Origin of the sequence: Propioniciclava sp., assembly GCF_047602245.1 — a bacterium.
GTDB lineage: Bacteria > Actinomycetota > Actinomycetes > Propionibacteriales > Propionibacteriaceae > Propioniciclava.
The window spans coordinates 1,245,918-1,302,537 of record NZ_JASGHT010000001.1 but is presented as its reverse complement, the minus strand read 5'-3'; the positions used below and the strand labels follow the sequence as shown (position 1 = coordinate 1,302,537).

Here is a 56,620-nt window from a genome sequence, read left to right as displayed (position 1 = left end):
CCAGCGCGAGCACCGGTCTGGCGTGTGCGCCGGGGCCCGGACGCCGAAGCGCCGCCCGCGTCCGGATGCGTGGGATCCGGGGCGGGCGGCGCGTCGGAGTGTGGAGCGCGGCGCGGTCAGCGGCTCACGGGGCCGGGGTGAGCAGGTCGCGGACCAGCTGGTCCAGCTGCTCGTCGGCGCCGAGGAACTGGCGCAGCGTCTTGGCGGTCGGGCCGAAGCTGATGAACTCCTCCGGCGTCATCCCGTCCTCGTCGTAGGCGCGGTTGAAGTCGGGGATGCGGCGCAGCTGCTCGATGTAGTGCGGGTCCACCGGCTCGTCCATCCGGGCGGTCGGCTCGTAGTCGGAGGCATTGATGATCTTCTGCCACGCGAACGGCGGGGAGACCACGACGTCGCCGCCCTGGAACTCCGACCACTGCAGCACGTTGCGGAACGCCGCCGACAGCAGCCGGGAGCGGAAGCCGCGCTCGCGGAAGATGCCGTAGGCCTTCTTGAACGCGGCCACGCCGGCCCATTCCAGCGCGGACGGGTCGAGGTAGATGCCGTCGCGGGCCACGACCGACTTCATCCAGTCGTCGAGGCGCCCGACCATGATCGTGACGACCGGGCCCATCGTGCTGACGTCCAGGCCCTCGGCCTCGCGGCGCTTGAGGCCGCGCTCGATCGCCTCGGCCGAGCGGACGGCCTGCGGCACCGAGAACGACACGGTGACGTTCATGGAGACGCCGCGGTAGGTGGCGTCCTCGATCGCCTCGATGCCGGTCGCGGTGGCGGGAACCTTCACCACGATGTTCGGGGCAAGCTCGGAGAACTCGACCGCCTGGTCGGACAGCGCCTGGGCGTCGCGGTAGTAGCGCGGGTCGGTCTGCATCGAGAGGCGTCCGTTGCGGCCCTGGTGCTCGGCGAAGGCCGGCTCCAGCAGCTTGGCGGCCTCGACCGACATGTCCTTGACGGCCTGCCAGCCGATCTGGGATTCGGTCCAGGTGGGGTTGCCTTCGGCGATCGCCTTGATGCGCGGCGCCCAGATGTCGGGGTGCTTGGAGATGGTGGTGTAGGCGATGACCGGGTTGCAGGTGGCGCCCACGCCGCCGAACGAGATGGACTGGCGCAGCTCGTCGAGGTCGGACGAGTCGTTCCACAGCACGGTGGGGAACTTCTGCGTGGCGGTGAGGAGAGGGCCTGGGGTCTGAGTGAGGCTGCTCACTGGGTGCTCCTGATTCGGTCTGGGCAGCACGGCCGTCCTTGGCCGTGCCTTCGATAGGACATTACCCAGTCAAGAGCACACAAAAGACAATGTCAAGCAAATGTTCGCACAAAGGGGCAGGGTGGGTCACTCCGCCACGAGGGTGAACTGGAAGGAGTACAGGTCGGCGTTGTAGATGTGCGAGCCGTACTCGATGATCCGGCCGTCGGAGTCGTAGGCCGTGCGCCGCATGGTCAGCATCGCCGATCCCGGCTTCACGTCGAGCCGGTCGGCGTCCGCCGCGTCCGCTGCGCGGGCACCCACCGACTGCTGCGCCGAGGCGGGGTGGATGTTGCGCTGCTCGAGGCAGGCGTACAGGCCGTGGCGCGGGCCGCTGCCCGACAGCTGAGTCAGCGACGGTGCGCTGTCGGCCGGTAGCAGGTTGCGCAGGATGGCCAGGACGCGGTCGTCGATCCAGCGCCGGCGTTCGATCCGGACGATCTCGGCGCCGGCCTCGCAGCCCAGGTGGAGCGCCTCCTCCTCGTCGGCGAACTTGACCTGGTAACTGAGCACCTCGGTGCGCGGGTCGAACCCGGCTTTCACGAGATCCTCGTTGAGCGAGGTGAGTGCGAGCGGGCGGCGTACGTGCGAGGGGGTGACCCGGGTGCCCACGCCGCGGCGGCGGGTGAGTAGGCCGCGGTTGACCAGATCCTGCAGGGCGCGGCGGGCGGTCGGGCGGGAGACGTTCAGGCGCTGCGCCATCGAGACTTCGTCCTCGATCAGCCGGCCCGGCTCCAGTTGGCCGGCCAGGATCATGCTCTCCAGTGGCTGCGCGATCTGGTGGTAGAGCGGGGTCGGCGAGGAGCGTTCGAGGCGGACGGGCAGGACGAACGGTTCGTCCAGCGAGCCGGCGGGGTCGGGCATGCCTGTGCTCCTCGGCGCAGTCTTGGGTTGAGAACGGCTCCTATTCTAGGGCAGGCAGGAAAAGTCTCTTTGTTAGAACAATTGCTTGACTTGCGGGCGATCACTGCCCAGACTGGAACCCGTCACCCGATCCCCGTCGTTGTGGAAGGAAGACCCTATGTCCAGCACTGCTGCGCCGCGGCTCGATCTACTCTCGATCGGCCGCAGTGGCGTGGACATCTACCCCGAACAGATCGGCGTCGGCCTTGAGGACGTGACGAGCTTCGGCAAGTTCCTCGGCGGCTCGCCGGCCAACGTCGCCGTCGCGGCCGCGCGGATGGGCAACAGCGCCGCCTTGATCAGCGGCGTGGGGGACGACCCCTTCGGCCGGTTCGTCCGGCGCGAACTGCGCCGCCTCGGGGTGTCCGATGACTACATTGTCACCAACGAGCACTTTCGCACCCCGGTCACCTTCTGCGAGATCTTCCCGCCCGACGACTTCCCGCTCTACTTCTACCGGCAGCCGTCCGCGCCCGACCTCGAACTGTCGGCCGACCAACTGCCGATGGACGCCGTGCGCGACGCCCGCATCTTCTGGCTGTCGGTCACCGGCCTGAGCGTCGAACCGTCGCGCTCGGCCCATCACGCCGCCCTGGACGCCCGCGGGCGCACCGGGCTCACCATCGCCGACCTCGACTACCGGCCGATGTTCTGGGAGGACGAGGCCACCGCGCACGCCGAAGTCGAACGCATGCTCGCCAAGGTGAACGTCGCGATCGGGAACAAGGAGGAATGCCGGATCGCGGTGGGGGAGACCGAACCCGACCGCGCCGCCGATGCGCTACTGGAGCGCGGCGTCGACATCGCCGTGGTCAAGCAGGGCCCGCTCGGCACGCTCGCCAAGACCCGCCAGGAGCGGATCGTCGTCCCGGTCACCCCGGTCGAGGTCTGCAACGGCCTCGGTGCCGGCGACTCCTTCGGCGGATCCTTCTGCCACGCCCTGCTGCAGGGCTGGGATCTGGCCCGTGCGGTCCAGTTCGCCTCGACCGCCGGCGCGATCGTGGCGTCCCGGCTCGAATGCTCGACCGCGATGCCCACCCAGGCCGAGGTGGAGCGGATGATCGGCGCGCACCCGGAATCGGCCCCCGTGGTCGAGAAGCGCTGAGGAGGACGAGATGAGCTACATCGAACGACTGTCCGAGATTCGCGCCACCGATCCGGGCCGCATCGCCCAGGTGATGGCCGAGCGTCCCCGCGCCGATCTGGCCACCGCCGGCCGCCTGATGGTGATCGCCTGCGACCACCCGGCCCGAGGGGCGCTGGGTGCAGGCCCGGACCCGCTCGCGATGGCGTCCCGGGAAGACGTGCTGCAGCGTTGCGTCGCCGCGCTGTCGCGCCCGGGTGTGAACGGGTTCCTGGGTGCGGCCGACATGATCGAGGATCTGGCGCTGCTGGGCGCCCTCGACGGCAAGGTGGTCTGGGGCTCGATGAACCGGGTCGGCCTGCAGGGCGCTGCCTTCGAGATGGACGACCGGTTCAACTGCTACGACACGGCCGGCATCAAGGCGTCCGGACTCAACGGCGGCAAGATGCTGCTGCGCTACAACTTCACCGACAAGCTCACCGCGCCCACCATGGTCGCCTGCGCGAACGCCGTCGACGACCTGGCCGCCGAGGGGCTCAACGCCATGGTCGAGCCGTTCATCTCGCAATGGAAGGGCACCCGGATCGTCAACGACCTGACGCCGGACGCGGTGATCCGCTCGATCGCGATCGCCTCCGGTATGGGCCGGACCTCGGCCTACACCTGGCTGAAGCTGCCGTGCGTCCCCGAGATGGAGCGCGTGATGGAAGCGACGACGCTGCCGAGCCTCATTCTCGGCGGCGAGGTGTCGTCCTCACCCGACTCGGCCCTGGCCGGCTGGGCGGAGGCGCTCGCCCTGCCGAACGTCCGCGGTCTGGTCATCGGCCGTTCCCTGCTTTTCCCGCCCGATGACGATGTCGCGGCGGCCGTCGATAGTGCTGTGGAGTTGCTGTGAACAACGAGAAATACATCATCCGGGCCGGCCGGACCGCCCATCAGGCCTACGAGCTGGACCTCAGCCCGGACCAGGCCGGGTGGGAGTGGTCGTCCTTGCGCGTCCTCGCCGTGGAGGCGGGCGTCCCGGTCACGGTCCCCGGCGGCGAGGCGGAGTTCCTCGTGCTGCCGCTGACCGGCGGCTGCACCGTCGAGGCCGGCGGTGAGGTGTTCGAACTGACCGGACGGGCCTCGGTGTTCACCGACATCACCGACTACCTCTACGTGCCGCGCAATACCGACATCGTGGTGACCTCGGACGCCGGCGCGCGCGTCGCCCTGCCCGGCGCGAAGGCCACCCAGGACCTGCCGCTGCGCTACTGCCCGCGCTCGGAGGTCAACGTCGGGCTGCGTGGGCCGGCCCGTCCTCGCGCCAGGTGAACAACTACGCCCTCGGCAACGAGGTGGAGACCTCGCACCTGCTCGCCTGCGAGGTGCTCACCCCCGGCGGCAACTGGTCGTCCTACCCGCCGCACAAGCACGACGAGCACACCGAGGTGGAGCGCGTCCTGGAGGAGATCTACTACTACGAGATCCGCCCCGGCGCCGACGGGGCGGACGGGTTCGCGATCCAGCGGATCTATCCCTCGCCCGGCCACGACATCGACGTGTGCACCGAGGTGCGGCACGGCGACGTCGTGGTGATGCCCTACGGCTACCACGGCCCGTCCGTCGCGGCCCCCGGCTACGACCTGTACTACCTCAACGTGATGGCCGGCCCGGCCGAGGACTCGGTGTGGCTGATGACCGACGACCCGCACCACACCTGGATCCGCCCATCGTGGGAGGGGCAAGAGGTCGACTCGCGCCTGCCCATGACGCCCACGCACTGACCGTCCTGATCACCTTCGGAACCACAGGAAGAACAACTCATATGACCACCTCTCCCGTCCCCACCGTGCGCCTCACCGTCGCGCAGGCGACCATCCGGTTCCTCGTCAACCAGTATTCGGAGCGTGACGGCGTCGAGCAGCGGCTGATCGCCGGCGCCTTCGGCATCTTCGGCCACGGCAACGTCGCGGGGCTCGGTCAGGCGATGCTGCAGAACGAACTCGACCCCGAACCTGACGGCGGCGAGCTGCCCTACATCATGCCCCGCAACGAGCAGGGCCAGGTGCACGCCGCCGCGGCGTTCGCGAAGGCGACCAACCGGTTGCAGACCCTGATGTGCACCGCGTCCATCGGGCCCGGTTCGCTCAACATGGTGACCGGCGCCGCGCTGGCGACCACCAACCGGGTGCCGGTGCTGCTGTTCCCCTCCGACCAGTTCGCCACCCGCTACCCCGATCCCGTTCTGCAGCAGATCGAGAACGCCCAGACGCTCGATACGACCGCGAACGACGCATTCCGCCCGGTGTCGGCCTTCTTCGACCGGATCAACCGTCCCGAGCAGCTCCTGCCCTCGCTCATGCAGGCGATGCGGACGCTGGTCGACCCGGCCGACACCGGTGCGGTCGTGATCGCGATGCCCCAGGACGTGCAGGCCGAGGCGTTCGACTTCCCCGTCGAGATGTTCGCCAAGCGGGTCTGGCACGTGCGGCGTCCGCCCCTGGAGCGGGCCGCGCTGGACCGCGCGGTGGCGCTGATCAAGGCCGCCGAGCGTCCGCTGATCGTCTCCGGCGGCGGCACCATCTACTCCGAGGCCTCGCAGGAGTTGCGCGCGTTCGCGGCGGCCACCGGCATCCCGGTCTCCGACACCCAGGCGGGCAAGGGCGCGATCAACTTCGACCACCCGCAGTCGGTGGGCGGCGTCGGCTCCACCGGCGGCGACTCGGCCAACCATCTGGCCGACCAGGCCGACCTGGTGATCGGCATCGGCACCCGCTATTCGGACTTCACCACCGCGTCCCACACCCAGTTCAAGAACCCTGAGGTGACGTTCGTCAACATCAACGTCAAGGCGTTCGACGCGGTCAAGAACGCCGGCGAGATGCTGGTCGCGGACGCCCGCGAGGCCCTGGTCGCGCTCACCGAAGCCCTCTCCGGTCACCAGGTCAGCGAGGCTTACGCCGCCGAGGTCGCCGCCGAGAAGGCCGCCTGGGAGGCGAAGGTGCACCAGCTCACCCATCTGGGCCACCAGCCGCTGCCGGCCCAGATCGAGGTCTTCGGTGCGCTGAACGAGCTGATGGGCGACAACGACGTGGTGATCAACGCCGCCGGCTCCATGCCCGGCGACCTGCAGGCCCTGTGGCAGGCGCGCACCCCGGTGCAATACCACGTCGAATACGGGTTCTCCTGCATGGGGTACGAGATTCCCGCGGCCATGGGCGTGAAGCTGGCGCTGCCGGATTCGGAGGTCGTCTCGATCGTCGGCGACGGCACCTACCAGATGCTGCCGATGGAACTGGCCACCATCGCCCAGGAGGGCATCAAGGTCATCTTCGTGCTGCTGCAGAACTACGGCTACGCCTCCATCGGCGCCCTGTCGGAGTCGCGCGGCTCGCAGCGCTTCGGCACCCGCTACCGCCAGGGCGGCCAGGGTGCCTCGCACACCGCCGACGGCGCCAAGCTGGACGTCGACATCGCCGCGAACGCCCGCTCGTGGGGCATCGACGTGATCGAGGTGCACACCATCGCCGAGTTCAAGGACGCCTACCGCCAGGCCGAGGCGTCTGAGCGGCCGACGATGATCCACATCGAGACCGACCTGTACGGCCCCAATCCGCCGTCGTCCTCGTGGTGGGACGTGCCGGTGTCGGAGGTGTCCCGCATCGAGACCACGCAGGCGGCCTACGCCGAGCACCTGCGTAACCGCGCACCTCAGCGCCACTACCTGCGCTGAGGTCGTCCCTGGGAAGGGGAATCGAGGGTGTGCCGTGCCGGTCGGTGGTCGCGGCACACCCTCATGGTTGGTCGCCGGACCGCGCCCCACCCATTCACGCCACGAGGTCTCCGGAGTCTGCAGCGCCTAAAGGTCATCCTCAGGGTGTAGGCACCTTCGACCGAAGGTGGACGCGCTCGGACGCAATCTGCGCAAGGGTAGTAGGGAGTATCTGCCCGAGGATGTGAGCTTTGTGACCGACCCCGCCCCTGTTCCCTCTCCCGCGCCGCCGTCGCGACGGCGCCTGAGATGGTGGCAGATCCTGCTGATCGTCGTCGGAGGAGTCTTCGCTCTGATCGGGGTGGCGGCGGTGGTGATGCCGCTGGTGTTGTTCATGACGATGAACAACGGCGCCAGTCTCCCCGGGACGCAGGAGGTCGCGGTCGTGCGCACCGACCTGACCCAATCGGTCTCCCTGTCCGGAACCATCCAGCCCACCCAGCGGCTCGACCTCGACTTCAGCAGTGAAGGTGAGATCACCGACGTCAATGTCGCCGCCGGCGACCCGGTCAACAAGGGCACCGAGTTGGCGTCCATCGACGACACGGAGCTGCGCCGCGCCCTCACCGATGCGAAGGCAGAGAACGACGCCGCTTGGAAGGACTACCAGGACGCCCGCAAGGCCGGCTCCTCGGCCCAGGCCACCGCGATGCGTTCGGCCTACAATCTCAAGGCGCAGGCGCTCAAGGACGCCCAGGCCGCGCTCGACAAGGCCACGCTCGTCTCGACGATCGACGGCGTCGTGGCCGCGGTGAACGTGAAGCCCGGCGAGATGGCCGGCGGCTCGGGCGGCGGCCTGGGCGGATCGGGCACCGGGCGTGACCCGGCGGCGTCCGGTGGTGGGGCGGCCGTGGTCGTCATCTCCCGCACCTTCCAGGTGGAGACGTCGGTCGGATCCGCCGAGCGCGCCCGCATCGCCAAGGGGCAGAGCGCGACCATCACCACCTCGTCCTCGGCGACGCCGCTGCGCGGAACCGTGACGGCGGTGGGCGTGGTCGCCCAGGCAGCCGAGACGACCGAGAGGGCGAGCGCGGCGACCTTCGCCGTCACCATCGCCATCGACGGCGAGCCCGAGGGCGTCTTCACCGGCTCCGCGGCCACCGTCGAGATCGACAGCGAGGGCAAGCGCGGGGTGCTGGCGGTGCCCTTGTCCGCCCTGATCGAGCACCGCGACACGGACGCCCAGGTGATGGTCAAGCGCGGGGACGCCATCGAAGAGGTTGCGATCAAGGTCGGTATCACCGCCGGCGAACAGATCGAGGTGGTCTCCGGCCTGGAGGAGGGCGACACGATCGTCGCCTACGAGGGCTTCGACCCCGGCTCCGGAATGCCCGGAACCGGCGGCGGCGGGCCGGTTCGGGCCGAGCCGGCCCCGGCGAGGCGGAGCCGCCCCGATGAGCGTCGCGGAACAGGAACTTGGCCCCATCCCGGTGCTGCAGTTGCGCGAGGTCTGGAAGACCTACGCCCAGGGCGACGTGCATGTGCACGCCCTGCGCGGCGTCGACCTTGACGTGCGTGCCGGTGAATACGTGGCCATCATCGGGCCGTCCGGGTCGGGCAAGTCGACCCTGATGAACATCATCGGCTGCCTCGACGTGCTCAGCCGCGGGCAGTACGTCCTCGATGGGCGCGACGTGGCCCGGCTGAGCGACAACGAACTCGCCGACATCCGCAACGAGCGGATCGGCTTCGTGTTCCAGCAGTTCAATCTGCTCCCCAGTCAGGCGGCCTGGCGCAACGTCGAGCTGCCGCTGTGGTACGCCGGCGTCCGCGGCACCGAGCGCAAACAGCGAGCCCTGGACGCCCTGGCCCGCGTCGGCCTGGCCGATCGCGCCCATCACAAGCCGGGACAGCTGTCCGGCGGCCAGCAGCAGCGCGTGGCGATCGCGCGGGCGCTGGTCACCGACCCCGCCCTGATCCTGGCTGACGAGCCGACCGGCAACCTCGACTCGGTCTCCACCGCCGACGTCCTCGAACTCCTCGACGAGCTGCACGCCGCCGGGCGCACCATCGTGCTGATCACCCACGAGCCCGACGTGGCCGCCCGAGCCGACCGGATCGTGCACGTCTTCGACGGCCGGATCGCCCGCATCGACGAGACGGCCCGCCGATGATGAGCCTGTGGGAGACGCTGCGCATCTCGCTGGACGCCCTGTTCGCGCACCGCGTCCGCTCGCTGCTGACCACCTTGGGCATCACCATCGGCATCGCCGCGGTGACCTTGTCGGTCGGGCTGGCCCAAGGCGCCACCACGAGCGTCAGCGACCAGATCGGCAGCCTGGGCTCCAACCTGCTGATGGTGCAGCCCGGTGGGCGCCCCTCGTCCGATGGCGGCGCGATGCGGGTCGAGCCGGCGCCGTTGACGATGGCGGACGCCGACGCGCTGGCCGACCGTGCGATCGCGCCCGACATCGCCGGCGTGGCGCCGGTGATCCAGGCCGGTACCGAGTTGCGCGTCGGTGACAAGGTGTCGTCGCTGTCGGTCGAAGCCAGCACGGCCGACTGGCTGAGCGTCCGCAGTCGCGCGCTCGCCGGGGGCCGGTTCTTCGACGAAGCCGAATATGCCGACGCCGCGCCGGTGCTCGTGCTCAGCACGGACGCCGCGACCGAGCTCTTCGGTGATGCCTCGGACGCCGTCGGGCGTCCGGTGGCGGTGCTCGGCACCACCTTCACCGTCACCGGCGTGCTCGACAGCGACGGCGGCATGATGGGAATGAGTGAGGGGGTGGTGGTCCCGATGACCACCTACCACGAGCGGTTGTCTTACGGCGCGGAGGGCCTGTCGGCCATCTATCTGCAGGCCGCCTCGGCCGACCGGCTCAGCCAGGCCCACCAGGAGGCCGAATCCTTGCTGCTCGCCCGGCGCGGGATCGCCGATGCCCGCAGCGCCGACTTCACGATCATCTCTCAGCAGTCGCTGGTGGACGCGATGGCCGAGATCACCACCATCCTCACCCTGCTGCTGGGCGGCATCGCCGCGATCTCGCTGGTGGTGGGTGGCATCGGCGTGATGAACATCATGCTGGTCTCGGTCTCGGAGCGCTTTCGCGAGATCGGCCTGCGCAAGGCGCTCGGCGCCCGGCGCCGGACCATCCTGATGCAGTTCCTCATCGAGGCGGCCGTCCTGGCGCTGCTGGGAGGCATCTTCGGGCTGCTGTTCAGCGCGGGGGTGGCCTGGCTGATCTCAAGCCTGGCGAAGTTCCCGGTGCCGCTGTCGCTGCCCACCGTCCTGCTCGCGCTCGGCGTCTCGGCCACCATCGGCCTGGTCGCTGGCGTCTACCCGGCCGCGAGGGCCGCCCGTCTTGCCCCGATCGACGCGCTGCGGCGCGAGTGAATCAGGAGTCACCGTGACCGATCAGCCCACACCGACCACCCCCGCCCCGTTGCCGCCAGTCCCGTTGCCGCCCGCACGGGTGCTGGACGCCGTTCCCGACGGGGGCTCGCCGCGCGTGGCGCGCGTCCGGCGCCGCCGGCGGGTCGTCGCCGCAGTGACCGCCGGCGTCCTCGTCGCCGGCGGGACGACCTGGGGTGTGGCCCAGGCCATGCAGCGAGGCACGCGTGCCGAGCGCTACACCACCGTCGAGGCGTCCCGGGGCGCGGTCACCCAGCTGCTCAACTCCAGCGGCACGGTCGCGAAGGTCAACGAGATGGCGGTGCGTTTCCCGGCCGCCGGGCGGGTGGCCGAGGTGCGGGCCGCCGTCGGGGACACCGTGGAACCCGGCGACGTGCTGGCCGTCCTCGATCCCGAGCAGCTGCGGCGCGCACTGCTGCAAGCCCAAGCCGACGCGGACGCCGCCACCCTCGCCCTGGAGCAAGCCCGCGAGGCGGCCAAGGGTGGATCGGGAACCGGCGACCCCGGTACTGGCGATCTGGGTACTGGCGATCCGGGGAGTGGCGATCCGGGGAGCGGTGGCGGCAGTGGCACCCCGCCCCAACAGGGGGGCGGGCAGCCCGTGGCGCCCTCGATCCCCGCGCCGCCCGATCCGTCGGTCGACGTGAGCACCCTGGAAGGTGCGCTCGCGGCCGCGGACGCCGAGGCCGTGCTGGTCGCCGAGCGTCGTGCCGCGGCGGACGCCGCACTCACCGTGGTCGCGCAGGTCTGCCCCGCAGGCACGCCAGCGCCGTCCCCGTCGGTGACGCCGTCGTCCACCGTGTCGCCGTCGCCTACGGTGTCTCCGTCTTCTAGCGTGGCGCCGTCTCCCACCGCGTTGCCGTCTCCCACGGCGACTCCCGCTCCTGGCGGTTCGCCGTCGCCGACAGTGTCTCCGGTTCCCGCTGCCTCGCCGTCTCCGTCGGTTGCCGAGCGGGGAGCGGGCGCGAGCCGCACCTCGGGGTCGGCGGCGAAGGCGACGACGGACGCCGATCCCGAAGCGTGCCGTGCTGCCCTGGTCAAGGCCGCCGAAGCGCAGGCGTCCGTCGCCGAGGCTCAGGCCCGGTTGTCGGCCGCGCAGGAGCGTGGCGGCGGCATCCTGAATGAGGCCCGCGCGGCGGTCGGCGGCGTGATCGGCGCGGTGCAGGCGTGGTTCGCCGCAGTGGTCGAGGCGGTCGCGTCTCTCGGGACGCCGGGCACACCCGCCGGGAACCCTGGTACGGGGACTCCCGGGGGCGGCGTGTCACCGTCGCTCGGTGCCGGTGCCGGTGCCGGTGGTGGTGCTGGTGCTGGTGCGGCGGGCGGACCGGTGCCTGCGGCGTCCGGCCTTGATCGATCGAGCATCACCTCGGCCGAGGTGGCCCACGCCAAGGCGCAGCGCGCGCTGGCGGCGGCCCAGGACGACCTCGAGGCCGCCACCCTGCGCGCACCGATAGCGGGCGTGGTGTCGGCGCTGCCGTTCACCGCAGGCGCCCAGGCGTCCGAGACCGATCAGGCGGTGATCACCGCGCCCGGTGCGGTGCAGGTCACCATCGCGATCCCGGCGGCCTCCTTCCCCTATGTCCGCAACGGCCAGCAGGCCACCCTGCGCGCGTCGGGCGGTGCCGAGGCGAACGCGTCCGTGATGAGCAAGGCGCTCGTGCCGACCGATGACGGCTACGCGGTCACCCTGCTGAGCAGCGGTAGCGGTGCGGACTCCTTCGCATCCGGCGTCCGCGCCTCGGTGCAGATCGAGGTGAGTAACGCGACCGACGTCGTCGTGGTGCCGTTGTCGGCCGTCCGCCGCACCGGCAGCGACGGCGTGGTGAAGGTGCTGTCAGGCCACGAGGTGACCGAGGTGCCGGTGAAGCTCGGCAGCATCGGCGACTCCCACGCCGAGGTGATCGAGGGAATCGCCGAGGGCGACCGCCTCGTCGTCGCCGACGCCGAGATCCCGCTCCCGGGCCTCGACTTCGGCGGCCCGCAGTGACCTGCGGAGTTGCAGAGTCGCAGGTAAAACCGTTGCAAAAGTACAGATAGATCCGTTGCAGAACAGCTGACGGAACTGTTGCAGAACCCACGAGGGGCCGGCGTTCATGGCCGTCGGCACCGGCACCGAGTACGCCGACACGCTCCCGTCGGTGGTTCATGTGATCCTGCTGGGATGCTTGGGCTTCTGAGGCCGGCCTGCGGGGTTGAACCTGGCCTGCGGTGGCCTCAGAGGTGAGGGCATGCTAATTTCTACACAACGTAGTAGAAAAAAGGTGACTCATGACTCACGACACCGAACTGCCGATGGGCTCGCGCCCGATCGAGAACGTAGCCGGGCATTGGGTGCTGGCCCGGATGGGGAAGAAGGTCCTGCGCCCCGGCGGCCGGGAACTCACCGAACGCATGTTGGGTGCGGTCCCCGTCGAGGGGCGCGACGTGGTCGAACTCGCGCCCGGCCTCGGGCTGACCGCGCGGGCGATCCTCGATCTCGGACCGGCGAGCTACACCGGCGTCGATGAGAATCCCGAGGCGGCCACGATCGTCCGCAGTGTGGTCGAACCGTTCGGCCGGGTCGTCAACGGGGACGCCGCGCACACCGGCCTGCCCGATGATTCGGCCGACGTCATCGTCGGCGAAGCGATGCTCACCATGCAGACCGACCGCGGCAAGTCGGCGATCATCGGCGAAGCCTGCCGGGTGCTGCGACCGGGCGGCCACTACGCCATTCACGAACTTGGCCTGAAGCCGGACGACGTGAGCGACGACATCAAGAACACGGTCCGGGTCGATCTGGCCCGCGCGATCAAGGTCAATGCGCGCCCGCTCACGCTCGTCGAATGGCGGGCAGCGCTGGAGGCGCACGGCCTCGAGGTCGTCTTCGCCGGCACCGCCCCGATGGCGCTGCTCGACCCCAAGCGGGTGGTCGCCGACGAAGGCGTGCGTGGTGCACTGAGAATGATCGTCAACGTGCTGCGCAACCGCCGCGCCCGGGCCCGCGTGCTGGGCATGCGCCGGGTCTTCCGTACCCACCGCGACACGCTCACCGCGGTCGCCATGGTCGCTCGGCGTCCGCTGGGTGACGACACCGAGAAGGAGAACGAAGAATGACCGACGCCCCGTTCACCACCCTGGCCGACCTCACCGACCTGGTGCAGGTGCAGCCGGAGTCCACCGTGTCGCGGACCGTGTTCCGCGCCGCCGGCGTCCGGGTGGTCATGTTCGCCTTCGACGCGGGGCAGGAACTCACCGAGCACACTGCCGCGATGCCCGTCCTGCTGCAGGTGCTGTCGGGTGCGTTGGCGATCACCGCGGACGGCCGCACCGACGACCTGGTGCCCGGTGGCCTGATGCACCTGGACGCCCGCGTCCCGCACGCCGTCCGCGCCTCCGAACCCGCCATCTTGATGCTGACCATGCTCGACCCGCGCTGACACTGCTGCGCATACGTCATCCACCTTCACGCGCACGAGTTGCACCGTTGCGCACGGAATTTCGTGCGCGACGGTGCAACTCGTAGGCGCGAGCGCGACCAGCTCAGGCTGGTGCGGTTTACGAGCCCAGGATGACCAGCAACTGGGCGAACAGGATCTTGCCGATCATCGCCGCGGGGTAGACCAGCGCGTAGCCGAGGGCGACGCGGTTGTCGAAGCCCGAGCGGGTGTTCGCGTAGGCGAGCACCGCGGGCTGGGTCTGGGTTCCGCCCAACTGGCCCGAGAGTTGCACCCAGTCGGTGCGGTGGAAGGCCCGCGCGAGGGCGATCACGGCCACGGCGGCGACGACGGTCACCACGAAGCCGAGGACCGCGATCCGCCAGCCCAGGTTCTGAGGTGACGGCTTCGGCGAACAGCAGTCCCGCCTTCGAGCCGGCGAACGCCAGGAAGACCAGCATGCCGAAGTTCGACAGCGCGTGCGCGGCCGGCGACGACATGGTGATCGGGAGCGGACCGAGGTGGCCGAGGCGTCCGAACACCAGACCGGCGATGAGGGTGCCCGCGGCGGTGCCCAGCACGAAGGTGCCCGTCGGCAGCGGAATGGGGATCATGCCGATCGCGATGCCGATCAGCAGGCCGAGCGCGAAGCCGCTGGGGTTGATGTCGGCGAAACCGCGCTCGGAGTCGCCCAGGTAGCGGCGGATCGGCGCCATCTGGTCGCGCGGTGCGACGATGCGCAGCCGGTCGCCCATCTGCACGACGAAGTCGTGATCGGGCACCATGTCGAGGTCGCCGCGGCGGACGCGGGACACGTGCGCCCCGAAGCGCTTGTCGAGTTCGAGCTCGTCCAAATGCTTGCCGGCCATGGACGCCACCGACAAGGTGACCCGGTTGGAGTCGAGGTGGGTGCGGTCGCCGATGATGTCGTGGGACGAGACGTGCCCCAACTCCTTGATGAGGGCAGCCATCGTGGCCGGGGGAGCGACGACGCTGATCAGGTCGTGGGTGGCGAGCACCTCCTCAGGGCTGGCCACCACGGTGGGTGCGGTCGCCGAACCGTGCCGGACGCGGGTGATGGTCAGCGACTCATGATGGTGGCGCTCCAGCAGTTCGGCGACGGTGACCGGCTCGATGCGATCCAGGCGGATCGTCCGCTGTTCCAGGCGCTGAGCGCGGGCGGGCTTGCTCTCGCGGGCGCCCTTGGCTAGCACCCAACCGGACGCCAGCATCATCCCGATCACGCCCCACAGGTAGCTGATCGAATAGCCGACCGCCGGTAGTTCGGCGTCCCCGGCGGCCTGGCCGGCGGCGGCCAGCGCGGGCGTGTTGGTGAGCGCACCCGCGAAAGTGCCGGCGATCACCGGCGTCGGCAGGTTGAGGCCGCGTCCGACCAGGAACGCCGACACGGCAGCGATCCCGAGCGCGGCGATGGTGACCAACATGACCGGCCAGCCGCGCTTCAGCGACCCGAAGAAGCTCGGGCCCGAGGTGATGCCCACCGTGTAGGTGAACACCATCAGGCCGAAGTTGCCCAGGATCTCGGGGATGGTGAGCGTCACCTCTTGCGTGGTGCCCCACGCGGTGACCCCGATCGCGACGAACAGCACGGCCGCAGCGCCGAGTTGGACGCCGACGATCTTGATCTGGCCGAGCAGCGAGCCAAGAAGGAGGAGGAGGGCGAGCAGCAGCAACGGGTGCTGCTCCAGGAGCACGAACATCGGAAGAAGTCCTCGTGAGGTTGCGGGGGAACGAACCGACAGCCAAGGCCCAATCGCGAGGCCCCTGCTCTAGCGGACGGCCCGATAGGTTTTCGGGCTTGAGATCATCCTCCTCCGGCGCCTTCCCAGACGCGGACGCCCAGTGGCCAGTGCCGGATTCGTCCCTCTCACCGCTGCGCGTCAGCCCCGGATTCACACCGGGTTCCCTTCGCCGCATGGCGTGCTCGAACCGTCTGAACGATCGTAACAGCCGAGCGTCGCGGGGGTGCCGATTGTGGAGTCATGGGGGGTCTGGTTGAGGACCTCAAGGACACCCGCCCGCCTGAGCGATAGCGCTGCTGGCGACGTGAGAAGGATCGGGTCTGACTACCGACCCGGTTCTTCTCAGTTCGTGCGTGCTGCGGTCGATTGTGCTCGTTGATACACCTGGGGCTCATCTAATTGATCTCATCAACTCTGCCTGGGGCGGAGGGCTGGTGGTCGCCGAGAGTCCAGTCGAGCACCTCCAAACCCGGGACTCGCATGAACTCGCGCGTGTTGTTGGTGACCACGGCGAGACCGGCCGAGCGGGCGTGCCCGGCGATCAGAACGTCGTACCCGCCGATGGTCTGCCCTGCGATGGTGAGCTTCGCGCGGATCTCGCCGGCGTGTTGTGCCGCGGCGGCGTCGAAGGGCAGCACGGTGGTCAGAGTGAGGAAGTCGAAGGTCGCGGTTGGCGGGCGGGAGAGTCTCATCGCTGGCGAGTCGGCCGATGACGTTGAAGAGCTTGTCCAGGTTCTTGCCGCGCTTCTTGGCAGGTTGTCGCGCCGAGAACGTCACACAAATCGACGCCTGGCGGCGGTTGGCCTCCGATTTGTGTGACGATTCCGGCAGTTCGGATCCCGGGGATGCTCAGGTTCGACGTTGAGGCCGAGGCACAATATCGGCGTGGCTGGGTGTCGATCCGCGCCGGGCGGCGGCGCGAGGTGTCACGCCGCCGCCCGGCGAACTCAGAACGCCCAGTCCTCGTCCTCGGTGTTCACGGCCTTGCCCATCACGTACGACGAACCCGAACCCGAGAAGAAGTCGTGGTTCTCGTCCGCGTTGGGTGACAGCGCGGCCAGGATGGCCGGGGACACCGCGGTGGCGCTCTTGGGGAACAGTGCTTCGTAGCCGAGGTTCATCAGGGCCTTGTTGGCGTTGTAGCGCAGGAACATCTTGACGTCCTCGGTCAGGCCGAGCGGGTCGTAGAGGTCCTCGGTGTAGGACTCTTCGTTGTCGTACAGCTCGTAGAGCAGTTCGAAGGTGTAGTCCTTGAGCTCGTCGCGGCGGGCCTGGTCGGCTTCGGCGACGGCCTGCTGGAACTTGTAGCCGATGTAGTAGCCGTGCACGGCCTCGTCGCGGATGATCAGCCGGATCAGGTCGGCAGTGTTGGTCAGCTTGGCGTGGCTCGACCAGTACATCGGCGCGTAGAAGCCGGAGTAGAACAGGAACGACTCCAGCATGGTCGAGGCGACCTTGCGCTTCTCGGGGTCGTCACCGTAGTAGAAGTCTAGGATGATCTTCGCCTTGCGCTGCAGGTGCTCGTTCTCCTCGCTCCAGCGGAACGCGTCGTCGATCTCGGTGGTCGAGATCAGCGTCGAGAAGATCGACGAGTAGCTCTTGGCATGCACCGACTCCATGAACGCGATGTTCGTGTAGACGGCCTCCTCGTGAGGCGTCCGGGCGTCAGGAATGAGCGACACCGCGCCCACCGTGCCCTGGATGGTGTCGAGCATGGTCAGGCCGGTGAAGACCCGGGTCGTCATCAGCTGTTCGTGCGGCTTCAGCGTCCGCCACGACGGGATGTCGTTGGACAGCGGCACCTTCTCGGGCAGCCAGAAGTTGCCGGTCAGGCGGTCCCAGACTTCGAGATCCTTGTCGTCGGCCAGGCGGTTCCAGTTGATCGCCTGGACGCCGTGCAGCAGTTTCACCTTGTCGGTCATCGGTTCGGTTCTCCTCGGTCTCAGAGCATGCAGCTCACGCAGCCCTCGACCTCGGTTCCTTCGAGGGCGAGCTGGCGCAGGCGAATGTAGTACAGGGTCTTGATCCCCTTGCGCCACGCGTAGATCTGCGCCTTGTTCAGGTCGCGCGTGGTCACGTTGTCGGGGAAGAACAGGGTCAGCGACAGGCCTTGGTCGACGTGCTTGGTCGCCTCGGCGTAGGTGTCGATGATCTTCTCGGGGCCGATCTCGTAGGCGTCGGTGTAGTACTCCAGGTTGTCGTTCGTCATGAACGGCGCCGGGTAGTACACGCGTCCGATCTTGCCCTCCTTGCGGATCTCGATCTTGGACACGATCGGGTGGATCGAGCTGGTCGAATGGTTGATGTAGCTGATCGACCCGGTCGGCGGGATCGCCTGCAGGTTCTGGTTGTACATGCCGTAGGTCGCCACATCGGACGCCAGCGCGCGCCAATCCTCGGGCGTGGGCAGGTGGATCCCGGAACGCTCGAACAGCCCGGCGACCTTCTCGGTGCGCGGCGTCCATTCACCTTCGATGTACTTGGCGAAGTACTCACCGCTGGCGTACTTCGACCGCTCGAAGCCGTCGAAGCTCTCGCCGCGCTCGCGGGCGATCCGGCAGGATGCCGCGATGGCGTGGAACGTCACCGTGTAGAAGTACATGTTGGTGAAGTCGAGGCCCTCCTCGGATCCGTAGTGGATCGCCTCGCGCGCCAGGTAGCCGTGCAGGTTCATCGCACCCAGGCCGATCGCGTGGCTCATCGCGTTGCCGCGCTCAATGCTCGGCACGCAGGAGATGTTCGACTGGTCCGACACCGCGGTCAGGGCGCGGATCGCGGTGTCGATCGTGGACCCGAAGTCGGGCGAGTCCATCGCCAGCGCGATGTTGAGCGAACCCAGGTTGCAGGAGATGTCCTTGCCGACCTGGTCGTAGCTGAGGTCTTCGTTGTAGGTGGACGGCGTCGACACCTGCAGGATTTCCGAGCACAGGTTGCTCATCGTGATCCGGCCGTCGATCGGGTTGGCGCGGTTCACCGTGTCCTCGAACACGATGTAGGGGTAGCCGGATTCGAACTGGATCTCGGCGAGGGTCTGGAAGAACTTGCGCGCGTTGATCTTGGTCTTGGTGATCCGGCCGTCGTCGACCAGTTCGCGGTACTTCTCGCTGACCGAGATTTCGGTGAACGGCACCCCGTAGACGCGCTCGATGTCGTAGGGGCTGAACAGGTACATGTCCTCGTTGTCGCGCGCCAGCTGGAAGGTGATGTCGGGAATGACGACGCCCAGCGACAGCGTCTTGATCCGGATCTTCTCGTCGGCGTTCTCGCGCTTGGTGTCGAGGAAGCGCAGGATGTCGGGGTGGTGCGCGTGCAGGTACACCGCGCCGGCGCCCTGGCGTGCGCCGAGCTGGTTGGCGTAGGAGAACGAGTCTTCCAGCAGCTTCATCACCGGGATCACGCCCGAGGACTGGTTCTGGATCTTCTTGATCGGCGCGCCGATCTCGCGCAGATTGGTCAGCGACAAGGCCACGCCGCCGCCACGCTTGGATAGCTGCAGCGAGGAGTTGATCGCCCGCGCGATCGACTCCATGTTGTCCTCGACCCGCAGCAGGAAGCAGGACACCAGCTCACCACGCTGCGCCTTGCCAGCATTGAGGAAGGTCGGCGTCGCGGGCTGGAAGCGTCCGCCCATCACCTCGTCGGTGATCCTCTCGGCGAGCGCCTCGTCGCCGGCGGCCAGGGTGAGCGCGACCATGCAGACGCGATCCTCGAAGCGCTCCAGGTAGCGGGAGCCGTCGAACGTCTTCAGCGTGTAGGACGTGTAGTACTTGAAGGCGCCCATGAAGGTGGGGAAGCGGAACTTCACCGCGTACGCCCGCTTGAACAGGTCCTTGACGAAGCCGAAGTCGTACTGGGTGAGCACCTCGGACTCGTAGTAGCCGTGCTCGACCAGGTAGTCCAGCTTCTCCTTCAGCGAATGGAAGAAGACCGTGTTCTGGTTGACGTGCTGCAGGAAGTACTGGTGGGCGGCCTTGCGGTCTGCCTCGAACTGGATCTTGCCGGACTCGTCGTAGAGGTTCAGCAGCGCGTTGAGAGCGTGGTAGTCGACCTCTCCGACAGGTTCGACTCCGGTGTCGGTGAGCAGAGTTGTTGCCATGATGTGGTGAGCCCTTCACGGACGCACTCGACGTCTTCGAGCGTGCCCATCAGTTCGAATCGGTACAGGTGGGGTACGTGGCATTTCGCGGCCACGATGTCACCGGCCAGGCAGTAGGCCCGACCGAAGTTCGTGTTGCCCCCGGAGATTACTCCGCGGATCAACGCGCGGTTTCCGGGAATGTTGAGGAACCGGATGACCTGCTTGGGAACCGCGCCGCCGGTGTTCCCGCCGCCGTAGGTCGGCAGGATCAAGACGTAGGGTTCGGTGACGATCGGCGCCGGCTCGGCCGTCCGCAGCGGGAGCCGGGTGGCCGGAATCCCGAGCTTGGTGACGAACCGGTGGGTGTTCTCGGACGCGGACGAGAAGTAGACCACGTGGACCATCGGTGGTTGCCCTCCCCGTGACGCAAACCGGACGCCGACGGCTCAGGCGGCCTGGGCGCGGGTGGCGGACGCCTTGATCTTGTCGGGGCGGAAACCGGCCCAGTGCTCGTCGCCGTCGATGACGACCGGAGCCTGCTGGTAGCCCAGGGCGAGCACCTCAGCGAGGGCCTGCTCGTCGGCGGAGAGGTCGACGACCTCGTAGTCGAGTCCGTGCTTGTCGAGGGCCTTGTAGGTAGCGGTGCACTGCACGCACGACGGCTTCGAAAAGACCCTGATCGTCACGACTGATTCCTCCTGATGCCAACCGGCTCACACCGGTGTAGTTTCCCCTGGGTGGTGCAGGGAAACCTACACGTTGTGTCGCCGGCGGGCAAGTGGCACTAGATGTAGCGTCTCAGCGGTCGCCGCGGCGCCGCAGCAGGTAGGTGTCGAACACCCAGCCAAGGCGCTGTTTGGCGTCCTCGCGCACCGTGAGGATCTCTTCGCGCACGCTGGCCAGGTCGCCCGCGATCAGGATCTCGTCGGGGGTGCCGAGGTAGGCGCCCCAGTAGATGTCGAGGCCCTCGGGGTCGATCAGCGAGAAGGTCAGGCGGCCGTCCAGCATGACGACCACGTCGTCGACGAAATCGGGCATGCCGCCGGCCAGCAGCCGGGCCGGCGCGATCTGCACGGCCCGGCCCTGCCGGTTCAGTGGGATCTGGTGCGCGGCGGTGAGGGCGTGCACGCAGCTGATCCCGGGCAACACGCGCAGTTCGATCGGCCAGGCGGCCGACGCGATCAGCTCCTGGGCGATCGCGAGGGTGCTCTCGTACAGGCTCGGGTCGCCCCAGACCAGGAAGCCGCCGACCTGGCCCTCGCCCAGCTCGGCGGCGACGGCCGCCCCCCAGCTCTCCAGGCGCTGCGCGCGCCAGCGGGCGACGGCTGCGGGGTAGTCGGGGGCGGTGCGCCACGGGCGCGGCGGGTCCTGCAGTTCGATGGTGCGCAGCGGAGTGGAGCGGTGGCGCGCGATCATCGCGCGCCGGGAGTCCACCAGGTCGTCGTACTCGCCCTCCTTGACCACCACGAACAGCACGTCCAGCCGCTGGATGGCTTCGACCGACGCGAGCGTCACCCAGTCCGGGTGGCCGGCGCCGACGCCGATCAGCACCAGTTCGCGGGTCACAGACCCTCCTGCTCGACCAGCGCCAGCACCCGGTCGCGCACGCGGCGCGAACGCCCCGGGTCACGCGGCGTGACGACCGCGATCTGGATTCCGTCGTGGTCGCCGGTGGTCGGGGTCCAGGCGGTGCCCGAGGTGGCCTCGTCGGTGCGCACGCAGAACGTGTGCCGCGCCTCGGCGTCGGCCGCCACGCGCGCATTGGTGGCGGGATCCTCGGTGGCCGCGAGCACGTACCAGGCGCCGTCGAGGTCGCCGTCGGCGTAGTCGCGGGCCTGCCAGGTGATCGCGCCGGAGGCGGCCAGTTCGTCGAGACGCTCGTGCAGTTCGGGGGCGACGACGGTGACGACGGCGCCGGCCTCGAGCAGGTTCGTGACGGTGCGGCGGGCCACGCAGCCGCCGCCGACCACGACCACCGCGCGGCCGGTCAGCCGCAGGCCGGTCAGGTAGACGTGCGAGCCGCGGGCGGCGCGTACCCGCATGGCGCCCTCGCGGTAGCGCCGGGCCACCGCCTCGGCCAGTTCGTCGGCGGGCGTCGACCCCTCCCTGGGCGGGCGCGGGGTACCGAGCGGGCGGGTGCGGGCGACGGTGGCGTCAGGGAAGGCGGCGCGGGCATCAGCGACGCCGCCGGCGATCGCGGCGTCGGCGGGATCGGTCGCGCCGTGCGTCAGCGGCACGATCACGGCCTCCTCGCCGCCGGCCAGTGCCCGGCCGAGCGCGGCCTCGATGGTGTCACCGGCGGACCGCGCCAGTCCGGCCTCGACCTGAACGCCGGGCAGCAGCGCGCGTACGCGGCCGGCGAGATCGGCGAGGGAGCGGTCGGCGTCGGTGCCTTCGGCGGCACCGGCGAGCACGACGGGCGGTGTGATCATCGGGTTTCTCCGTCCGGATCGGTGTGGGAGCACGACCCTAACAGGCGGCGGGTGGTCATTTTCCATGTCCAGTTGAAGCAGGGGTGCCGGCGACAAGGGCAAACGCGTGCGGGGCCGAATCTGGACATAGATTTCGACCACGCGGGCGGCGTGCGGGCCCTCCTGAGGGGGGCGGCGGTGTGGAGGCGCGCCCCTAGAGTGGGGCGGCACGCCCTGTTCTCGGAGGAAGCCATGCAACCGATCGATGTCATCCTCGCCGTCGGCCTGCTGCTGCTGGCTGGCGGGGTCGCCGGCTTCTGGCGGGACCGGCGGCGCCTGTGGCCGCTCGCGGTGATCCTCGCCGGCGGCTTCGTGAGCGGGGTCGCGCTGCTCATCCTCGCCAACGACGACGGGCGCTTCGGTGGGCTGCCCCTGCTGGTGCTCGCCGCCGGGTTGGTGCTGCCGGTGCTGGGCTATCCGGTGCTGACGTTCTTCCTGATCGCCAACGGGGTGACGATGGTGCGGCGCGAGTCCCGCAGCCTCGGCAACCTGCTCTCCTTGCTCACCGGCCTGGCCATGCTGGCCTGGCCGCTCGTGCCGGTGCTGGTCCACGCCCTCGACCTGCCGCCGCAGATCACCAACGCCGTCGACGGCCTGATCGCCCTGCTGGGTGGGCTGGGCGTCTATGCGGGGCTGTGCTTCCTCGTCTTTCTGTCCGCCGCGGTCGCCTACCGCAGGATCCCCGGGGGATTCCCGGTGGGCCACGTGATCGTGCTCGGTTCGGGCCTGATCGGCGACCGGGTGCCGCCGCTGCTGGCCTCCCGTCTCGACGCGGGCATCGCGGCGGCCGACGCCCAGCATCCGCCCGCGGTGATCATCCCGACCGGCGGCAAGGGCAGCGACGAGAAACTGCCCGAGGGCGTCGCCATGGCGCGCTACCTACGCGAGCACGGCGTCGACGACGCCCGGATCGTGGTCGAGGACCGTGCCCGCAACACCCGGGAGAACCTGCAGTTCTCGCGGGCGCTGATGCCCGACCCTGAGGCTCCGGTCGCCGTGGTGACCAACAGCTACCACGTGTTCCGCACCGCGCTGCTCACCCGGGCCCTCGGCATGAGGAAGGCCCGCGTGGTCGGCGCCAAGACGGCGGCCTACTTCGTGCCGAGCGCCTTCATCCGCGAGTTCGTGGCGGTGATGAAGGAGAACTGGAAACTGCACCTGCCCCTGGTGACGCTGTGGGTGGTGCTCGCCGTCGCGCTCACCGCACTCGACTACGTCGCCTGACCGGCGGACGCCGCGGCCCCGCCGGGATGCCGCAGCCCCGCCGGGGCGGCTCAACTGAGCTTGTCGTACAGCGACAGCGGCGCGTCGAGGATCTTGCCCGGGTTCAGGTGACGCCCGGGATCGGTGCTGTCGAACAGCGAGCGCATGATCGCCACACCCTCGGCCGAGACCACCTGCTCCATCCAGGGCGCATGCTCCATGCCGACGCCGTGGTGATGCGACAAGGTGGCGCCCGCATCCACGAACGCCTGCTGGATGGCGATCTTCACGGTGGCGTACTCGCGGTCGGGATCCTCCCCGGCCTGGAACGCGAACGTGAAGTACAGGCAGGCGCCGGTGTGGTAGCTGTGCGACAGGTGGCACATGATCCAGCCGCGCTTGCCGAGCGAGGCGAAGGCGTCCTCGGCGGCGTCGTAGACGCGGTCGTGTACGTCGGTGAGCTTCGACCAGGGCGCGGCCGTCTCGGACACGTCGCCGAGCACGTTCTGCTCCAGCAGGAAGTCGCGCAGGTACGGGGTGTCGAACTTCTTCTGGTCGTACAGCGCCCCCGGTCCGGTGCCGAGCACGAGTGCGCCGTGGTTCTTCGCCAGCTGCGCGACCCGGCGCCGCCGCTCGTCCACGTCGGACTTCGACCCTTCGAAGCAGACGTACGAAATGCACATCGCGTCGGTGTCCCAGCCGCGCCGGCGCATCAGCGCCCACAAGGCCTCCTGCCCCTTGGCCTCGACCTTCTTCTTGAGGGTGAGGGCCTCTTTCTGGGTCGACAGCGAGAAGGCGGTCTCGTGCGCGTCGGAGATGCGGACGAACGTGGTCGGGATCTCCTCGGCGGCCATCGCCTGGATCGCCTCCAGCGCCGCGGCCCATTCGGGGTACATGTAGGCGACCACGACGCGCTCCTCGGGCATCCGGTGCACCTGCACCCACACCTCGGTGATCACGCCGAGGCGTCCTTCGGAGCCGATGAACATCTCGCGCAGCGACGGGCCGGTCGACTCGACCGGCACCGGGCGCAGCCGCACGATGCCGGACGGCCGCACCACGGTCATGCCGCGGATGATGTCGGCGATGTCGCCGTACTTGTCCGACTGCATGCCCGAGGAGCGGGTGGCCGCCCAGCCGCCGAGCGTCGAATGGGTGAACGAGTCGGGGAAGTGGCCCAGCGTCCAGCCGCGCGCGTTCAACTCCTCCTCCAGGTCGGGGCCGAGCATGCCGGCGCCGATCCGGGCCAGGCCCGACTCCTCGTCGAGTTCGTGCACGCCCGAGATCAGGCCGGTGTCCAGCGACACGATCGGGCGCGGCTCGTCCGGGTCGAGCTGCAGCGAGCGGGAGATGTTGGTGCCGCCGCCGAACGGCACCACCACGGCGTCCGCCTCGACGCAGGCCGCCAGCACCGCGGCCACCTCGTCGGTGTCCACCGGATAGACGACCACCTCGGGCAGGCGGCCGTAGTCGAAGCGCGACACGTGCAGCAGCTCGGTCACCGAGGAGCCGTGGCCGTGCACGACGCGGTCGTGGGCATCCGTGCTGACCCGGTCGGACGCCGTGGCCGCGACCAGGGCCTCGCGGAGGGCGTCCGGCAGCGGGGAGGCGGGCACGGTGGTGGGATCGAACTGGATCGTGTCGGCCTGGCGCGGGCGCAGGTCGATGCCGACCGCCCTCTTCACGAACGGGGCGAAGGCTGGCTTGTTGGCGTAGTTGAAGAAGACGCCCTCCTCGCCCCAGCCCCACCACTTCATGCGCTTGACGAGCGGTTTCATCGGTGATCCTCCTGAGAGTTGGGGGCGGGCCTGGAGCCCTTGACCTTGCGGGACAGGGCGCGCACGGCCCCGGCGGGTAGTGCGTGCAGGATGGCTGCGATCAGTTTGTAGCGCTTCGAAGGAATCGATATCACGCGGCCGGCCCGCGCGTCGCGCAATCCGTCCGCGGCGACGCGCGCGGGGGACAACCACAGGAAGCCGGGCACCTTGGAACGCTTCGAGCGGCCCCGGTCGTGGAACTCGGTGCGGGTCCAGCCGGGCAGCACGGCGGTCACCTGGACGCCGGTGCCGACGAGTTCGAGCGCGAGCACCTCGCTCAGCGCGAGCGCGTACGCCTTGAGCGCCGAGTAGGAGTCCTGGCGGGTGAGCGCCGAGACCGACACGATGTTGAGGATCCAGCCGCGCCCCGCGTCCCGCATGACGGACGCCGCTGCGCCGGCCAACACGCGCGGCGCCCGGCCCATCACCTCGTAGGCGCGGTCGGCCAGGGCGTCGTCGCCGCCGGCCAGAGGATTCTTCAGCGAGAAGCCTGCGTTGTTGACCAGCACGTCGATATCGCCGGCGCGTAGGCGTCCGGCGACCCGCTCTTGGTCGTCGCGGGAGGCCAGATCGGCGGCGAGGGTCTCCACGGCGACGCCGAAGGTGCCGCTCAGGCCGGCGGCGACGGCGTCCAGGCGTGCGGGGTCGCGGGCGACGAGCACGAGGTTCACGCCGTCGCGCGCCAGGGCGCGCGCGAACTCGAGGCCGATCCCGGACGTCCCGCCGGTGATGAGCGCCAACTGCATGGGAGAGGACGCTACATTACGGTCCACGGATCAGGCGTACACCGCGCCACCGGAAGGAGACCCCGTGCCTCAGCCGACCCGCGTGCTGCTCACCGGCGTGACCGGATTTCTCGGTCAAGCCGTGCTGGAGCGTCTGCTCAGCTCGACCGACGCCCACGTCACCGCCATCATCAGGCCGAAGGGCAGCCAGAGCGCCCGCAAGCGCCTCGACCGGCTGATGCGCAAGCCTGTCTTCAAGACCTGGCGGGACGCGGTCGGCGACGCCGAGGCGAAGCGTGTCTTCGCCGAGCGCACCGACGTCCTGGAGGCCGACCTGTCGACGCTGGAGCACCTCGAAGGGCCCGTCGACGTGGTGATCCATTCGGCGTCCACGGTGTCGTTCGATGCGCCGATCGATGAGTGCTTCGCCAACAACGTGGGCGGCCCCGAGGCGCTCTACGGCGCGCTGGCCCGCTCCGGGCTGGACCCGCACGTCATCCACGTGTCGACCTGCTACGTGGGCGGCATCGCGAAGGGACTGCGGCCCGAGGCGTCCGTCGACCACGACGTGGACTGGCGCGCCGAACTCGCCGCCGCCCGGGTGGCGCGCGCCGAGGCCGAGGCTGAATCCCGGACGCCGGAGCGGCTGCAGTCCTTCATCGACGCCGCGACCCGCGACCATGGCAAGCAGGGTCCCAAGTCGGTGGCGAAGGCGTCGGAGCAGGCGCGCAAGGCGTGGATCGTCGACCGGATGGTCGAACTGGGCCGCACCCGGGCCCGCTCGGTGGGCTGGACCGACGTCTACACCTTCTCCAAGGCGCTCGGCGAGCGCGTCGCCGAGCAGGAATGGGCGGGCCAGGGGCACCGGCTGTCCATCGTCCGGCCGGCGATCATCGAGTCGGCGCTGCGCTACCCGTACCCGGGCTGGATCGACGGCTTCAAGGTCGCCGACCCGCTGATCATGGCCTACGCCAAGGGCGCGCTGCCCGAGTTCCCGGGCCTGCCCGACTCGGTGCTCGACGTGATTCCGGTCGACTACGTGGTCAATGTGATCCTCGCCCTGGCCCGGCTCGGCCATCAGGGGCCCGAGGCCTCGGACGCCGGCTACTACCAGGTCTGCTCGGGGGCCTCGAACCCGCTGCCCTTCCACCGGATGTACGGCGAGGTGCGCGAGTACTTCCTGGCGCATCCGCTCGAGGACGACAAGGGCCGCCCCATCGTGGTGCCGACCTGGAAGTTCCCGGCCAACAATGCCGCCGAGCGCTCGCTACGCCTGAAGGAGCGGCTGTCCTCGCTCGGCTCCCGGATCGGCGCCTCGCTCCCGGCCACCAAGGCCACCCGCGAATGGGCCAGTTCGCTGTCGCGGATGGAGCGCGGGCTCGGGTCGTTGCGTACCTACGTCGACCTCTACCAGAGCTACACCCGCACCGAGATGCTGTTCGACGACCAGCAGACCCGGGCGCTGGGCGCCCAACTGCCCGCGGGTACGCCGGCCGACCAGACCTTCGATGTGCGCGACATCGAATGGGGGCACTACTGGCAGAGCGTGCACCTGCCCGCGATGACCTCGCTGGCCAAGGTGCACGCGCGGGCGTCCTCGGCGAAGAAGGCGTCCCGGTCGCAGGCCCGGCGCCTGGAGTCGGGCACCGACGTGCTGGCCGTGTTCGATCTGGAGGGCACCCTGGTGGCGTCCTCGCTGGTCACCCAATACCTGTCGGTGATGGGGCAGTTGCGCGCGCTCGCGCAGTTGCCCGGCGAAATGGCCGATCTGGTCGGCAAGGCCGGTGTGTACCTGCAGGCCGAGCGGCGCGACCGCGGCGAATTCGTCCGCGCGTTCTCGCGGCGCTACGCCGGCACCAAGGTCGCCGACATCGAGCGCGTGGTCGCCGGCGACTGGGGGCAGAACCTGGTCCGCTCGATCCGCCCCGGCGCGCTGGCGCGCATCGAGGAGCACCGGGCCGCCGGGCACCGCACCGTGCTGGTGACCGGATCGCTCGACCTGTTCGCCGCGCCGCTGGTCCCGCTGTTCGACGAGGTGGTCGCCTCGCGGATGGAGGTGCGCGACGGCGTCCTCACCGGCTACCTGGCCACCCCGCCGCTGGTGGACGAGGCGCGGGCCCAATGGCTCAAGGACTACGCCGTCCGCCACGGCATCGACCTGTCCCGCTCGCACGGCTACGGCGACTCGATCGCGGACGCCTCGTGGCTGCAGCTGCTCGGACGCCCGGTCGCGGTCAACCCCGACCTGCCGCTGTACCGGGCCGCCAGCCGGCTGTACTGGCCGATCGAGGACTGGAAGCGGGGCTGAGCCTCCCCCAGCCCGCTCGGGCGGGCATGATGGAGCCATGACCGAGCACGATTCGCGGTGGATGTACCGGCAGATGATCGACGCGATGGTGATCTCATGCGCGGGTGCGGGGCAAGTGTCGGCCGGGCGCGTGCGGGTGGGCGTGTGGAACGACAACGCCGACGCGGCGTCCGACGTGTCACCGCACCAGGCGGTGATGAACCGGGTGCTGGCCTCGCTGAACGACGACCAACGCGAGGCGGTGGCGATCCTGTTCGCCGAGGAGTACGCCTCCGGCGTGTACAACGCGCTGCAGGTGCTCACCGCCGCCGAGTGCGCGCCGTTCGCCGAGGGCTATGACGGGGACCCGTGTGATGACTTTCTGGGACGCCTGGACGGTTGGGAGTGGCCAATCGGGTGACGGCCGTCGGCGTCCGCACTAGATTTCTGTCATCAGGTAATGAGGGCTCGCCGGCGGCGGTGAACGCCCGGATTGGATGATGATGAACGGTTCTTTGAAGAGGACGCTGACCGGGGTCCTCGCCGGCGTGCTCGCGGTGGGCTCGGCCCTCCTCGCGCCGGCGCAGGCACAGGCTGCCGGGGCGACCTGGCAGGACGGCTGGTGCGTGGTCGATGAGGGAGTCGCGGTCGTCGTCGACTTCTCCGAGGCACCCGAGGCGCAGTGGCCGGACTACGCCAAGGACGGCGACGGGTGGGAGGTGCGCTGCATCACTCCGCCGGAGGAGCTGACCAAGGCGGTGGCCGCCAGCACCGACCTGCAAGGGGCGCTGATCGCGGCCGGCTTCGACTATGAGACGAACGCCAGCGGGCTGATCATCGAGGTCGAGGGCGTGCCGGCTCCGCCAACCCGTCCCAGGGTTTCTGGACGTTCGGCACGGGCACGATCCCCGTGGACGCCGGGGGCACCTGGGATGCGGGCGACGATGCCTGGAGGCTGCCTCCCGGTACCGAGGCGAACGGGCACAACGTCAACCGCGCGGTGAGTGTGGTGTTGACCGCCAACAACCGCAAGCCCTCCGCACCGCCGCAGTTCTCGGATGCGCCGGAGATTCCCTTCTTCATCGACGTGAACCCTGGCGACCAGTTCTTCGACGAGATCAGCTGGCTGGCCTTCTACGGGATCAGCACCGGCTGGGAGCTGCCCGACGGCACTCGCGAGTACCGTCCGCTTCGGCCGATCGCACGCGATGCGATGGCGGCCTACTTGTACCGGATGGCGGATGAGCCTGAGTTCACCCCGCCGGCGACCTCGCCGTTCAGCGATGTGCCGACGAACTCCCAGTTCTACAAGGAGATCACCTGGCTCGCGTCGGAGGGAATCACCACAGGCTGGCCCGACGGGACCTATCGTCCGTTGAACAGCGTGAACCGGGACGCCATGGCCGCCTTCCTGTACCGTTTCGCGGGCTCGCCGAACTTCCAGGCGCCCTCGACGCCGCCGTTCAAGGATGTTCCGGTGGGCACGCAGTTCTACAAGGAGATGGCGTGGCTGGCGGACACTGGCATCTCGACCGGCTGGTCCGACGGCAGCTACCGTCCGCTGAACCCGGTCGCGCGTGACGCGATGGCGGCGTTCCTCTACCGGCTCGCCGAGTGGGCCAGCTGACCGGTTCGCCGTTGGTCATTGAAGGCCTGACCGCCCGGAGGGGAATCCCCCGGGCGGTCAGGCCTTTTGTCGTGTCCGGGTCTACGGCTGCGCGGGTGTCAGCGCATGGTCGAGCCGCAGCAGGAAGGCCGCCATCGCGTCACGCGCGACCGGGTTCAGCGGACGGTAGCTGCCGTCGGGCCATCCGGTGCTGATCCGCTGGGAGGCGAGCCAGGACATCTCCTTGTAGAACTGGTCGGCCGGCCGCACGTCGATGAACGGGGACTTCGCGGGAGGCGTGAAGGCGGGGGTGTTCGCATAGCGGTACAGGAAGGCGGCCATGGCGTCGCGGTTCACGGTGCCGTGCGGACGGTAGGTGCCGTCGGGCCAGCCGGTGGTGATGCCGGCGTAGCTCAGCCAGGTGATCTCCTTGTAGAACGGAGCGGTGGTCGGTACGTCGCTGAACGGCGAGGTCGCCGGCGGGATGTACTCGGGTTCGCCCGCCATCCGGTACAGGTAGGCGGCCATCGCGTCCCGGTTGATCGCGGACAGCGGCCGGTAGGTGCGGGTGTCGTCCGGCTCGCTCCACCCCTTCGCGATGCCGCGTAGAAAGACCCACTGGATCTCGCGGAAGAACTGGTTGTCACGGGTGATGTCGGTGAACGGGCTCGCCGCGGACGCCTTCAGGTAGCCGGCGCCGGTCAAGCCGGGGAGCGCCATCACCGTGATCTCGGGCGAGCTGATGGTGCCGCCCACCGTCGAGGCGAAACCGCCGTCGGGCCGTTGTTGGCCGATCAGCCACGACAACTGACGGGAGGTGTCGATGTTCGTGGTGCCGACCTCTTCGATCGCCGCGAGCATGTATGCGGTGTAGGCCGCCTGCCCGCCATGGGTGGCACGAGGCTTGCCCCAATAGGTGCCCGTCGCGTCCGTGGTGGCGTTGGCCGGGGACTTGGCCCAGGCCACCGCCTTGGCCAGCGCCGTCGCCGCGGCGGGCTTGGTGCTCGCCTGTGTGCTGAGGGCGACCATTCCCAGCGCGGTGAGAAGGTGGTCGGGGATCCACTGACCGCCCGACATCGAGCCGAGTGCTCCGGTCTGGGCGTTCTGCTGGGCGAGGACGGCGTTCAGCGCCGCGGCGGGAACGGGTTCTCCGGCGCGCGCGAACGCGATCACCGACAGGCTCGGGGCCCATCCGGCGATCAGCCGGGGGCGCGCGGCCCATTCGCGGACGAGCCGCTCGACCAGGTTGATGCCGCCGAAGCTCCTCGGGTTCAGTCCGAGCGCGTCCACGGCGATGATGCTCTGCGCGGTGTAGAAGGCGTCCTGCGTCGTCGCAGCGTCGACTTCGTTCGCGAGGATCATGCTCATCTTGCCGAGCGTGTCGGCGTAGCGGGTGTCCTGGGTCGCCGCCAACCCGATGATGGCCTCGGTGAGCAGCCTGTCGGTGCAGACCCAGTCGTCCCTGCCGTCGGTGCAGTTGTCGAGGAAGGTCTGTTCGATCCGGTCGGCGGTGCGGACGATGGCCGACCGGGGGGCGGGGGCGGCCTGGGCGGGGGTACTGGCGAAGGGGGTGAGGGTCAGGGCGAGGCCGAGTCCTGCGGCGGCCAGGCGGTGTATGCGGGGCATGGTTGGGGGGCCTTTCGGTTGGTCGAGACCGGCCCGCGCGCCCGTCGATGGACGTCCGGGTCGGTCCCCCCATGATGGACGTTCCTGGTGCTCCGCCCCGCCGTCATCTCGTCGCCGGGCGCGGTGGGGCCGGCGGCCTCCGTTACCAGTCGTCGTCGAAGGCGTGCTCGGCCCGGATCGCCGCGCCCCAGCGGGCCAGCATGCCTTCCTCAGCGGCACGCGCATGGATCATCTGGGTGCTGCGCGGGCGCACGAGCAGTTCGATTTCGGCGGCGAAGCCGGCCTGCAGCAGACGGGCGCGCTCAACCTCGGCGTTCAGCAGGACGCCGATCAGCAGGATGATGTTCATCACCCACAGGCTGAGCAGCATGATGATGACCGAGCCGACCACGCCGTAGGCGGCCGGCAGCCGTCCGAAGACCTGCACCCACAACGAGAGTCCCCACACCGCGAGCACCAGCAGCACCATCGCCAGCAGCGCGCCGGGCATCGTCCAGCGCAGCTTCGGCGGCCGCACGTTCGGGGTGGCACGGTAGAGCACCAGGATGAGCACCAGCGCGACGACCACCAGGACCGGCCAGCGCGCCTGCCGCAGATCCTGCAGCAGCGCGTCGTCGACCTCGACCAGGGCCAGCAGGGTGTCCCACAGCCCCGCCGAGAGCAGCACGCTCAGCATGAGCAGGACGCCGAAGGCCACCAGCGAGACGGTGAGCAGCAGGTAGTAGGGAATCACCTTCCAAAACGGGCGTCCCTCGACCACCTGGTAGAGCGCGTTGCTGGACCGGCCGAAGGCGCTGATGTACCCGGAGGCGCCCCACAGTGAGACGGCCACCGCGATGCCGAGGACGATGCCCAGGTCCTGCAGATGGACCAGGTTGTTCAGCGGCTCGCGCATCAGGCTCACGATCGGCGGCGGGGCCGTGGCTTCGAGCAGTTCGATGATCCACTGGACGGCCGCCGGGCCCTGGCCGATCATCGTCAGCACGGTGATGACGGCCAGCAGGGCCGGGAACAGCGACTGCATCGACATGTAGGCCAGGTTGCCGGCATGGTCGAGCACCTGGCGGTACCAGAACTCCGACCAGCCGCGGCGCAGCAGGTAACGCCACGAGGATGCGCTCAGCTGCCATGGCCAGCGCACCTTCGCGGGGTCGTCGGGCGCGGGGGCGGCCCGGAGCTTGAACACGGTGGCCTCTTCTTCGGCTCGCACCCGTGCACCCCCTCTCCGCGGTGGGCCGCCGACAGCGGCAACAAGAACCCCAGTATCGCCCGCATCCGCGCAGGCCGTCAGCAGATCGTGCCAGCCGCCGGGCACGAGGTGGGCCTGATCTGCTGAGATGGGCGTCATGAGCGAGGGTGCGCTGGCGGGTGTGCGGGTGGTCGAGTTCGGCACGATCGGTCCGGGGCCGTTCGTGGCGATGATGCTGGCCGACCACGGCGCGGAGGTGGTGCACGTGGACCGGCCCGGCGGCGTCCCGGCGGTGGGGCCGATCGGCGATCGCGCGGCGGACGCGCTGCACCGCAACCGGCGCAGCGTCGAGATCGACCTCAAGTCGCCCGAAGGCCTGACGGCCGCGCTGGCGTTGATCGCGGACGCGGACATCCTGATCGAGGGCAACCGGCCCGGTGTCGCCGAACGGCTCGGCATCGGTCCCGAGGACGCCTTGGCCCTCAATCCACGGCTGATCTACGGCCGGGTGACCGGGTGGGGCCAGACCGGCCCGAAGTCCGCGCTGGCCGGGCACGACCTGAACTTCGTCGCGGCGTCCGGAACCCTGTCGACACTCGGCCGGGCCGGCCAGCCGCCCACGGTCCCGCTCGCGTACGTGGGCGACCTGGGCGGGGGAGCGATGATGCTGGCCTTCGGCGTCCTGGCGGCGCTGCACGAGCGGCATACCTCCGGGCGCGGTCAGGTGGTGGACGCCGCCATCGTCGACGGCGCGGCGCTGCTGGCGACGGCCTTCCACGGCTTCGCGCAGCGCGGGCTGTGGGACGAGAACCGCCGGGGGGTGAACCTCGTCGATTCGGGAGCGCCCTTCTACGACTGCTACGAGACCTCTGACGGCGAATGGATGGCGGTGGGCGCGCTGGAGCCGAAGTTCTATGCCGAACTGCTGCGCGTGCTCGGACTGGACGCCGACGCGCTGCCCGGCCAGCATGACCGCGCGCGCTGGCCCGAACTGCGCGCGGCGATCGGCGCCGCGATCGGGTCCCGGCCGCGCGCCTACTGGGCGGACGCCGCCCGCGGCACGGACGCCTGTCTGGAGCCGGTGCTGCGAATGAGCGAGGTGCGTCACGATGCGCACAACGCCGCCCGCCAGGTGATGGTGGAGGTGGACGGAATCTGGCAGCCCGCGCCGGCCCCGCGTTTTTCGCGGACGCCCGCGCCGCCGCCGGAACCCGGCAGACGCTAGGGTTTTGGCGTGCTTCTGTCAGACCGCGACATCGCCGCGCAGATCGATGCGGGCCGCGTCCGCCTCGACCCGTTCGACGCCGCCATGATGCAACCGTCCAGCATCGACATCCGGCTCGACCGGTACTTCCGGTTGTTCGACAACCACAAGTACCCCTCGATCGATCCGTCGCAGCCGCAGCCCGAACTGACCCGGCTGGTCGAGGTGGACGCCGAGGAGGCGTTCATCCTGCACCCGGGCGAGTTCGTGCTGGCCTCGACGCTGGAGGAGTTGACGCTGCCCGACGACATCGCCGCCCGCGTCGAGGGCAAGTCCAGCCTCGGACGCCTGGGCTTGCTCACCCACGCGACCGCCGGCTTCGTCGACCCGGGCTTCACCGGCCACGTCACCTTGGAGCTGTCGAACGTGGCCACGCTGCCGATCAAGCTGTGGCCGGGCATGAAGATCGGTCAGCTGTGCTTCTTCCAGCTCAGCTCGCCGGCCCTTCACCCCTATGGTGCGCGCGGACGCGGCTCCCATTACCAGGGGCAGCGCGGGCCGACCGCGTCGCGCAGCTACGAGAATTTCACCAGGACGCCGCTGTGACGGGCGCGGGGGGCGTGCTGGAGGCGGCGCTCGGCGGGCGCAGCGTCGTCGTCGAGGTGCCCGCGGCCGGCGTCGAGGACTGGGTCGCGGTCGCCGAAGTGCTGCTGCAGGAGGGCCTGTCCGCCTGGGCGCTCCCGCCGTCGCTGATCGACTGCCTGCCCGAGGTGCTCGCCCTGTTCGGGCGCCGCGCCCGGATTGGCGTGACCGGCCTGGTGGACGCCGCGGGCGTCCGTCGTGCCGCCGAGGTGGGGGCGCAGTTCCTGCTGGCCGCCGTCGGCGATCCTTCGCTGGCCGAGGCCGCGGGGGAGGTTCCGCTGATCCCGGGGGCGCTCACCCCGACCGAGATCGCCGCGCTCGCCCGGGCGGGCGCCGGCACGGTGCTGGTCACCCCCTCGGACGCGCTGGGGATGTCCTACGCCAGGACGCTTCCGCCGCTGTTCCCCGAGACAGGCCTGGTGGTGGCCGGCCGTCTCGAGCACTACCAGTGCTCAATGTGGCTCGACGCGGGCGCCAAGGCCGTCGTCGTATCGGACGCGATCCTGAGGCAAGCCGGCGACGAACGCGAGGGTTCGCTCGACGAGATCGCGCGCCGGGCGGAGGCCTTCCGCGGGCTTGTCTCCGGTGTCCGGTGACTCCCTGAATTTTGACCCTGAGAAAATCTCAGCTACTTTGGATGTCGTCCTCAGTGTGACGAAAGCTACGGAGACATGATGTACGAACCGCGCCGCTCGAACCGCGCAAGCGAGAGCACCGCTTCCGAGACCCGTGCGGAGGCCTTCCAGGTCACCCCGCGCCGAGGAGCGTCGCCGCGCGTCAAGCTGCTCGCCACCCGGATCGTGCCCGTCGCGGCATCGGTGGCCCTGCTGGCGACCTCGGGCGCCTTCGCGGTGAGCCTGGGCTCCTCGCAGCCGGCCGACGCGGCGCCCGCGCCGGCGCGCACCGATGACACGATCAGCCGCGACACCGTCCGGACGCTGGCCGACCCGCAGCCGGTCGCCGAGGCGACCGGCGAGGCCACCGAACTGGCCGAGGCGGACGCCGAGCCGGCCGAAGGCTCCGAGGAGTTCGTCGGCGGCGAGTGGGCCTCCGCTTTCGGTACCCCTGCGGGTGTGAAGTTCGCCCAGGGCGACCTCGTCGTGCGCGCCCAGGCCTCGGGCAGCGCCACCGAACTCGGTCGCGTGAAGGAAGGCGACAAGGTCTGGATCACCGACAAGGTCGAGGGCAACTTCCGCCAGATCGGCTTCGACGGCAAGATCGCCTACATCCTCAACTCCAAGCTCGGCGATGCCGCGCCGGTGAAGGAGGAGCCGAAGGCGGCCGCGCCCGCGAAGGCGGAGTCCGCCCCGTCGAACGCGAAGGCCTCCGGCTCCAAGACGTCCGGTTCCAAGGCCTCCAGCGGCAAGTCTGCGGCGCCGTCCGCCCCGGCCGAGAGCTACAACGGCTCCACGAACTACACCGGCAAGTCCGTCCTCGGCCTCAAGCCGAAGGCGATGGTCGTCTACAACGCCGTCACCGCACGCTGGTCGTTCAACGCGATCGGCGGCTACCGCGCCTCGTCCCGCTCAAACCACCAGTACGGCGGCGCGATCGACTTCATGCTGACCCCGGGCAAGGACTCGGCCAAGGGCTGGGCGGTCGCCAACTACGTGACCGCGAACGCCGCCGCGTTCGGCATCGACCACGTCATCTTCGAGCAGAAGATCTGGACGCCGTACAAGCCGTACTGGCGCCCGATGGAGAACCGCGGTTCGATCACCCAGAACCACTACGACCACGTGCACGTCTCGGTCAAGCTCTGAGCTGAGCCGTCGCCGAAGGCCCGCACCGGGAAGCCGGTGCGGGCCTTCGTGCGTCCGTGCTCCGCAACGATGCGCCGGGCTTTAGCCGTTCAGGAGGTACGACACATCCGTCGGCGCGGGGATCTCGACGGTGTCCGTGCCCTGGCGGTAGAGCCGCCCGCCCGCATCGGCTCCCTCGAAGCTCAAGCTGTCGCCGTCGCGGCGTAGCCAGGTGCCCTCCCGCATCGCCAGCACCGGGACGTCGTTCTCTTCGAGGTACTGCCGCAGCCGCTCGTCGCGCGTCTCGCCCTGGTGCGTCGAGGTGGGATCGGGGTCGAGGTAGTGCGGGTTGATCTGGAACGGCACCAGGCCGAAGGTGGCGAACGAGGGCACCTCGACGATCGGCATGTCGTTGGTGGTGCGCAGCGATGGCGTGGCGACGTTGGTTCCGGCCGAGGACCCCAGGTAAGGCATGCCCTCCCGCACGAGCGCCGGTACCGCCTCGATCAGCCCGGTGCGATACAGCGCGGACACCAGGCGGAAGGTGTTGCCGCCGCCGACGAACACCGCGTCCGCCTGGCCGACGACCTGGGCCGGCTCGCCGGTGTGCGCCCCGGCCACCCTGACCCCGAACCGCGCCAAAGCCGCCGCGACCGTGGCGGTGTAGCCCTCGTGATCGGCCAGTGCGAACGGGACGAACGCGAGCTCGCGGACTCCGGTGAGTAGATCGCCCAGCGGTTCGGCGGCGTGCTCCAGGTAGCCGCGACCGGGCGCGGTGCTGTTCGATAGCAACATCAGACGCATACGCCCATCCTGCCAACTCGGGCGTTCGTCATCCATGACCCTCAGGAGGCTCCCATGCTCAGCCAGGTACTGGCCATCCATGATCTGCTCGACGATCCGGCCGTGGACGGGGCGACGGTGGTCGATCATCTGCGCGGGCTCGCGCCGCAGCTCGATGCGCGTTTCGAAGTGGAGCGGGTGGCGGGCGACCGCGGGCACACCGACTTCGTCCGGGTGCTGATCCCGGGCATGCGCGGACGCGACGCGGGTGGAGATGCTCGCACCCTCGGGGTGGTCGGACGCCTCGGCGGGATCGGTGCCCGTCCGGAGCGGATCGGCTATGTCTCCGACGGCGACGGCGCCTGCACGGCGCTGGCGGTGGCGGCCAAACTGATCGACATGGCCCGTCGCGGCGACCGGCTGCCCGGCGACGTGATCGTGTCCACCCACATCTGTCCGGGTGCGCCGACGCGTCCGCACGAGCCGGTGCCGTTCATGGATTCGCCCATCTCGATGGACACCGCCAACGCCCATGAGGTGCTGCCCGCGATGGAGGCGATCCTGTCGGTCGACACCACCAAGGGCAACAAGGTGATCAACCATCGCGGGATGGCGATCTCGAACACCGCCCGCCAGGGCTACCTGCTGCCGGTGGCGCCCGACCTGATCGCCGTCTACGAGACGGTGTGCGGCATCCCGGCCCAGGTGTTCCCGCTGTCGACCCAGGACATCACCCCGTATTCCAACGGCCTGTACCACCTCAACTCGATCCTGCAGCCCGCCTGCGCAACGGACGCCCCGGTGGTGGGGGTGGCGCTGGTCGCCCAGACCGCGGTCGCGGGCTCGGCGACGGGGGCCTCGCGGGAGGTCGATATCGAGGAGGCGGCACGCTTCTGCATCGAGGTCGCCAAGGCCTTCGGCGAGGGGTGGCTGCAGTTCTTCGACGCCGCCGAATGGGACGAACTGCAGCGCCGCTATGGCTCGCTCGCCGTCCTGCAGACTCCCGGCGTGGGTGGTCCGGCCGAGGAGAACTGATCGGGTAATGCCCGTCGCGGCCCGGTTACGGGTTTGAAACGGCGCCGCGAAAAGTCTTGTCAACAGCCCTGGCGTGGGGTCATGATCACTACCAACATCACACAGTGAGAAACGTTTCTCACTATTTGACGAAAGTTGGCAGATGAGCGGATTTGCGCAGGCTGATCGGCCCTCAGGGCAGCGGCTGGGCACCGTCGCGAGCGCGATCGAGGTGCTGGGGGCCTTCACCGACGCCATGCCGGAACGGGGGGTCACCGATCTGGCCCAGGAACTCGGCATGGACAAGTCGAAGGTGCACCGGCTGCTCAGCTCGCTGGCCGCGGGCGGGCTGCTGGTGTCGGTGCCCCGCTCCCGCCGCTACGTCCTGGGCCCGACCCTGGTGCTGCTGGGGGAGCGGGCCGCACGGCAGGGCGTCCTGCCCCGGGCGGCCCAGCCGATCGTCGACGAACTCGCCCGGGCCGCGCGCGAATCCGTGGTGGTGTGCGTGATGGACAGGCTGGGCTACCGCACGGTGGCCTCCGCGGACGGGCCGAGCGACCTGCGCTTCGCCACCGAGTTGGGTCGCTGGTTCCCCGGCTCGGCCGGCGCGAACGGGCATCTGCTGTTCGCGCACCACCCCGACCCCGGCATCGCCGAGCGCCTGGTCGCCGACCAGGACCAGGATCAGGCGAGCGTCCTGGACGCCGCGACCCTGCGCACACGGCACGCCGCCGCCCGCGAGGACGGCTACTCGATCTCGCGCGGGGAATTCGATCCCCGCGTGATGGCGATCTCCGCCCCGGTTCTGCTGGACGGCGCCGTGATCGCCTCGCTGGGTGTGGTGGGGCCGCCCCCCGCACTCGATCACCATGTGGACGACCTCCTCGCCCTCGTACGGGCCGCCGCCGCCGACCTCAGCGGTGTGCTCTCACGCCCGGCTCCTCACGACCTCGATCCGATCGGACGCTCATGACCCCGGACACCCAAGCCCCCGCTTCAGGGGGCCTGAACCATCCCCGTGCCTTCGAGCCGCTCACCTTCGTGGTGACGCTGCTGCTCTCCATCGTCGGTGCCTTCATCGGCATCCGCCTGATCACCACCCTCGGCATCAGCGCCAACACCTCCGTGATCGGCGCGCTGGTGGCGATGGCGCTCGGCCGGGTGGCCATCTTCGGCCTGGGCCGGTTCCGCGACAAGAACCGGCAGAACCTCGCCCAGACCGCCATCTCGTCGGCCACCTTCGGCGCCGCGAACGCGCTGCTCGCCCCGATCGCGGTCGCCTGGGCCTTCAACCGGGTCGACCTGATCTGGCCGATCTTCTTCGGTGCGGTCTTTGGCCTGCTGGTGGACGCCTGGGTGCTGTACCGCTGCTTCGGCTCGCAGTTCCTGCCGGCCACCAACCCGTGGCCGCCCGGCGTCGCCGCCGCGGAGACGATCAAGGCGGGCGACGAGGGCGGCCGCAATGCCGTCATCCTGTTCGGCTCGACAATCGTCGCAGGCTTGGGCACCTTCTTCTTCGCGCTCCCGTTCTCGGCGGCCGGCGTCGCCCTGATCGGCAACATCTGGGCGCTGCTGATGTGGGGCCTGGGCCTGATGACCCGCCAATACGTGAACCTCGTCCCCGGCCTGGAGAGCCTCAACATCAACGCCGAGTTCATCCCGCACGGCGTGATGGTGGGCGCCGGCGTGGTGTCGTTGATCCAGGCCTTCTTCCTGTTCACCGACCGCGCGGCCAAGAAGAAGGTCGAGGCGGAGGCGAAGGTGGCCGAGGCCCGGCTGGCGTCCGTCGGTGCGGCGTCCGGTGGGCGCGCGAGCGCGGACCACAGCGCCGACCCGGCCTACGCCACCTCGGTGGACGCCTCGACGCTGCGCCGTACCCTGCTGATCGGCTACAGCCTGTTCCTCGGCTGCGCGGTGGCGCTGGCGCTGGTCACCGGCCTGCTCAGCGAGATGAGCCTCGGCATGCTGATCCTCTGGGTGCTGTTCGCGGCCGTCGCCGCGTTCGTCCACGAGATCATCGTCGGCCTGGCCGCCATGCACTCGGGCTGGTTCCCGGCCTTCGCGGTGACCCTGATCTTCCTCGTCCTCGGCCTGCTGATGGGCTTCCCCGACATCCCGATGATCGTGCTGGTCGCCTACTGCTCGGCGACCGGGCCCGCGTTCGCCGACATGGGCTACGACCTGAAGGCCGGCTGGCTGCTGCGCAAGGACGCCTCCTTCGAGCCCGACTACGCCCGCTACGACCTGCAGGGCAAGCGGGAACAGTTCAAGAGCAGCGTGCTGGGCCTGGTGGTGGCCGCGGTCTGCGTGCTGCTGCTGTGGCGGACCTACTTCGAGAACGGCCAGATCCCGCCGGTGTCGAAGGTGTACGCCGACACGGTGGCGGCCGGCCTGACCAACCCGCACACCCTGCAGAACATGCTGACCTGGGCGATCCCGGGCGCGATCATCCAGGCCCTCGGCGGGCCGAAGCGGCAGATGGGCGTCATGCTGGCCACCGGCCTGCTGATCAGCGCCCCCAACGCCTGCTGGGCGATCTTCGCCGCACTGCTGGTGCGCGTCGCCGTCCGCCGCTGGAAGGGCGAGCAGGCCGAGGAGAACCTCTCCCTGGTCGGCGCCGGATTCATCGCGGGCGACGCGCTGGCGTCCGCGGCCAATCTCTTCAAGGTGAAGTAAGCAAAGGAGCTAGGGAGCCATGGAAGTCACCAACCGGGTCGAGTCCCGCAACGAGTACCTGTCCTTCGAGGCGTTCAACGCCGCCCGCAAGCTGATCGAGGAGATCATGTGCGTCCGGGCCGGCGAGGACGTCCTGATCACCGCCGACACCTCCTCGGACATGCGGGTCGCCGAACTGCTCGCCGGCGCGGCGCTCGGCGTCGGCGCGCACCCGGTGATCGTCCGCTACGAAACCCGGTACGCCTCGGCGATCGAGCCGCCCAAGCCGGTGGCGGGTGCCGCCCTCGGCGCGGACGTGTGGATCGAGCTGCAACTGGGCTACATCATGCACAGCAACGCGTTCCGCGCCGCCATGGAGCGCGGCACCCGCTACACCTGCCTGACCGGGCTGGACGTGCAGATGCTGGTCGACACCGTCGGCCGGGTCGACTACGCCGGAGTGACCCGGCTGGGCAACCGGCTGGTCGAACTGCTGGAATCCGCCAGCGTGATCCGGATGACCTCGGCCAACGGCATGGACATCTCCGCCGAGCGCGGCGACCGCCCGATCCATCTGCGCGGCATCCCCGCCGACAAGCCGGGCATGTCGGTGATGCTGGCCGGCCAGATCTCCTTCAACCCGCTGGAGCAGACCCAGAACGGCACCATCGTGTTCGACGGAGCCGCCTGGCCGCCGGATGAGAACGGCCTGATCGCGAACCCGATCACGCTCACCGTCGAGTCCGGCGTGGTCACCGACATCTCCGGCCAGGGTTCGGACGCCGCGATCTACCGCAACTGGATGGCCAGCCACGGCGACCCGAACATGTACCGGGTGGCGCACTGGTCGCTCGGCTTCAACCCGGGCGTGACCCGCTCCACCGGCCGGATCGTCGAGGACGAGCGGGTCTTCGGCTGCGTCGAGTTCGGCATCGGGACCAAGGGCGCCTGGATCGGCGGCGAACCGTGGGTGGCCGCGGCGCACACCGACGGCTCCAACGTGCTGCCGTCGATCTACTGCGACGGCGTGGCGATCGAGGAGAACGGCAAGTACGTCCATCCCGATCTGGTCGCGATCTGCCGCGAACTGGGCGTCAGCGGGTACTGAGATGGCCGGCGCCGACGGCATCGACCACCGGGAACACCTCATCGAGGTCCCGCTGGTCTGGGGGGCGCAGGATCCCCGGAGGATCACCGTGTTCGCCCGCGAACTGGTCAGGCACGGGCGTGAGGACGCCCCGCACCTGGTCTGGTTCCAGGGCGGGCCCGGCAACCGGGCCCAGCGGCCGGAGTCGGTCTCGGGGTGGCTGGACGCCGCCCTCGACGAGCACCGGGTGGTGCTGCTCGACCAGCGCGGCACCGGACGCTCCACCCCCGCGGACGCCCAGAGCCTGGCCGGGCTCGATGCGTCCGAGCAGGCCGAGTATCTGCGGCACTTCCGCGCCGACTCGATCGTGGCGGACGCCGAAGCGGTCCGGGAGGTGCTCGGGGTGAAGACCTGGTGGGCGCTGGGGCAGTCCTTCGGCGGCTTCATCCTCACCCGCTACCTGACGACGGCGCCCGCCTCGCTGGCCGGGGTGATGATCACCGCCGGGCTGCCCCCGCTGGTCACCGAGGACGGCCGGACGGCGTCCGCCGACGACGTCTATGCCGAGACCTACCCGCTCACCGCGCGGCGCAACGACGAGTTCTTCGCCCGCTACCCGGGCGACCGCGAGGTGTGCGGCCTGGTCGCCCGGCACCTGGCCGACGTCGAGGAACGGCTGCCCACCGGGGAGCGGCTCACCCCGGAGCGGTTCCAGAAGCTCGGCATCGGGCTCGGCACGGCGTCCGACTTCGACGCGCTGCACTATGCGCTGGAGGATCCCTTCACCGTCGCCGGGGGCACCCGGCGGCTGAAGGCGCACAGCCTGGCCCAGTGGGGCGTCCGGCTCAGCATGGCGCAGAACCCGCTGTATGCCGTCATGCACGAGACCATCTACGGACGCCCCGGCCTGCCCCCGACCGCGTGGGCGGCGCACCGGGTGCGGAACCGGTTCGAGGTGTTCGCCACCCCGCCGCAGGAGTTGGGCGACCGGTTCTGCTTCGTGGGCGAGCACATGTTCCCCTGGCAGTTCGAGCAGGATCCGGCGCTGGTCCCGCTGCGAGGCGCGGCCGATCTGCTGGCGCACGTCGAGGACTGGGGCGAGCTGTATGACCTCGAAGCGCTGGCCGGCAACCGGGTTCCGGTGGCGGCGGCGATGTACACCCCCGACATGTTCGTCCCGTTCGCCTCGCAGCAACGGACGGCCGCGCTGATCGATGGGCTACGGCCGGTGGTGAGCGCGGAACATCATCACGACGGGATCCGGGCCGACGGCAAGGCGCTGTACGCGCGACTGAAGGAGGCGCTCGGATGAGCACATTGGCCGTGATCACCATCGGGCAGGCGCCGCGGGTCGACGTGACCCCCGAACTCGCCGCGATCCTGGGTGAGGGGGTGCGCCTGGTTGAGCACGGGGCCCTGGACCCGCTCGACGCCGGCGCGATCGCCGCCCTCGCCCCGCCCGCGGGCGCGACCGAAGGCGTCCTCACCTCGCGCTTGCGCGACGGCAGCCACGCGGTCTTCACCCATGCCGGGGTGGAGCCCCTGCTCGCCGACGCCATCGCGCGCGGCGAGGCCGACGGCGCGGACGCCACCTTGATCATCTGCGGGTCGCATTTCCCGGAGTTCCCGCATGCCCGGCCGCTGTTCACCCTGGAACCGTTGGCCTGCGCCGCGATGCGGGGCCTGCTCAGCGGGTTCCCCGGGCGCCGTCTCGGGGTGGTGGCTCCGCTGGCCGAACAGGTCGACGAGGCCGTCGTCCGGTGGCGGGATCGCGCCGGCGCCCAGGTGAGCGGGACGGCCGTGGCCAGCCCGTACACCGACTCGGTCCAGGCGATCGCGCACGCCGCGGCCTCGCTCGCGGCATCCTCCGATCTGGTGGTGCTCGACTGTGCCGGCTACGGCCGCGAGGCCGCCTCCGCGGCCCGGCGCGCCTGCGCGGAGTCCGGATCCCCGGTGCCCGTGGTGACGGTGCGCACCTTGGGCGCGCACGTGCTGGCATCCCTGTTGTGAAGCGGCTGAGTCCGTCCAGATGTTAGGTAGAACCCCGTCCAATTGTTAGTTAGGGATCGGTCTCGCGGTGCGGGCCCTCGGGTGCAATCGGGCCCGAGGGCCGGTCTGCGCCGTTAGGCTGGCGACCATGAGTGACGTCACCACCACCGAAGCCTGGAGGCGGCTCGCCGAACTCCACGAGTCCTTCACCCCCGACCTGCGCGGCTGGTTCGCCGCCAACCCCGGTCGTGCCGCGGAGTACACCCGTACGGCCGGCGACCTGCATGTGGACCTGTCCAAGAACCTGATCGACGCGGCCGTTCTGGACGCGCTGATCGCGCTCGCCGACGAGATCGGTCTCGCGGCCAAGCGCGACGCGATGTTCGCCGGCGTCCACATCAACAACACCGAGGATCGTGCGGTGCTGCACACCGCGCTGCGGCGTCCGCGCACCGACAGCCTCACCGTCGACGGCCAGGACGTGGTCGCCGATGTGCATGCCACCTTGGACGCGGTGTACGCGTTCGCGAACAAGGTGCGTTCGGGGGAGTGGAAGGGCGTCACCGGCAAGCCGATCGCCACCGTGGTGAACATCGGCATCGGCGGCTCCGACCTGGGGCCGGTCATGGTCTACGAGGCGCTCAAGCCGTACAAGCAGGACGGCCTGGAGTGCCGCTTCGTCTCCAACATCGACCCGACCGACGTGTACGAGAAGACCGCCGGCCTCGATCCCGAGACGACGCTGTTCATCGTGGCGTCCAAGACGTTCACCACCTTGGAGACGATCACCAACGCCAAAATGGCGCGCTCCTGGCTGCTGGAGGCGCTCGCCTCCCAGGGCGCCATCGACGGTTCGGACGCCGCGCAGGCCGACGCGATCGCCAAGCACTTCGTCGCGGTGTCGACCGCCCTGGACAAGGTCGCCGAGTTCGGCATCGACCCGGCCAACGCCTTCGGCTTCTGGGACTGGGTCGGCGGGCGCTACTCGGTGGACTCGGCCGTCGGCACCGCCGTCGCCGTCGCGGTCGGGCCCGAGAACTTCGCCGACTTCCTGGCGGGCTTCCACACCATCGATGAGCACTTCGCCACCACTGCGTGGCGCGACAACGTGCCCGCCCTGATGGGCCTGCTCAACGTCTGGTACGTGAACTTCTTCAAGGCCGGCAGCCATGCCGTGCTGCCGTACGCGCAGTACCTGCACCGGTTCGCTGCCTACCTGCAGCAGCTCACCATGGAGTCCAACGGCAAGGGCGTCAAGGCGGACGGCACCCCGGTCACCACCGAGACCGGTGAGGTGTTCTGGGGTGAGCCGGGCACCAACGGCCAGCACGCCTTCTACCAGCTGATCCACCAGGGCACCCAGTTGATCCCGGCCGACTTCATCGCCGTGGCGACCCCGCACCGCCCGATCCAGGACGGCGGCCAGGACGTGCACGAGCTGTTCCTGGCGAACTTCTTCGCCCAGACCAAGGCGCTCGCCTTCGGCAAGACCGCCGACGAGGTGCGTGCCGACGGCGTCGCCGAAGACCTCGTCAGCGCGAAGGTGTTCTTGGGTAACCGCCCGACGACGTCGATCATGGCGCCGTCGCTCACCCCGTCCGTCGTGGGCCAGTTGATCGCCCTGTACGAGCACATCACGTTCACCCAGGCGACCGCGTGGGGCATCAACGCCTTCGACCAGTGGGGTGTCGAACTCGGCAAGGTGCTCGCCAAGCAGATCACCCCGGCCATCGCCGGCGACGAGGAGGCCTTGGCCGACCAGGATCCGTCGACGAAGGCTCTCATCGAGTACTACCGCGCGAACCGCGCCTAACGATCTGAGCGATACTCCGGGTTCCCGGCCGAGGCGGATGTCGTGGCCCCGAACCCGGAGTTCTCGCGTCCGGGGCGGGCATACGGAGGGCGCGGAGACACGCGTCACCGCACGATGGTGCGGTGACGGGGTGCGCCTATGCTCGGACGGGTGATCACCCGTCGCCGCGTCCTGCGCATCCTCGCCTTGATCCTGGGCGTCGCTTTCCTGGGCGCACTGCTGATCGGCGGCCCGGCGTTGTGGACGCGCTGGCAGGCCCGCAATCGCGTGCTGACCGCGGCCCAGGCGCCGCCGAAGGATGTGGCGATCATCTTTGGTGCCGAGATGTACCCCTCGGGCCGCCCGTCACCGTACCTGAAGGCCCGCCTCGACCTGGGCGTCCAGCTCTACCGTGACGGCAAGGCGCGGGTGCTGATCGTCTCGGGCGACAACTCGGCCGAGCACAATCGCGAGGCCAGCAACATGAAGCGCTACCTCGTCGCGCAGGGCGTGCCGGCGTCCCGGATCGTCGAGGATGAGCACGGCCTCGACACGTACGCCACCTGCGTCCGCGCCCGCGAGGTGTTCGGGCTCACCGACGCGCTGCTGGTCAGCCAGCGCTACCACCTGCACCGTGCCGTCGCGACCTGCCGCGCGGTCGGGGTGGACGCCGTCGGCGTCGGCGACGTGTCGGTCAAACGCACCTCGAAGCGCTGGGACGAGTTCTCTCGCCGCGAGCTCGGCGCCAACCTCAAGATGGTCGCCGACCTGGTCACGCGGCCGGCGCCCTCCCTCGAAGGTGATCCGGACGCGGTGCACCGCGCGCTGGCGTCCGGCTGAGATCACGGCCGGCCCGGGCGCGCTGGGCCGTCCGGCGTAGGCCGTGCACGCGGTGCGGCGTCCGGGGTGTGGGAAAATCGGCGACATGCTTTCCCTTGCCTCGCTGCTCACGTCGCGGGTCGAGGCCGCCGCCGGGATCGACCCGGAGATGCGGCCCGCCACCAAGCCCCAGTTCGGTCACTTCCAGTCGAACGTGGCGTTGCGCCTGGCCAAGAGCGAGGGACGCCCACCGCGCCAGATCGCCGCCGACCTGGTCGAGCGCATCGAGGTGGCCGACCTGTGCGAGCCGCTCGAGATCGCCGGACCCGGCTTCATCAATTTCCGGCTGCGTCCCGAGGTGCTGGCCGCCGCCGCCACCGAACTGCTCGCCGACCCGCACACCGGCATCGACCAGGCCGAACGCGCGCAGAAGATCGTCATCGACTACAGCTCGCCGAACGTCGCCAAGCAGATGCACGTGGGCCACCTGCGCACCACGATCATCGGCGACTGCTTCAACCGGGTGCTGACGGCGTCCGGGCACACGGTGATCCCGCAGAACCATGTCGGCGACTGGGGCCGCCAGTTCGGCATGCTGATCGAGCAGATTCTCGATGAGAACCTCGACCTGGACGGTCTCGACCTGAACGGCGCCGAGGAGCTCTACAAGCGGGCCAATGAGCGGCTCAAGGCCGACGAGGCGTTCGCCGACCGGGCCCGCGCCCGCGTGGTCGCGTTGCAGTCCGGCGACGAGGACACCCGCGCGATCTGGTCGCGGCTCATCGACGTCTCCAAGGTGGGCTTCAACGAGGCCTACCACCGTCTCGGCGTCCTGCTCACCGACGACGACATCGCCGGGGAATCGTTCTACAACGCCATGCTGGAGGGCATCTGCGCCGACCTGGAATCCCGCGGCATCGCGGTGATCGATGACGAGGCCCTCGTCGTGTTCGCCGACGGCTTCGACGCGCCCGCGATCCTGCGCAACCGGCACGGCGGCTACGGCTACGACGTCACCGACGTCGCCGCCCTGAAGTACCGTGCGCAGACCCTGGGCGCGGACCGGATGATCTACGTCACCGACGCCCGCCAGCACCACCACTTCGAGCTGGTCTTCGCCGTCGCGCGCAAGGCCGGCTATGTGACCGACGCGATCGCGACCGAGCATGTCGGCTACGGCATGGTGCTCGGACGCGACGGGCGTCCGTTCTCGACCCGTGAGGGCACCGCTGCCTACCTGATCGACCTGCTGGACGCCGCCGAGGAGCACGTCACCCGCCCGGTGGCGCTGGCCGCGATCAAGTACGCCGACCTGAGCAACCAACTGCAGAAGGACTACGTGTTCGACGTCGAGCGGATGACCGCCACGACCGGCGACACCGGCCCCTACCTGCAGTACGCGCACGCCCGCGCCAACCAGATCCTGCGCCGCGCCGAGGCCGAAGGCATCACCTGGGGCGAGGTCACCGTGCTCGCCGAGCCGGCCGAGCAGAACCTGGCGCTGCTGCTGTCCCGCTTCGGCGAGATCGTCGCGCTGGTGGCGTCCGACCTGCAGCCGCACAAGCTGTGCACCTACCTGTTCGAGCTGGCCACCGCGATGAGCGTGTTCTACGAGCAGTGCCCGGTGCTGAAGAGCGAGGGCGAGGTGCGCGCCTCCCGACTGGCGCTGTGCGCCGCCACGAAGAAGGTGCTCGCAACCGGCCTGGGCCTGCTCGGCATCGAGGCCCCCGACCAGATGTGAGTGGTGCTCCTCGCTGAACGCGCCGAGTCCGGACGCCGCCGGGCGCGCATCGAAGCTTTCGACCGGAGGTGAGTGGTGCTACGGCCGTGGGCCCGGGACGTCATGCGTTCCCGGGCCCGGCCAGTACCACCCCATCGGGGCGCAGTAGCTGATCGACATGCGGTGCGGACATCCTCCCCAAGTCTGTCGCTCACGCTCTGTCGTCCTGCCTCGCGACGTCCCCCCAGTGCGTCGCGTCCGGCATGAAGCCCTGCGCTTCCCTCTCGGACGGCGCCTCCCCCGAAGGCCGCCCACTCAGAAAGACACGCCCTCCCCGCGATGATGACGTGACCGGACGCCGATTCTTCGCCGACACTTTCAGAGTTCACTCCCTCACCCCTGGGGTATCGCCGCCACCAGGGACTTGACCCTGGTCTGCGCACTCCATGTCCTCGGCGTTACCTACGATATGAACCGTTGCCTACGAAATATCGTGCGCAACGGTTCATATCGTGCGCGCGAAGGAACCCACACGCCATGCAGGCGGACAAGTCGTGCGCGACCGTGCAACTCGTGCGCGCGAGGGGGCGTTCCGCGTTGCGGTGGGAGTTGCTCGGCCCGAACGCCGCGCACGGCATCGACCACGACCGGCACCTCGTCGCCACTGGAGCCGTGGTGTTGGAGTTTCTCAGTTCAGCTCAGTTCCGCTCAGATTGGTTCGGTTCGGGCGCCGCGCATCGCGACTCCGGCCTGTTGCGTGTGGACTCCCGCCCGGTTTGAGTCATCTGTAGCGCTCGACGCGCTCGGAAGCGGGGGAGAAGCCGTCGAGCGCTACATTCGACTCACGCACGGAGGCAGGGAGTTCCTCGAGTGAGGGCAGGGGCGCCTTGCCCGAGGCCAGGAGTGCCGTGATCGCGAAAATCAGCCACTCGAGGTGAACCGCAGGGCACTCTGGCCCCGCCGAGTGGTCGATCCTTGCGACGGACGTGAACGCCCCAGACGATGAGCGTGACCAACACGCGGGCCATCGAGTACTGGGTCGCCCGCAGCGGAAAGGAAGCAGCCTTGCGCGGATGGGAGGCTGCCCGCCTCCGAGGGGAGGTCGTCCGCGAGAGCCGCCACTTCGCGAGAGCCGCGCCGTCCTCATGGTCAGGGCCGCGAGGTTCTTCTGTCAGGACCTCGGCGTCTCCTCCTGGGGAGGCGGCGGTGGCGGAGGAGTCCACCCCTGCGGAACCCATCCTTGCGGAGCCGATCCCTGCGGAGGCTGTCCTTGCGGCGTCCAACCCTCGGGAGGCGCAGCAGGTGACGATGCGGGAGCCGGTGAGGACGTCGCGGGGGGTGGGGCCGGCGTGGATTCCTCTGCCAGATGGCCCCAATAGGGTGAGGACGCGGTGGGTGCCGTAGCGGGAGCCGGGTATCCCTCCGCCGGGTAAGGAGGAGGCGGCGGGAACCACGCCGGCGGTGGCGGCGGCGCGGCTGCGGCGAGTGACGGCGTCCATACCTCACCCGGGGCGGGCACGGACGCGAACCCTTGCGCCCACACGTCACCGTGCGCATCCCGGAGCTCGGGACGGCCGGTCTGCTCGCGCCGGCGGCCTTCGCGTGACCGGTCGAGCTGGCTGACCGCCAGGCGCCGGGCGTGGCCGGCTTCCAGATGCGCGATGCCGGGCTCGTCGATGAAGGCGGCGGTGAGGACGCTCATCCCGGCCAGACCGAGCCGGCGTTCCAGCGGGCCCTGTTTGACCTTCACCGACAGCACCCGGGGGTGCGGCACCACGGTCTGGGTGCGGGTGATCCATCCGGCGCGGGCGGCGAACACCTGATCATCGTGCGCGTATCCCTGCCAGCGCCAGGCCAGCGGGTCCAGCCAGCGGGCGCGCTCCGGCGTCCGGGTGAAGGTGAGCCGTTCCAGATGCAGGCCAGGCCACAAGGCCGCGAGCGCGATCTGGATCTGCTGCGGCGTCCCGATCGGCAGGTACACCGTCGAGGTCGACGGCTCGTCGGAGGAGGTGAGGTCGCCGATGCCGAGAATACTGATCTTGAGCCGGGCGCGGCCGATCCAGCGCCACAGCAGCGGCTGCTCGATGGTCAGCGACTGCACGCGGTGAACCGGGATGGTCTGCGAGCGCAACGTCGCCAGGCCCCGCGTGATCCGCAGGCCGGCGGGGGTGGCGGCCAGCGTGTAGTTGAACTGGCCGATCAGCTGCTTCGACAGGTAGCCGACGAGCGCGAGGCCCAGGCCGATCACGCCGCCGCCGATGGCGACGATCGGCCAGTCGAATACGAGGGTGCCCAGCGCGGTGATGCCCAGGCCGATCAGCAGAGAGGCCAGCTGCAGCGACAGCAGGGTGCTGAGCAGGATCTCCGACGGGGTGAGGCGGATCAGGATCCGGTCGCCAACGCCGGAATCGTCCCAGGCCGACGTGGTGCGCGAGGAGTCCGCGGTGGTGGTGTGCCGGCCGTGGGCGCGCGCCATCACGTAGTCGCGGACGGCCGTCGCCCGGGCGCGGCTGAGGAATGACAGGGTGATGCCTTCGTCGACGCCCACATCGATCTTGACCTGGGCCAAGCCGAGGATGCGTGCCGCGAAGGGCTGGGTGATGTCGACCGACTGGATGCGGCTGAACGCGATCCGCTGGCTGGCATGGAAGGCGCCGGTGTTCTCGCGGCGCACTTCGTGGTCGTCGATGATGAACTTGGTCGTCCACCAGCCCCAGTACCCGGCGCCCAGTGCGATGAGCAGCGCGCCGACCGGGATCAGCAGGGCCAGCGGCACCTGCTGGAGCAGCTCGGCGGGGGAGCCGAGATCCTCCCACCACGGATCGCCCTGCGGGAGCGAAGTGATGGCGAACCATCCGATCGCGACGACGCCGATCCACAGGTTGACCAGCGGGCTGAGCGGATGCATCCGCTCCTCGATCGCCGGCTTCTTCTGCTCGGTCACAGGCCCGAACCCTCGGCGTCGCTGAGCTCGATCATCAGGTCGCGCAGTTCCTTGGCCTCGTCGGCGGGCATGCCCGGCACGCTGGCATCGGTGGAGGCGCTGGCGGTGACGAACTCGACGTTGGCCAGGCCTCGGGCGCGCAATAGCGGCCCGGCGGTGACTTTGATGGTCTGCATCCGGCCGAACGGCACGATGGTCAGCGACTTGAACATCAGCCCGGAGACGACGCACAGGTCGTTGTCGCGCTGCGCCCAGCCGTAGGCCGCGACCACACGGGGCGCGCGCAGCCACAGCCACAGCCACCAGATCAGGCCGGCCGCCGCGACGCCGAACGCGGCCCATTTGACCGAGTCGAGCAGGAACCAGATCGCGAGCGAGCCGGCGACGGTCGGCGGCAGCAGCCAGGCGGACGCGTTAATGCGCTTGACCGTCGTCAGCTTGGGCGACACCCGGCGCCAGGCGTCCGATGGCGGCGCGAACGGCTCCTCGATGCCCGCGGGCATGCCGTCGAGACTCGGGTCGGGGAGGAACGGCGGACGCCCCGCGCTCGGCGGTTGCTCGGTCGCGTCGAAGGAAGCCGGCGCGGGGTCAGTGCTGATGAGTGGGGACGGCGCCTGCGGCGCCGGGTCGGGGTAGGGGGTCGGCTCGCTCATCGGCTCCGCTTGCACTTCGCGTCGACGCCGCCGAACATCACCACGCCCTTGAGCACGATGGTCGGTGCACCCGGGGCGGGGCTGATCTTCTTGACCTCGGTGCCACCGAACAGCGCGATGGTCTCGTTGCGGACGTTGACCCCTTCGGGCACCAGGATCTCGACGCCGCCGAACGCGCAGAACACATTGAGTTCGACGACGTCGGAGGTGAAAGTTGCGTCGCGGAAGTCGAACTTCGAACCGCCGAAGAGCGTCAGGTTCGACACGTTGCGGCGCACCCGCCACGTGCCCGAGCGTTCCATGCCGCCGAAGATCGCGAACGTGGTCTCGGCGTCCTGGCTGCTGTTCGACCGGTCGACGGCCGGTCCGGCCGCCGCGCTGAACGCCCCCACGGCGCGGCCCTGGTTGGTGCCGGGCACCAGGTCGGCGGTGAGGGAACGCAGGTCGTCGAACGTCTTGGCCTCCAACGCCTGCGCGAGGCGGACATCGTGCTCGTCGCGGGTGAGGCGTCCCTCCGCGTAGGCCGCCGACAGCAGGTCGGACACGATCGCGCGGTCGCTGTCGCCGGCGCGCATATGGCCGGGGAAGCGGGGTGTATCGGGGACGGGAGCGTTCATGACCTCAACGCTAACCTTCCGCGCGCGAGCCCGCGAGCGTACCGACCGTAGAACGGGGAGCGACCCGGGGACCCCCTGAGCCACTGATGGCAGGCGAGGCTCAACATGCGCGGGCTCGCGGTTGTTGGCTAGACTGACGCAGGTCGCGCGAGCGGCATCGCGGGCGTAGCTCAATGGTAGAGCGCCAGCTTCCCAAGCTGGACACGCGGGTTCGATTCCCGTCGCCCGCTCCAGACCGGGCCGATCCTTGGTCCTTCAGCGAACATTCCATGAGATAAAACCCGTGCCTGCTGTGCCCGCGCCCCGGTGAGGGCCATGATGGGGATGGGAGCAGGTCGTGGACGCGCCCAGCGGAGTTGCTGGGCGGCCGCGTTGGAGGAAGGGAGCCCCATGGATTACGTGGCCGACATCAAGAAGTACACCGACACCGTCGACGAGAGCGCGGTGGAGGCGATGGCGAAGACCTATCGTCTGGTGCTGAGCAAGACCGACTCGGCGGTGGTCGCGTTCAGCGATCCTGAGGAGTTGGAGACGGTCAAGAAGAACTTCCTGATCAAGAAGCTCGGATTGACCGCTTCCGACGATCTGGACGCCGGCATCGCCGCGGTCGGAGCGAAGATGAAGGGCGCCAGCCGCAAGAGCCGCCTGACCGTCTACTACCTGCTCGCCGATCACTTCGGGAAGCTGAGCGTCTTCAAGTAGAAGACAGCGACACGTGCGTGGGCATCGGGGCTGACATTCCGATGCCCACGTTTTGTCAGAGGCGTGAGGCACGCTGCCGAATAGATGGGACCTTCCGCAAGGAGGCAAGGTCTTTGCGCCGGGCGGCGATCTGATTCAGTCGAGCTTGCCGAGCACCTGCTCGGCAAGGGTCTCACCGATCGGCAGCGCCGAGGTCGCGGCGGGCGAGGGTGCGTTGCAGACATGCAGCTGGCGGCGGGAGTCGCGCAGCAGGAAGTCCTCGATCGAGGTGCCGTCGCGGCCGATCGCCTGGGCGCGGATGCCGGCCGGGTAGGGCAGCAGGTCGGCCACCGTCAGTGACGGGCAGTACTTGCGGACGAGCTCGAGGTAGCCGCGCTTCGACAGCGAGTTGCGCATCTCGGTCAGGCCGGTGCCCACGTAGCCGGGCGCGAACTTCCACAGGCCCGAGAAGGTGGCCAGGCTCGCGACGTCGCGCAGGTTGATCGAGCCCTTCGGGTAGCCCTCGCGGGCCAGGCCCAGCACCGCGTTCGGCCCGACGGTGACGCGTCCGTCGATCATCGGGGTGAGGTGGACGCCCAGGAACGGCAGCGCCGGGTCCGGCACCGGGTAGATGAGGCGCTCCACGATGCCGCGCCGGTCGGCGGGCAGCTGGTAGTACTCGCCACGGAACGGGACGATGCGGAAGTCCACCTCGAGCCCACCCATCCGCGCCACTCGGTCGGCCTGCAGGCCGGCGCACGCGACGAGGGTGCGGGCGGTGATCGTGCCGCAGTCGGCTTCGACATGGACCGCGCCGGAGCGCTCGTCGATGGACCGCACCTGGGCCCGGGTGATCACCTGACCGCCGGCGGCCTTCACGTCGGACGCCAGCGCCCGGCACACCTCGCGGTAGTCGACGATGCCGGTGGCCGGTGACAGCAGCGCCTCGGTGCCTTCGACGTTCGGCTCCATCTCGCGCAGCTCGGAGCCGTCCACCCGGCGGAGTTCGATGCCATTGCTGGCGGCGCGCCCTTCCAGCGCGTGCATGCGCTCGACCTCGACGGGGTTGGTCGCCACCACCAGCTTGCCGACCACCTGGTAGGAGATGCCGTGCTCGTCGCAGTAGCGCTTGGTGGCGGCCTCACCCGCGCGGCACAGGCGCGCCTTGAGCGATCCGGGCGCGTAGTACAGGCCCGCGTGGATCACGCCCGAGTTGTGCGACGTCTGGCCGCTGGCCACATCGTCGGCCTTCTCCAAGACGGTGACCCGGCTGCCGGGTCGTTGGTCGAGGATCGCCTTCGCCGTGGCGAGCCCGACGATTCCTGCACCGATGATGACAACGTCTTCCATTACTTTCCCCCTGTGAGATGAGTACGCATGCCGGCGACCACACGGTCGAAGGCCGCCTGCGGAATGTGAACCGAGACCCGGCGCACCGCGTCCGGATCGACCCGGATGACCCGGTTGACGCGCACTTCGCTGGGCCGCCGTTTCTGGTCCCAGTCGCCGGTGCCGATGTCAACCCAGTAGCGGCCGGCCCGGGCTTCCTGGGCGGCGTCCCGGTCGTGATCAACGCTGGTGAGTTGCAGGCCGAGCAGCCAGCGCCCATCCACGCCGACGATCAGGACCGGACGGTCCTTGCCTTGGGCGTGGTCCTCCTCGTACGGCACCCACGTCCACACGATCTCGCCCGGATCGGCGGCGGCGTCGCGTCGCGGGCCGTAGCTGGTCCGCGGCATGCCCTGGTAATCACCCGGGTAGGTGGCCGAGCGGCGGGGCTCCGTCCGCTGAGGCCGGGCCGGGCCGGGGGCGCGGCGGTTGACCGGCGCCGGGGTGGGCGAGAGCAGGGTGCGCAGGACGGAGCGCACCAGCCCCGTGAGCGAGGGTGTTTTCATCGATACCTCGGTAGTGGGCCGTAGAACACGCCGGACGCCTCGGTGACCGGCGGTGGTTCGGGGTGCCGGCGGGCATGCCAGCGTTGGAAGAAGCCGCGCACCGACGGCAGCCACAGCAGTCCCGCTCCGGTGGCGATCGGCAGGATTCCCCACGTGGCGAGGGGGTTGATCATCAGCGCCAACAGCGACACGGCGACCGCGATCAGGCCGGCCCGCCGCGTCCAGCCGTAGCCGTGCCAGGCATAGTGAGCCGCGATCACGCTCGCCACCGCGATCAGCATCGCGATGGTGAACAGCGCGGTGACCATCAGCACTCGCAGCAGGGCGCCGGGTTCGGTCGGCACCACGCCATGCAGCCAGGCGGCCTGTTCGAAGGTGTCGATGCTCAGCCAGAAGGCCCACAGCAGCCCGGCCATCACCAGCGCGACGCCCAGGTGCAGCAGGACCGACGCGGCCCAGACCGCGATCGGACGCCGCGGCTCGCCGGTTTTTGGGTCGATGCTCGCGTCGGTGGGCGCACGCAGGGTCGCGATCGCGGGTGCCTCGGCAGCCGTCTGATCGCTCATGCGCGCCAGATTACTGGGTCCGGGAACGCCGACGGCCGGCGCGGTGCCGCGATGGGCAGCCGCGCCGGCCGTCAAACGACCGGGTAGGTCAGGCCTTCTTCATGGAGCCGGACTCCAGGAAGCGGCGGTGGAAGCCGTGCGCTTCGGCGAGGTCGTGCGGCGTGTGCGCGCCGTTCGCCTTCGCGTTCGCCTGCTCGAGGTATTCCTCGAGCAGCGGACGGTAGTCCGGATGCGCACAGTTGGCGATGATCTTCTTCGCCCGCTGCTTCGGCGACAGGCCGCGCAGATCGGCCAGGCCCTGCTCGGTGATGATCACCTGCACGTCGTGCTCGGTGTGGTCGTGGTGGCTGACCATCGGCACGATCGCCGAGATGTCACCGTTCTTGGCCAACGACGGCGACACGAAGCAGGAGATGTAGGCGTTGCGGGTGAAGTCGCCCGAGCCGCCGATGCCGTTCTGCATCCGCGAGCCCATGATGTGGGTCGAGTTCACGTTGCCGTAGATGTCCGCCTCGATCATGCCGTTGCAGGACACCACGCCGAGCCGGCGGATGACCTCCGGGTTGTTCGAGATCTCCTGCGGGCGCAGCACGATGTGCCGTCCGTAGTGCTTGGCGTTGTCGTTCATCCGGGTGGCCGCCTCGGGCGACAGCGAGAACGCGGTGGCGGACGCGACCAGCAGCTTGCCGGAGTCGATCATGTCGACCATGCCGTCCTGGATCACCTCGGTGTAGGAGGTGAGCCGTTCGAACGGGCCGTTGTTGAGGCCGACGAGCACCGCGTTGGCGATGTTGCCCACACCGGACTGCATCGGCAGCAGATCCTTGGGCATCCGGCCCTGCTTGACCTCGTTGGCCAGGAAGTCCAGCAACTCCTCGGCGATCGTCTTGGAGTCTTGGTCCAGCGGCTTGAACGGGGTGTTGCGGTCTTCGGCGTCGGTTTCGATGACGGCGACGACGCGATCCCAGTCGATGTCGTAGTAGCGCGAGCCGATCCGCTCACCGGGCGAGTTGATCGGGATGGCCTTGTTGGAGCCCGGCAGGCCCATGGAGTAGATGTCGTGCATGCCCTCCAGATCGAGGGACTGCCACGCGTTCACCTCGAGGATGATCCGCTGGGCCTTCTCCAGGTACACGTTGTTGTTGCCGACCGAGGACGACGGGATCGCCGTGCCCTCCTCGGTGATCGCGGTCACCTCGATGACGGCGACGTCCAGTTCGCCCCAGAAGCCGGCGCGCACCTGCGGCCCTGAATGGGACAGGTGAACGTCGTTGTACTCCGAGACGCCGGCGTTGATCTT

The 56,620-nt window shown here is 69.5% G+C and carries 51 protein-coding genes, 1 tRNA gene, 2 pseudogenes and 1 riboswitch (1 of these 55 running past the window's edge); of the genes and pseudogenes, 31 read left to right on the top strand and 23 right to left on the bottom strand.

Annotated elements, in window-relative coordinates; genetic code table 11:
• Positions 1–124 precede the first annotated feature (124 nt).
• Positions 125–1,204, bottom strand: a complete 1,080-nt coding sequence (locus QM708_RS06375) for a transaldolase family protein (protein ID WP_415105613.1) — start codon at positions 1,202–1,204, stop codon at positions 125–127.
• A 126-nt stretch (positions 1,205–1,330) separates the two neighbouring features.
• A complete protein-coding gene (locus QM708_RS06370) occupies positions 1,331–2,107 on the bottom strand; it encodes a GntR family transcriptional regulator (RefSeq protein WP_415105610.1) in 777 nt (258 codons plus the stop codon).
• Positions 2,108–2,264: 157 nt separating this feature from the next.
• Between QM708_RS06370 and iolC the strand changes: the two genes are divergently transcribed.
• From iolC to QM708_RS06320, 10 genes and pseudogenes are all read left to right on the top strand, one after another.
• Positions 2,265–3,251 (top strand): 5-dehydro-2-deoxygluconokinase, encoded by a 987-nt coding sequence (gene iolC, locus QM708_RS06365; protein WP_415105607.1) that lies wholly within the window; start codon positions 2,265–2,267, stop codon positions 3,249–3,251.
• Between the two features lie 10 nt (positions 3,252–3,261).
• Entirely contained in the window at positions 3,262–4,125 is an 864-nt protein-coding gene (locus QM708_RS06360; protein WP_415105604.1) for a deoxyribose-phosphate aldolase, read from the top strand.
• Positions 4,122–4,996: pseudogene (gene iolB, locus QM708_RS06355) on the top strand (5-deoxy-glucuronate isomerase). The gene QM708_RS06360 and the pseudogene iolB overlap by 4 nt, the downstream one beginning before the upstream one ends.
• A 41-nt stretch (positions 4,997–5,037) precedes the next feature.
• On the top strand, positions 5,038–6,945 hold the full coding sequence (gene iolD / locus QM708_RS06350; RefSeq protein WP_415105601.1) for a 3D-(3,5/4)-trihydroxycyclohexane-1,2-dione acylhydrolase (decyclizing): 1,908 nt from the start codon (positions 5,038–5,040) through the stop codon (positions 6,943–6,945).
• 232 nt (positions 6,946–7,177) lie between these two features.
• Positions 7,178–8,494, top strand: coding sequence for an efflux RND transporter periplasmic adaptor subunit (locus tag QM708_RS06345; protein WP_415105598.1), 1,317 nt, complete (start codon positions 7,178–7,180; stop codon positions 8,492–8,494).
• On the top strand, positions 8,379–9,098 hold the full coding sequence (locus tag QM708_RS06340) for an ABC transporter ATP-binding protein (protein ID WP_415105595.1): 720 nt from the start codon (positions 8,379–8,381) through the stop codon (positions 9,096–9,098). Before QM708_RS06345 ends, QM708_RS06340 begins: the two co-directional genes overlap by 116 nt.
• A complete protein-coding gene (locus QM708_RS06335; protein ID WP_415105592.1) occupies positions 9,095–10,318 on the top strand; it encodes an ABC transporter permease in 1,224 nt (407 codons plus the stop codon). Before QM708_RS06340 ends, QM708_RS06335 begins: the two co-directional genes overlap by 4 nt.
• 13 nt (positions 10,319–10,331) lie before the next feature.
• Positions 10,332–12,323: a biotin/lipoyl-binding protein gene (locus tag QM708_RS06330; RefSeq protein WP_415105590.1), complete on the top strand. Its 1,992-nt coding sequence runs from the start codon at positions 10,332–10,334 to the stop codon at positions 12,321–12,323.
• 281 nt (positions 12,324–12,604) lie between these two features.
• Positions 12,605–13,432, top strand: coding sequence for a class I SAM-dependent methyltransferase (locus tag QM708_RS06325; protein ID WP_415105587.1), 828 nt, complete (start codon positions 12,605–12,607; stop codon positions 13,430–13,432).
• The gene (locus QM708_RS06320; protein WP_415105584.1) at positions 13,429–13,755 is read left to right on the top strand and encodes a cupin domain-containing protein; all 327 of its coding nucleotides are present in this window, start codon (positions 13,429–13,431) and stop codon (positions 13,753–13,755) included. Before QM708_RS06325 ends, QM708_RS06320 begins: the two co-directional genes overlap by 4 nt.
• A 118-nt stretch (positions 13,756–13,873) precedes the next feature.
• Here QM708_RS06320 and QM708_RS06315 read toward each other — a convergent pair whose 3' ends face one another.
• The 9 genes and pseudogenes from QM708_RS06315 to QM708_RS06275 all read right to left on the bottom strand — a co-directional run bounded on the left by QM708_RS06315 (position 13,874) and on the right by QM708_RS06275 (position 22,025).
• On the bottom strand, positions 13,874–14,086 hold the full coding sequence (locus tag QM708_RS06315) for a hypothetical protein (protein WP_415111313.1): 213 nt from the start codon (positions 14,084–14,086) through the stop codon (positions 13,874–13,876).
• Between the two features lie 73 nt (positions 14,087–14,159).
• Positions 14,160–15,473 (bottom strand): annotated as a pseudogene (locus tag QM708_RS06310) (TrkA C-terminal domain-containing protein); the annotation flags it as partial.
• A 65-nt stretch (positions 15,474–15,538) separates the two neighbouring features.
• A riboswitch (cobalamin riboswitch) is annotated at positions 15,539–15,722 on the bottom strand.
• Between the two features lie 188 nt (positions 15,723–15,910).
• The gene (locus tag QM708_RS06305) at positions 15,911–16,207 is read right to left on the bottom strand and encodes a PIN domain-containing protein (RefSeq protein WP_415105581.1); all 297 of its coding nucleotides are present in this window, start codon (positions 16,205–16,207) and stop codon (positions 15,911–15,913) included.
• A gap of 255 nt (positions 16,208–16,462) precedes the next feature.
• Positions 16,463–17,437 carry a class 1b ribonucleoside-diphosphate reductase subunit beta gene (nrdF, locus tag QM708_RS06300; RefSeq protein WP_415105578.1) on the bottom strand — a complete coding sequence of 325 codons (975 nt, stop codon included), beginning with the start codon at positions 17,435–17,437 and terminating at the stop codon, positions 16,463–16,465.
• A gap of 20 nt (positions 17,438–17,457) precedes the next feature.
• Complete coding sequence (nrdE, locus tag QM708_RS06295; RefSeq protein ID WP_415105575.1) at positions 17,458–19,611, bottom strand: class 1b ribonucleoside-diphosphate reductase subunit alpha; 2,154 nt, start codon at positions 19,609–19,611, stop codon at positions 17,458–17,460.
• Positions 19,533–19,997 carry a class Ib ribonucleoside-diphosphate reductase assembly flavoprotein NrdI gene (gene nrdI, locus QM708_RS06290; RefSeq protein ID WP_415105572.1) on the bottom strand — a complete coding sequence of 155 codons (465 nt, stop codon included), beginning with the start codon at positions 19,995–19,997 and terminating at the stop codon, positions 19,533–19,535. The genes nrdE and nrdI overlap by 79 nt, the downstream gene beginning before the upstream one ends.
• Before the next feature lie 42 nt (positions 19,998–20,039).
• On the bottom strand, positions 20,040–20,279 hold the full coding sequence (nrdH, locus tag QM708_RS06285) for a glutaredoxin-like protein NrdH (RefSeq protein ID WP_415105569.1): 240 nt from the start codon (positions 20,277–20,279) through the stop codon (positions 20,040–20,042).
• 112 nt (positions 20,280–20,391) lie between these two features.
• Positions 20,392–21,159, bottom strand: coding sequence for a precorrin-6A synthase (deacetylating) (gene cobF, locus QM708_RS06280; RefSeq protein WP_415105566.1), 768 nt, complete (start codon positions 21,157–21,159; stop codon positions 20,392–20,394).
• Positions 21,156–22,025, bottom strand: a complete 870-nt coding sequence (locus QM708_RS06275) for an NAD(P)-dependent oxidoreductase (RefSeq protein WP_415105563.1) — start codon at positions 22,023–22,025, stop codon at positions 21,156–21,158. Before QM708_RS06275 ends, cobF begins: the two co-directional genes overlap by 4 nt.
• Positions 22,026–22,256: 231 nt before the next feature.
• Between QM708_RS06275 and QM708_RS06270 the strand changes: the two genes are divergently transcribed.
• Complete coding sequence (locus QM708_RS06270) at positions 22,257–23,288, top strand: YdcF family protein (RefSeq protein WP_415105560.1); 1,032 nt, start codon at positions 22,257–22,259, stop codon at positions 23,286–23,288.
• 50 nt (positions 23,289–23,338) lie between these two features.
• Here the strand turns inward: QM708_RS06270 and QM708_RS06265 are convergent, their stop codons facing one another.
• Together QM708_RS06265 and QM708_RS06260 are read right to left on the bottom strand one after the other, a co-directional pair.
• Positions 23,339–25,045, bottom strand: a complete 1,707-nt coding sequence (locus tag QM708_RS06265; RefSeq protein WP_415105557.1) for an FAD-binding oxidoreductase — start codon at positions 25,043–25,045, stop codon at positions 23,339–23,341.
• Positions 25,042–25,830 (bottom strand): SDR family NAD(P)-dependent oxidoreductase, encoded by a 789-nt coding sequence (locus QM708_RS06260; protein WP_415105554.1) that lies wholly within the window; start codon positions 25,828–25,830, stop codon positions 25,042–25,044. The genes QM708_RS06265 and QM708_RS06260 overlap by 4 nt, the downstream gene beginning before the upstream one ends.
• 64 nt (positions 25,831–25,894) lie before the next feature.
• Between QM708_RS06260 and QM708_RS06255 the strand changes: the two genes are divergently transcribed.
• From QM708_RS06255 to QM708_RS06240, 4 genes are all read left to right on the top strand, one after another.
• Complete coding sequence (locus tag QM708_RS06255) at positions 25,895–28,117, top strand: HAD-IB family phosphatase (protein WP_415105551.1); 2,223 nt, start codon at positions 25,895–25,897, stop codon at positions 28,115–28,117.
• Between the two features lie 37 nt (positions 28,118–28,154).
• The gene (locus tag QM708_RS06250; RefSeq protein WP_415105548.1) at positions 28,155–28,517 is read left to right on the top strand and encodes a DUF6547 family protein; all 363 of its coding nucleotides are present in this window, start codon (positions 28,155–28,157) and stop codon (positions 28,515–28,517) included.
• Between the two features lie 82 nt (positions 28,518–28,599).
• Entirely contained in the window at positions 28,600–29,100 is a 501-nt protein-coding gene (locus tag QM708_RS06245; protein ID WP_415105545.1) for a hypothetical protein, read from the top strand.
• Positions 29,097–29,723 (top strand): S-layer homology domain-containing protein, encoded by a 627-nt coding sequence (locus QM708_RS06240; protein ID WP_415105542.1) that lies wholly within the window; start codon positions 29,097–29,099, stop codon positions 29,721–29,723. Before QM708_RS06245 ends, QM708_RS06240 begins: the two co-directional genes overlap by 4 nt.
• 81 nt (positions 29,724–29,804) lie before the next feature.
• Here QM708_RS06240 and QM708_RS06235 read toward each other — a convergent pair whose 3' ends face one another.
• Positions 29,805–31,328 carry an S-layer homology domain-containing protein gene (locus tag QM708_RS06235; RefSeq protein ID WP_415105539.1) on the bottom strand — a complete coding sequence of 508 codons (1,524 nt, stop codon included), beginning with the start codon at positions 31,326–31,328 and terminating at the stop codon, positions 29,805–29,807.
• Between the two features lie 142 nt (positions 31,329–31,470).
• Positions 31,471–32,538, bottom strand: a complete 1,068-nt coding sequence (locus QM708_RS06230) for a YihY/virulence factor BrkB family protein (RefSeq protein ID WP_415105536.1) — start codon at positions 32,536–32,538, stop codon at positions 31,471–31,473.
• Between the two features lie 136 nt (positions 32,539–32,674).
• Here QM708_RS06230 and QM708_RS06225 point away from each other — a divergent pair, with 136 nt between their 5' ends.
• The 4 genes from QM708_RS06225 (at position 32,675) to QM708_RS06210 (ending at position 36,126) form a co-directional block, all read left to right on the top strand.
• Complete coding sequence (locus QM708_RS06225) at positions 32,675–33,742, top strand: CaiB/BaiF CoA transferase family protein (protein ID WP_415105533.1); 1,068 nt, start codon at positions 32,675–32,677, stop codon at positions 33,740–33,742.
• A gap of 9 nt (positions 33,743–33,751) precedes the next feature.
• Complete coding sequence (gene dcd / locus QM708_RS06220; protein ID WP_415105530.1) at positions 33,752–34,327, top strand: dCTP deaminase; 576 nt, start codon at positions 33,752–33,754, stop codon at positions 34,325–34,327.
• A complete protein-coding gene (locus QM708_RS06215) occupies positions 34,324–34,959 on the top strand; it encodes a hypothetical protein (RefSeq protein WP_415105528.1) in 636 nt (211 codons plus the stop codon). Before dcd ends, QM708_RS06215 begins: the two co-directional genes overlap by 4 nt.
• A 75-nt stretch (positions 34,960–35,034) precedes the next feature.
• The gene (locus QM708_RS06210; protein WP_415105525.1) at positions 35,035–36,126 is read left to right on the top strand and encodes an SH3 domain-containing protein; all 1,092 of its coding nucleotides are present in this window, start codon (positions 35,035–35,037) and stop codon (positions 36,124–36,126) included.
• An 81-nt stretch (positions 36,127–36,207) separates the two neighbouring features.
• Here the strand turns inward: QM708_RS06210 and pepE are convergent, their stop codons facing one another.
• Positions 36,208–36,909, bottom strand: a complete 702-nt coding sequence (gene pepE / locus QM708_RS06205) for a dipeptidase PepE (protein WP_415105522.1) — start codon at positions 36,907–36,909, stop codon at positions 36,208–36,210.
• Positions 36,910–36,963: 54 nt separating this feature from the next.
• Between pepE and QM708_RS06200 the strand changes: the two genes are divergently transcribed.
• The 10 genes from QM708_RS06200 (at position 36,964) to QM708_RS06155 (ending at position 48,744) form a co-directional block, all read left to right on the top strand.
• Positions 36,964–37,923: a DUF1177 domain-containing protein gene (locus tag QM708_RS06200; RefSeq protein ID WP_415105519.1), complete on the top strand. Its 960-nt coding sequence runs from the start codon at positions 36,964–36,966 to the stop codon at positions 37,921–37,923.
• A 142-nt stretch (positions 37,924–38,065) separates the two neighbouring features.
• Positions 38,066–38,875, top strand: a complete 810-nt coding sequence (locus QM708_RS06195; protein WP_415105516.1) for an IclR family transcriptional regulator — start codon at positions 38,066–38,068, stop codon at positions 38,873–38,875.
• Positions 38,872–40,578, top strand: coding sequence for an OPT/YSL family transporter (locus QM708_RS06190; protein WP_415105513.1), 1,707 nt, complete (start codon positions 38,872–38,874; stop codon positions 40,576–40,578). The genes QM708_RS06195 and QM708_RS06190 overlap by 4 nt, the downstream gene beginning before the upstream one ends.
• A gap of 19 nt (positions 40,579–40,597) precedes the next feature.
• Positions 40,598–41,665, top strand: a complete 1,068-nt coding sequence (locus QM708_RS06185; protein WP_415105510.1) for a hypothetical protein — start codon at positions 40,598–40,600, stop codon at positions 41,663–41,665.
• A gap of 1 nt (position 41,666) precedes the next feature.
• Positions 41,667–42,956 carry an alpha/beta fold hydrolase gene (locus QM708_RS06180; protein WP_415105507.1) on the top strand — a complete coding sequence of 430 codons (1,290 nt, stop codon included), beginning with the start codon at positions 41,667–41,669 and terminating at the stop codon, positions 42,954–42,956.
• The gene (locus QM708_RS06175) at positions 42,953–43,654 is read left to right on the top strand and encodes an AroM family protein (protein ID WP_415105504.1); all 702 of its coding nucleotides are present in this window, start codon (positions 42,953–42,955) and stop codon (positions 43,652–43,654) included. The genes QM708_RS06180 and QM708_RS06175 overlap by 4 nt, the downstream gene beginning before the upstream one ends.
• A gap of 118 nt (positions 43,655–43,772) precedes the next feature.
• The gene (gene pgi / locus QM708_RS06170) at positions 43,773–45,446 is read left to right on the top strand and encodes a glucose-6-phosphate isomerase (RefSeq protein ID WP_415111310.1); all 1,674 of its coding nucleotides are present in this window, start codon (positions 43,773–43,775) and stop codon (positions 45,444–45,446) included.
• Between the two features lie 150 nt (positions 45,447–45,596).
• On the top strand, positions 45,597–46,265 hold the full coding sequence (locus tag QM708_RS06165) for a SanA/YdcF family protein (protein WP_415105501.1): 669 nt from the start codon (positions 45,597–45,599) through the stop codon (positions 46,263–46,265).
• An 85-nt stretch (positions 46,266–46,350) separates the two neighbouring features.
• Complete coding sequence (argS, locus tag QM708_RS06160; protein WP_415105498.1) at positions 46,351–47,985, top strand: arginine--tRNA ligase; 1,635 nt, start codon at positions 46,351–46,353, stop codon at positions 47,983–47,985.
• 516 nt (positions 47,986–48,501) lie between these two features.
• Positions 48,502–48,744, top strand: a complete 243-nt coding sequence (locus QM708_RS06155; protein ID WP_415105496.1) for a hypothetical protein — start codon at positions 48,502–48,504, stop codon at positions 48,742–48,744.
• Between the two features lie 391 nt (positions 48,745–49,135).
• On the opposite strand, the gene QM708_RS06150 is transcribed toward QM708_RS06155, so the two are convergent.
• From QM708_RS06150 to QM708_RS06140, 3 genes are read right to left on the bottom strand one after another with little or no spacing between them, the layout of a single operon-like run.
• Positions 49,136–50,908 (bottom strand): PH domain-containing protein, encoded by a 1,773-nt coding sequence (locus tag QM708_RS06150; protein WP_415105493.1) that lies wholly within the window; start codon positions 50,906–50,908, stop codon positions 49,136–49,138.
• Complete coding sequence (locus tag QM708_RS06145) at positions 50,905–51,561, bottom strand: PH domain-containing protein (RefSeq protein ID WP_415105490.1); 657 nt, start codon at positions 51,559–51,561, stop codon at positions 50,905–50,907. The genes QM708_RS06150 and QM708_RS06145 overlap by 4 nt, the downstream gene beginning before the upstream one ends.
• Complete coding sequence (locus QM708_RS06140) at positions 51,558–52,178, bottom strand: DUF1707 SHOCT-like domain-containing protein (protein ID WP_415105487.1); 621 nt, start codon at positions 52,176–52,178, stop codon at positions 51,558–51,560. Before QM708_RS06140 ends, QM708_RS06145 begins: the two co-directional genes overlap by 4 nt.
• A gap of 159 nt (positions 52,179–52,337) precedes the next feature.
• Between QM708_RS06140 and QM708_RS06135 the strand changes: the two genes are divergently transcribed.
• A tRNA-Gly gene (locus QM708_RS06135) sits at positions 52,338–52,411 on the top strand.
• 157 nt (positions 52,412–52,568) lie between these two features.
• Positions 52,569–52,880, top strand: a complete 312-nt coding sequence (locus QM708_RS06130; RefSeq protein WP_415105484.1) for a DUF2853 family protein — start codon at positions 52,569–52,571, stop codon at positions 52,878–52,880.
• A 135-nt stretch (positions 52,881–53,015) separates the two neighbouring features.
• Here the strand turns inward: QM708_RS06130 and lhgO are convergent, their stop codons facing one another.
• The 4 genes from lhgO to QM708_RS06110 form a co-directional block, all read right to left on the bottom strand.
• Positions 53,016–54,209 (bottom strand): L-2-hydroxyglutarate oxidase, encoded by a 1,194-nt coding sequence (lhgO, locus tag QM708_RS06125; protein ID WP_415105481.1) that lies wholly within the window; start codon positions 54,207–54,209, stop codon positions 53,016–53,018.
• Positions 54,209–54,754 (bottom strand): type II toxin-antitoxin system PemK/MazF family toxin, encoded by a 546-nt coding sequence (locus tag QM708_RS06120; protein ID WP_415105478.1) that lies wholly within the window; start codon positions 54,752–54,754, stop codon positions 54,209–54,211. Before QM708_RS06120 ends, lhgO begins: the two co-directional genes overlap by 1 nt.
• Complete coding sequence (locus QM708_RS06115) at positions 54,751–55,320, bottom strand: hypothetical protein (protein WP_415105475.1); 570 nt, start codon at positions 55,318–55,320, stop codon at positions 54,751–54,753. Before QM708_RS06115 ends, QM708_RS06120 begins: the two co-directional genes overlap by 4 nt.
• 88 nt (positions 55,321–55,408) lie before the next feature.
• Positions 55,409–56,620, bottom strand: the 3' portion of a protein-coding gene (locus QM708_RS06110; protein WP_415105472.1) for an acetyl-CoA hydrolase/transferase family protein. The gene runs 297 nt beyond the window's last position; only the last 1,212 of its 1,509 coding nucleotides appear in the window; its start codon lies off the right edge, out of view; its stop codon occupies positions 55,409–55,411.

Bases quoted from the DNA above. Each gene is read 5' to 3' on its own strand.
- QM708_RS06370 (WP_415105610.1), bottom strand. From the start codon at position 2,107: ATGCCCGACCCCGCCGGCTCGCTGGACGAACCGTTCGTCCTGCCCGTC.
- iolC (WP_415105607.1), top strand. From the start codon at position 2,265: ATGTCCAGCACTGCTGCGCCGCGGCTCGATCTACTCTCGATCGGCCGC.
- QM708_RS06360 (WP_415105604.1), top strand. From the start codon at position 3,262: ATGAGCTACATCGAACGACTGTCCGAGATTCGCGCCACCGATCCGGGC.
- iolD (WP_415105601.1), top strand. From the start codon at position 5,038: ATGACCACCTCTCCCGTCCCCACCGTGCGCCTCACCGTCGCGCAGGCG.
- QM708_RS06340 (WP_415105595.1), top strand. From the start codon at position 8,379: ATGAGCGTCGCGGAACAGGAACTTGGCCCCATCCCGGTGCTGCAGTTG.
- QM708_RS06335 (WP_415105592.1), top strand. From the start codon at position 9,095: ATGATGAGCCTGTGGGAGACGCTGCGCATCTCGCTGGACGCCCTGTTC.
- QM708_RS06325 (WP_415105587.1), top strand. From the start codon at position 12,605: ATGACTCACGACACCGAACTGCCGATGGGCTCGCGCCCGATCGAGAAC.
- QM708_RS06320 (WP_415105584.1), top strand. From the start codon at position 13,429: ATGACCGACGCCCCGTTCACCACCCTGGCCGACCTCACCGACCTGGTG.
- QM708_RS06305 (WP_415105581.1), bottom strand. From the start codon at position 16,207: ATGAGACTCTCCCGCCCGCCAACCGCGACCTTCGACTTCCTCACTCTG.
- nrdF (WP_415105578.1), bottom strand. From the start codon at position 17,437: ATGACCGACAAGGTGAAACTGCTGCACGGCGTCCAGGCGATCAACTGG.
- nrdE (WP_415105575.1), bottom strand. From the start codon at position 19,611: ATGGCAACAACTCTGCTCACCGACACCGGAGTCGAACCTGTCGGAGAG.
- nrdI (WP_415105572.1), bottom strand. From the start codon at position 19,997: ATGGTCCACGTGGTCTACTTCTCGTCCGCGTCCGAGAACACCCACCGG.
- QM708_RS06275 (WP_415105563.1), bottom strand. From the start codon at position 22,025: ATGATCACACCGCCCGTCGTGCTCGCCGGTGCCGCCGAAGGCACCGAC.
- QM708_RS06270 (WP_415105560.1), top strand. From the start codon at position 22,257: ATGCAACCGATCGATGTCATCCTCGCCGTCGGCCTGCTGCTGCTGGCT.
- QM708_RS06265 (WP_415105557.1), bottom strand. From the start codon at position 25,045: ATGAAACCGCTCGTCAAGCGCATGAAGTGGTGGGGCTGGGGCGAGGAG.
- QM708_RS06260 (WP_415105554.1), bottom strand. From the start codon at position 25,830: ATGCAGTTGGCGCTCATCACCGGCGGGACGTCCGGGATCGGCCTCGAG.
- QM708_RS06250 (WP_415105548.1), top strand. From the start codon at position 28,155: ATGACCGAGCACGATTCGCGGTGGATGTACCGGCAGATGATCGACGCG.
- QM708_RS06245 (WP_415105545.1), top strand. From the start codon at position 28,600: ATGAACGGTTCTTTGAAGAGGACGCTGACCGGGGTCCTCGCCGGCGTG.
- QM708_RS06235 (WP_415105539.1), bottom strand. From the start codon at position 31,328: ATGCCCCGCATACACCGCCTGGCCGCCGCAGGACTCGGCCTCGCCCTG.
- QM708_RS06225 (WP_415105533.1), top strand. From the start codon at position 32,675: ATGAGCGAGGGTGCGCTGGCGGGTGTGCGGGTGGTCGAGTTCGGCACG.
- QM708_RS06210 (WP_415105525.1), top strand. From the start codon at position 35,035: ATGATGTACGAACCGCGCCGCTCGAACCGCGCAAGCGAGAGCACCGCT.
- pepE (WP_415105522.1), bottom strand. From the start codon at position 36,909: ATGCGTCTGATGTTGCTATCGAACAGCACCGCGCCCGGTCGCGGCTAC.
- QM708_RS06200 (WP_415105519.1), top strand. From the start codon at position 36,964: ATGCTCAGCCAGGTACTGGCCATCCATGATCTGCTCGACGATCCGGCC.
- QM708_RS06195 (WP_415105516.1), top strand. From the start codon at position 38,066: ATGAGCGGATTTGCGCAGGCTGATCGGCCCTCAGGGCAGCGGCTGGGC.
- QM708_RS06190 (WP_415105513.1), top strand. From the start codon at position 38,872: ATGACCCCGGACACCCAAGCCCCCGCTTCAGGGGGCCTGAACCATCCC.
- QM708_RS06185 (WP_415105510.1), top strand. From the start codon at position 40,598: ATGGAAGTCACCAACCGGGTCGAGTCCCGCAACGAGTACCTGTCCTTC.
- QM708_RS06180 (WP_415105507.1), top strand. From the start codon at position 41,667: ATGGCCGGCGCCGACGGCATCGACCACCGGGAACACCTCATCGAGGTC.
- QM708_RS06175 (WP_415105504.1), top strand. From the start codon at position 42,953: ATGAGCACATTGGCCGTGATCACCATCGGGCAGGCGCCGCGGGTCGAC.
- argS (WP_415105498.1), top strand. From the start codon at position 46,351: ATGCTTTCCCTTGCCTCGCTGCTCACGTCGCGGGTCGAGGCCGCCGCC.
- QM708_RS06155 (WP_415105496.1), top strand. From the start codon at position 48,502: ATGCAGGCGGACAAGTCGTGCGCGACCGTGCAACTCGTGCGCGCGAGG.
- QM708_RS06145 (WP_415105490.1), bottom strand. From the start codon at position 51,561: ATGAGCGAGCCGACCCCCTACCCCGACCCGGCGCCGCAGGCGCCGTCC.
- QM708_RS06140 (WP_415105487.1), bottom strand. From the start codon at position 52,178: ATGAACGCTCCCGTCCCCGATACACCCCGCTTCCCCGGCCATATGCGC.
- QM708_RS06130 (WP_415105484.1), top strand. From the start codon at position 52,569: ATGGATTACGTGGCCGACATCAAGAAGTACACCGACACCGTCGACGAG.
- lhgO (WP_415105481.1), bottom strand. From the start codon at position 54,209: ATGGAAGACGTTGTCATCATCGGTGCAGGAATCGTCGGGCTCGCCACG.
- QM708_RS06120 (WP_415105478.1), bottom strand. From the start codon at position 54,754: ATGAAAACACCCTCGCTCACGGGGCTGGTGCGCTCCGTCCTGCGCACC.
- QM708_RS06115 (WP_415105475.1), bottom strand. From the start codon at position 55,320: ATGAGCGATCAGACGGCTGCCGAGGCACCCGCGATCGCGACCCTGCGT.